The organism is Paenibacillus sp. BK033 (assembly GCF_004345425.1).
In the GTDB taxonomy this organism is placed as follows: domain Bacteria; phylum Bacillota; class Bacilli; order Paenibacillales; family Paenibacillaceae; genus Pristimantibacillus.
This window is the reverse complement of sequence record NZ_SLVP01000001.1, coordinates 1-57,671: the sequence shown is the minus strand read 5'-3', so window position 1 is coordinate 57,671 and position 57,671 is coordinate 1. Positions and strand designations below refer to the sequence as shown.

Below are 57,671 nucleotides of genomic sequence, written 5' to 3'. Positions count from 1 at the left end.
CTGGCTCGACCAGCGGCAGATAAACCTCTTCATTCAAAAGCAGGCTAAATAGAGACTTCAACAAATCCGGGTACAGACGGTAACGGTCCGCCCAGCTCTCAATGCTTTTAAAGGGCGGAAAACCCGGATTCTGATTCGACACCTCTCTTCGTTCCTCAAGCAAAGCGCAGAGCTGCTCGTCGATCTTGAATAAACGGGCATCGTAGTGATCCGTTGGCCTCTCCATCGGTACTCTTCTCATCCTAATCCCCTCGCCTCTTCTATGAACTGAGCTTGCCCAAATCTCCGGTAATTAGCATATAAATCCCCCAGCCTAGTACAATTACGGCTCCAAATCTGCTGAAGAAGATATAGTTATCGCTTGGACCCGAATTACCGTCCATGGCCCAGCCATGTTTCATATGCCAGCTTAAAGACGGGAATAGCCATCCCATAACTCCTGCAATAATGAAAATTAGCGAAATGAAAACTACCACGTTATCATCTCCGTTTGTTCGTTTGCCAGGCACAACAAGGCCTTCTCCGATCTTTGACATGACGGGGAAGGCCTGAATAATTCTCAATATAATGGACTCTGCGAGAATTGAAAATACCTATATTTTGTTGTTTATATTAATTTTTATAGCATCTGCTTGCTCATAGGCAATAAAAAGTCGAAAATGGCGCGAATAGGACATACTCATTCTGCAAAAAGTAAATTTATGAGAAAATCTAGACTCTTGCGATTGATGAATTCAAAAACAGCGAATATCCATAAAAATCAAAGCCAGCCGGACGGGCCTCATCCGCTATACCCTAACCTGGAGATGAATAAACAACAGCTTGAAGGGGTTTATTCAGGCTGCTCCGATTTCAATATTCGTTCCTTCCCCGTCGGGGGCGGCAATCAGGCTGTTATTTATTATTTCGACGGACTGGCCAATGTTTCAAGAATCGAGCAGACCGTCATTGAACCGCTGATGGGATTTAATGGCGAGACCGTTTCAATCGGCTACGTAGCCGAGCATCTGATCACTTCCGCTTCCTCAAAGCTTGTAGCGACTTTCGAAGAGGCGATCAAACATTTGTCAATTGGGGAGCCTCTTCTATTCCTTAATGACGAACCCCAAGGCATTGCGATTGGCCTGAGCAACTGGCAAGCCCGGGCCGTTGAGGAGCCTACCGCGGAATCTGTCATTAGGGGGCCACGGGAAGGCTTTACGGAGACCTTGCAGGTCAATAGAGCCCTTATTCGCCGGGTTATTAAAAGCCCCCTGCTCAAAATGGACTCCATTTGCATCGGAGAATATACGCAAACAAGCATTATCATTACCTACATTGAAGGCTTGGCAGCACCCGAGCTGCTGAGAGAAGTCAAGGAGCGGCTCGGGCGCATTCAGATCGACGGCATTCTCGAAAGCGGCTATATCGAAGAATTGATTGAAGACAGCCCGCTCTCGCCCTTCCCGCAAATCTTAAGCACCGAGAGACCTGACGTCGTGTGCGGCAACCTGCTTGAAGGCCGGGTTGCGATACTGACCTAGGGAACGCCTTTTGCCTTAATCGTACCTATTACCTTCTTCTCGCTCATGCAGTCGGCGGAGGATTATTACCAGCGGTTTTTGTTCAGCACGGCCATCAGATGGCTGCGTTATTTTTTCGCCGCAATCTCCCTTCTGCTGCCATCTATTTATGTTGCCTTGCTCACTTTCCATCAGGAGATGGTTCCTGGCTCGTTGTTGATCAGTATGGCAACCTCACGCGAAGCCGTGCCATTTCCCGCGCTCGTTGAAGCGCTGCTGATGGAAGTTACGTTCGAAGCCCTGCGCGAAGCCGGGGTAAGACTGCCGAAGCAAATCGGTGCGGCCGTCAGTATCGTGGGGGCGCTCGTTATTGGGCAGGCAGCCGTTCAAGCCGGTCTGGTATCGGCTCCAATGGTTATCATTGTTGCGATTACGGGCATTTCATCCTTTATGATTCCGCGTTACATAACCGGACTGCCCATACGGCTGCTTCGGTTTCCTTTTATCCTGCTGGCAGGCTCGCTTGGCCTTCTCGGCATTATGTCGGGCTTTATCGCCCTTGTGCTCCACTTGTGCAGTTTGAAATCCTTCAATGTACCTTATTTATCCGGAGTGGTGAAAAGCGAGCTCAAGGATATTCTTATCCGGTCGCCAATCTGGATGATGGACGAAAGGCCCGAGCTGAACCAAGTTACCAACAAATACCGGCAGGCGCAGGGCCTAATGCCAAATTCGGCGCAGGGAACAAACGACGAATGAAAGGGTATGGTGATCTGAAATGGACCATGGAAAAATTACTTCTTTTCAAGTGTCGCTTTTGATGTACTCCGTTATATTGGCAACCGGCTTTATTACGATCCCCGGCATCTCTGCCCATTACGCCATGAACGACTTCTGGCTGGCACCTATTGTGGCTATAGCGGCAGGGGGAATCGTGCTTGCCATTTCGATTAAGCTGCATCGTCTGTACCCGGATAAAAATCTGATTCAATACAGTGAACGGATTATCGGTAAAGTGCCTGGAAAAATTCTGGGACTTATCTATTGTCAGTTCTTCGTATTTACCGGCGGCATTGTCTGCAGAGAATACGCCGAATTTGTGACAGGCAATTTCTTATTCAAGACGCCTATGTTCTGCCTGGTTATCTTAATGGTTCTGTTAGCTGCATTTGCCGTACGCGGCGGTGTTGAACTGGTGGTCAGAAGTACGTTATTGTTAACCCCGCTCTTTATTTTGCCGTTATTTTTCTTGCTGTTATTAATACCGGATTTCGAGATCAGCAACATCCTGCCGTTTATGAGCCATGGAATGATTCCGGTTATACAGGGCTCGCTGGCACCGATCTCGTGGTATTCCGAATTTTTGATTATCGCCTTCTTCCTTCCCAGCGTTATTGATAAGAACAAAACGGTCAAATACAGCATCCTCTCCCTCTTGGCCGTCTCTGCCAGCTTAACCTATGTTTGTCTCGTTTCATTGTTCGTGCTTGGTTCCGATACGGCGGATAAGGTATATCCGGTATTAACGGCTTTCCGGTATATTTCCCGTGCTGATTTTTTCGAGAATCTGGAGGCTTTGCTGCTGGCTATGTGGGTCGTTGGCAACTTCATAAAAATCGCGGCTGTTTATTACGCTGCCGTCTTGTCCTTCACCTCCTGCTTTAACTTGAAGGACTACAAGCCATTTGTTTTTCCAATCGGAATGCTGATTGTGATTCACTGCTTCTGGGATTTCCCAAGCTTCTTCAAGCTTTCCGGATTTCTCCACTCGGCCGGATTGTTTCACTTGTCGACCTTCATGCTTGTCATCCCTATCCTGCTGCTGATTATAGCCCTGTGCAGAAAACAATGGAGCAAGCTGATCACATGATAAAGTTGATAATCGCAATGATGATAAGTACTTCCATGTTATTTTTAACCGGATGCTGGGACCGTACCGAACTGAATGATCTCTCGCTGATTTCGGCAGCATCCTTTGACAAGGGAAGTAAAAATAGAATTCTGGCTACGGTGCAGGTTATCATTCCTCAGAATCAGGGTGGCGGACAGCAAACCGCCGGAAGCGGCGGGAGTGGTCCGCGTGCAACTACACGTTCTGCAGAAGGAATCAATATAGCGGATGCCCTTTCCAAGCTTCAACGCAAAATACCAAGAAGGTTGTTTTGGGGACAATGCAAAATATTTATTTTCAGCGAGGAGCTGGCGAGAAACGGTATCCGCGAGGAGTTTGATTTTCTCGTCCGGCATCCTCAGCCCCGGGAACGCGCCTATATGATGATCAGCAAAGGGAAAGCGGCGGAAGCGCTTGAGCTGATTCCCCCCATCGAACGCGCTTCGTCGGAAGCTTTACGGGAAATATCCAATCTGCAAGATGGGCTTCATGTCACCTTGGAACAAATGAGTATCGAGCTGAAAGAAGATGCCGGGGTCAATACCCTTCCCATGGTCTACATTCTGCCGCCATCCAAGCTTGCTGACAAACCCATTCAAACAATCCCTTACATGAAAGGTGCCGCTATCCTGAAGAAGGGCAAGCAATCCGGCGAGATTACAGAAAAGCTCCTGCGGGGAGTCCTGCTGATCAATAACGTTGTTAAGGATTACAGCATTACATTTGAAGTCGGAGAGGAGCAGGTTTCCTTAAAGCCTGTAAAAACAAAAGTAAGACTAGTCCCCCATATCGACGGGGATAACTGGTCGATGAACGTTAAAGTTCAATCCGAGGGAAGCATTGTCCAGAACAGTACAAAGATGAATCCGATGAAGCCGGAGGAGCTGGAGAAAATGAACCTCGCATTCCGCGAGGATATTCATCATCGGATTGAGGCTTCCGTCCTCTATTTACAACAATTGAAGGCGGACGCCCTTCGCTTCTCCACTGTTTACCACAAGAAATATCCAAAAGAGTGGGAGCGGGTAAAGGAGAATTGGGACGAGCAATTCGCTAAAATCAGAGTCACCTACGATATTAAAACGGATATTAAAAAACCGGGTTTAATTACTACCCCCGGCGGAATGCCATACGAGGAGGTGCAATAAAATGAGGCTGCAGTTTATTGTATTTATCACCTTGAGCACTTCCCTGATCATATGGCTGGAATGGCCGAAGTTAAAAAAATGGGGCGTCAAGGAAAAAGCGGCGTTCTTCTTCCTCCTGGGTGTCATCTGGATCTTCCTGTTTCTCGATGTTCCCGATACGCCCGGCACTCCTACATTGGATGAATTCCTGTTCAAGCCGCTCAAAGGGCTTATTCAGCCGTAAGGTGCGCAGAGAAAAAAATCCAATGAAGCGGGCTTCATTGGATTTTAATGGCTATCCCCGCATTCTTTCGTTCGGTCATCTCGTTCAGATCGGAGGTCAGCTTGTCCAGCTGCAGGAAGCTCTCCACAATCTCAATAATGCGGCTGTCCTGCGTCGTCATGCTGGCCGACATCTCCTGGACTGCCGCCATATTCTGCTCCGTGGAGCCGGCAATCGATACAATCTGGCCGGTAATCCTCGTATATTGCTCCTGCAGCTCCTCCGCCGAATTGTCGACCTCTCCCGAATGACTCTCGAGCTTATCGGCGTCAGACGCCAAAGCTCGCATCACATCGGCTACCTTGCTGGCTGCCGCCGTACTGAGGGCAACGGATTGCTGTCCTTCCAGCACCTGCTCTGCCGCCATAACGGTCTTCGTGCGGATGCTCTCCAAAATGCGCTCAATCTGCTCCGTTGATTGCTGCGATGTCTCCGCCAGCTTGCGGATCTCGTGAGAGACAACGGCAAAGCCTTTGCCATGCTCGCCCGCGCGCGCGGCTTCAATTGCCGCGTTCAATGCCAGCAGGTTCGTCTGCGTCGAAATATGCTTAATGGTTGCGACAATCTCGCTGATGCTCGCATTTTGCTCGCCAAGCTCATTCATGAGCTGCACCGAGGAATCGATCGTCTCGTTAACCCGCTTCATCTCGTGCTCGAGATCGGAGGTTCCTTCGCTTCCGGCTTTGGTTAAGAGTGCTGAGCTTGCCGACAGCTCCTTCATTTCGGCGGAACGATCCGCAAGCGAGGTCACGGAAGCTTCGATATGGCGGATCGCTTCGCTGATGTCATTCATGCTGGACGTTTGAGCTTCCATGCTTGACGTCATTTCCGAGAAGGCCGAGGTCACTTCCTTGGAAATCGTACCGGCCGTTGTCATATTGGCTTTCAGGTTCGCGCTGAACGAATTCAGCTGACCCGCCGAGGAGGAGACTTGTCTCACAAGCTCGAGCGACCGTTTGTTTTCCAGCATCGCCTGCTCGCCTTGCTCAATAATATTGCGCTGCAGACGCTCGCTGAATTTGGTCGATACGTATAGCGGAACCGCTACCATAAAGAAGTACATAAACATCGTTGTAGGAGCGTTATTGCCGAAAATCTCGGTTTTGTCGGGACTTGCATAACAATAAACCGTGAGCAGGACACCCATTAACCCGGAGTAGCCGATTGCCCTGGAATTGCCGTAAAGCGTCATGATCGCAAGATTGACATAGACAAGAAAATAAGTCGTAATAATCGGTCCGGTTAACAATAACAGCAAGGTTAACACGGTAACAATCGTTGAAATGAAATACATGATATAGTTCGTCAACCAGCCTTTATAGGCCAGAATCGTGGTTGCGCCGCAGGTAAGCGTGCCTACGATAGCGAGGACGATAATCGAGTCCATCCCGGCTCCGGTCAGAAAATCAACGGCTACGCCGAGTAGCAGCATGACCCAAATAATATTCACCAGCAGCTTGTTTCTTCGGTGCAGGGTCTCCCTATAATCCATTTGTTCTCCACCTTTTTTACCATAATATAGGCAATAATTTCGATCATACCATAAACCGATATTATTCGACATCATCTTTAATAGACATGTTCCCGATAATCTTGTAATCTATTGTGACACTAGTAGCTATGCGGAGGTGCTTAACGTTGGCGAAAGATATTCGTTCCCGAATTGAGATTGATCAAATCAATTGCGAAAAAGAATTAACCCTTGCGTTAATCGGAGGCAAATGGAAGCTGATCATCCTCTGGCATCTGGGTATTGACGGCACGAAACGGTTCAGCGAGCTGCAAAAGCTCATTCCCCATATCACGCAAAAGATTCTGACGAACCAGCTCCGCGAGCTGGAGGAGGATCAGCTTGTCGAACGGACCGTCTATCCGGTTGTTCCGCCGAAGGTCGAATACAAGCTGACTCGGCATGGAGAAAGCCTGGTGCCGATTCTGAAGCTGATGTACAGCTGGGGCAAGCATTACGGGGAAGAGGTACTCGGCAGAATCTCCGATTCGGAGCCGATTCCCCTTCAAGCAGCGGAGATTTAAACCGCATTTCCATGAAGTTCGGTTTTCTCAAAGGTTATCGAAACATTGGTTGTAAAACCCGGCAGACTCCGCATGGAGTCTGCTTTTTTTTGATTTCGTAGTTTCCTGCAGGATACGGACTTACTTGAAAGTGCGTACTTCCAATAAATTCGGTATCCCCCTAATATGAACTCATCGCTTTCAACACCTAAAATAAAGGAGAGATTCATGTTATGGAACTGCAATTGGCACTTGATTTGGTTAACATCCCGGAGGCAAAGGAAGTCGTAAAAGAGGTTGCCCCTTATATCGATATCGTTGAGATAGGAACTCCCGTTGTCATTAACGAAGGACTCCGCGCCGTCAAAGAAATCAAGGACGAATTCCCGTCGCTCAAAGTGCTGGCCGATCTGAAAATTATGGATGCCGGCGGTTACGAAGTGATGAAGGCTTCCGAAGCAGGCGCCGACATCATCACCGTTCTTGGCGTATCCGACGATTCCACGATCAAAGGAGCGGTTGATGAAGCCCGCAAGCAAAGCAAAAAGATTATGGTCGATATGATCAACGTAAAAGACATTGCGGGACGCGCAGCGGAAATCGATAATCTTGGCGTGGATTACATTTGCGTTCATTCCGGTTACGACCATCAGGCAGACGGAAAAAATTCGTTCGAGGATCTGGCTACGATTAAACGCGTCGTGAAGCAGGCTAAAACCGCGATCGCGGGCGGGATCAAGCTTCAAACCCTGCCTGCAGTCATCAGCGCCCAGCCGGATCTGGTTATCGTTGGCGGCGGTATTACCGGCGCAGAGGACAAGCAAGCCGTTGCCGCTCAAATGCAGCAGCTGATCAAGGGATAACGGACGATGAGTACGCTAAGTGCAGCATTCTCCATTCTTCAAGAGCTGGAGCGTACGCTTGAGGCCGTTAAGCCAAGCGAGATCGAGGCGTTAACGAAGCGGATAACGGAAGCGGAAAACATATTTGTAGCCGGAGCCGGACGCTCCGGACTGATGATGCGGGCATTTGCCATGCGCTTGATGCATATGGGATTTCGCGTTTTCGTCGTAGGCGAGACCGTTACGCCGGGCATTGCGGAAGGGGATCTGCTGCTCATCGGCTCGGGCTCCGGCGAGACCAAAACGCTGACAAGCATGACCGCCAAAGCCCTAAGCATTGGCGCGGCCGTAGGCGTGGTCACCATTGTTCCGGAATCAACCTTAGGCAGCTTGGCCACAACCAAGGCCATAATCCCCGCGGTAACAAAAGACAGCACGGCGGGAGAAGGCTCCAGCCAGCCGATGGGAACCCTGTTCGAGCAAAGCCTGTTGCTTCTGCTCGATACCATCGTGCTGAACCTGATGGAGCTGCAGGAGCTGCAGGGCGCAGCCATGTACGGCAATCACGCGAATCTGGAATAATTAGAAAAGTATTCTTTCGGTTAACCACAAGCCGCCTAATAAAAAAGCTACCGCTGAACAAAAATGGACTACTCTCACAGAATATTTCCATTTCTGAATCAAGAGGAGAAGCGGCAACAAGACTGCCAGAATTCCCAGCTGAGCGATTTCTATTCCTAAATTGAAACTAAATATATTAAAAGCTAAATCATTTTTCGCCAGATGCATCCCTTTTAATAAATCGGCAAACCCCATTCCGTGAATTAACCCGAAAACAAAAGTAATCATCCAGCGATTTCTCACATTCTTTTTGAAAATATTCTCAATCGCGACATAGCAAATACTAAGGGCAATCGCCGGTTCGACAATCATAGCCGGTACGTTAATGATGTCAAGCACCGTTAAAGTCAAGGTTAAGCAGTGTGCGACGGTAAACGCCGTAATAACCGCCGCATATTGTTTAATCGTTTGCCTTGCAATTAACAACGAAAAGATAAATAACAAATGATCATAGCCGGTCAATATATGCTCCATGCCTAGTCTCAAAAACGAAAAGAACGCCGAAATCATCTGATGGACCCTCCTGATGAGCCATTATTTTTTTTTGGAGAAAACATAACTAGAGCTTGCATTAATGATTAGAACCGCAATAACCGAGCCCCACATCAACCAAAGGAACAGCCTTGTCAGCGGATCTGCATATACTTCGATTAACGCGTTAATACGGGTCTGCCTTCCACTGTAAATCGTGAAATAATAAGCCATAAACGACGCGGCCGCCATATTTAACCCACTCATGGCAATATAAGCTACTCGGCCTGATTTTACGAAGTATGGGGCAAACAGCTTTGTTACGATCAGGAAAACAACAGATAAGCCGAACAGCCAGCAGAAAAACTGAATGTTCGTTTGCGGTTCCCGCTTAATAATCAAGGTGAACATAGGACCAAGCGTAACGACGGCAAGCAGCTGCAGCGGCCTGACTAGCTGCCTTGCATGGCTGTGCAAATGAACATGCCGCCAAAATCGAAGCGAAATTAACGATATTACTACAACGAAAGCATACAGAAGAGCAGCCACAAACGCATACAGCATGTTCCGCTGTTTAATAATGTCGCTTTTTTTCAACGTATAATTAAAATCTTCACCTGAGTCATTAAGCGCAATTGCCTGATCAACCGCCCAGATCGCCTTGCTGTAACGATGCTGCTTTACGAGAATGTCGGCATACAACTGCAGGGCTGAAGCCTGATCCTCACTTGATAGGCTGGAGCTGGCCTTGCCGAAGTAGTCCATGTATTGTTCCACATGCTCTCTTGCTTCCTGGTAGTTGGCGGCTTCGAAATACTTGTTCGCGAGGTAGATATGCATGTCGGGTGCAAGCTCCGCATCCTCATGCTGCGATAGAATCGCCTCCACTTCCTCCAATTTATCCTGCGTAGACCGATGATCGTCTTCCAACTGAATGCTTCTAAAGCGCTGCATGATCGGCCATTCGGATCGTCTTTCCTTGAGATACGTTATTCTGTCCTGAAATTCACTAGAGAAAATCCCGCTCGGGAAGTGGCTCAGATACTGCTCGTAAACATGCAGCGCCTTCTCAAAATCAAACAAGTAATCGTCGTAAATATGAGTTAACTGCTTGTACACCATTTCATTGTTGAGGTCAGGTTCCTTTGCCAGCAGCTCTTCCAGCGTTATCGCCGCCTGCAAATAATCCTTCGCCGCAAAATATTGGTTCGATTTATTACTGTAGTCCCGCACGACATCTTCGGAGCTGCCTTGAGCCATACCGACACCGGAAAATGTAACGAAGGCCATAATAATCATCAGAAGTGATGCAAGTAGCTTCTTCATGAGGTTCTCTTCTTCCTATTCTTAGAATGGTACGAGTTGCAAGTTGAATATCCGATCGACGAACCAAAGGAATCCAACAATAAAAATGACGGAGGAAGCTGCAACGGTAATGGTTCGAAGAGAGAACTTTTTCTTTAACACATAGAGAAGAGGAAGCGTGATTAGCAGAATCATCAGCTGTCCAAACTCTACGCCGACGTTAAACGAAACGACGGATTGAACAAGATTCGATTTGTCCGCGACATATTCCTGAAGAACGCTGGCAAAGCCAAAGCCGTGCACCAGCCCGAACATAAAGGTAACCAGCCACCGATAATTGATCTGCTTGATGAACAGGTTTTCCATCGCGATATAACAGATGGATAAGGCAATAACACTTTCGACAAACCTGGAGTTGAGATTGATAATATCTAAGGCCGCCAGCAGCAACGTAATACTGTGCGCCACCGTAAACGCCGTAATAATTTTCAGAGCCTCTTTAGCCGTTAGACCAATCACAATAAGAGCCAGCAAGAAGGCGATATGATCATACCCGGTTAAAATATGCTTGATTCCAAGTACGAAATAGGTAGAGATTTCAGATAAAAAGGCGGCGGATTTGTCGGAAAATTCCCATGTGGTATGGTTGGAATCGAATATATACTGCAAGTCCGGCTGAGTCTTATCGAAGACTCCCTGAACCGAATCGTCATCCGCATCGGTAAAATAGATATAGCCGATATTCACGTGCTGGCCTTTAGTCTCTTCATTTAATAGATGATAGTTAATTTTTACTTTGTTTTCTGTCCAATCAAAATCAACGTCATTGATTCTCAGCCAAATGACCCAGAATGTCCCTTCTCTCTTTAAATGGTCTACCTTTATCGGATATTCCCGGTCATTGATGGAAACAGCTAGCTTCTCGTCGATATACGGTTGAAGAATGTCGTTTGTTATAACGCGAAGCTGGTCATCGTTCAGATTCTCAAGGTCATATCCAAGCTCCTTAATCCCCTTCAATTGTTGGAAAACTGCGGGGTCGAGCTCTATCGTGGACAATATTCGATCCTTGCCAAAAGCCCATTTCGATGCTCCGAGGTACATATCGTGTGCAAAAACGGGTGTAACTCCGGCAAGCAATAAGGCGATTCCCAGGATCAAAGCCGCTAGTTTTCTGAATCCTCTTGTAAACATCACGATGCACTCATTTCTTCTTTATAGTCTTGTAAATAAGACAACGAATTCATAATAGGCAATGGCGGCGAAAGGATAGAAACCCTGACGCCGCCATTTCCTTTAGTTATGTTGCTGCTTTCACTTACTACAGCCCGCTTAGAGGCTGCCTTACTGCTGCAGCAGCAGATAGAGACGATAGATCATTTGTGCCGTTTCCGCACGTGTAGCTTGACCGGTTGGATTCAGCGCCGAAGCGCTGCCTTGCACGATGCCTGCTTTAACCATGTCGGCAGCCGCATCAACCGCGTAAGACGAAATCTTCGATTTATCCTTAAAGCTATTCAGCTCTGCCGGATCGCCGCTCAAGGCAAGCTTGCCGGTCACTTCCATCGCACGGCTCATCAGAACCATCATGTCCTGACGCGTGATGAACGCGCGCGGATTGAACTCGTTGTCGCCCATTCCGTTGGCAATGCCAAGCGCCTTAACGACGCCAAGAGCATTATAATAATAGTCGCTCGATTTCACGTCGCTGAAGTTGGACGTTACGTCAGCCTTCAGGTCCAGCATGCGAACGAGCATTACCATGAAATCGGCACGCGTAATTTGCTTGCCAGGCTCGAAGGTTGTGGACGTCGTGCCGTTAATAATGCCCTTGTCGGCAAGCACGGCAATGGCATCTTTTGCCCACTCATAATGCGAGTCTACGTCTTTGAACGGATTAGCCGGAATGACCGGCGTTCCGCCGCCGTTACCCGGATTCGCTGGAGTTCCGTTGCCCGGTGTTCCGCCGCCCGGAGTTCCGCCTCCTGGTGTGCCGTTACCCGGTGTTCCGCCTCCTGGTGTGCCGTTACCCGGTGTTCCGCCTCCTGGTGTGCCGTTACCCGGTGTTCCGCCTCCTGGTGTGCCGCCGTCGCCTGGAGTTGTCGTATCATCTGTTGTATAAACAACATAGAGATGTGCAACTTGATCTGCATTTTCCCCTGCGCCTTCAAAAGACTCAGCGGTTCTTGTACCTTTACCGGTGAGAAGGAATGTGATGGCATTTCCTTCTTTCCAGTCGTCCATATTTACGATTTGCTGAACCAAGGATGCCAGGTTAGGAGTTTGTTGATTTGGACCGGATTCGTGTTCTACCGTCCATTCCGGTATATCCTTCCAGCTTACAAAATTTTCCGACTTCACACGTGACGAAATATTGCCCGGTTTATCCGGAAGCGAATTGGCAACTGCCTCCGCATAAATGCTCACGTCAAACGGATTAAGGTTTTTGTCCGGCTCATCAACGGAAAACTGAACATAGGCGTCAACAATCTTTGCCCCTTTAGGAAGACCCAGACCCGCAAACCGAAGTCCGATCTGCTGCACGCTTTCTTCCTGTACAATTTCCAAGTCGGAACTATCCATATCCAAAGATCCGTCCGCTTTTTCTTCCATATCGTCATATGGAGTTTTGATTGGCGCTATAAGCAGGTGGGAATCTCCACTCGGCAATGCGCCTATAACAATAGATACTTTGTTACTAGTAGCCGTTTTGCCCTCAACAGTAACTTCCGCCTCAATCGATACGGACGTAGCGCGAAGAGGTTTATTTTTCACTGTTACGACGCCGTCAGCAGAGATAGCTACGATATCATCAGCGCTGGAAGTGTATTTGACCTCGGCCGAAGAAAGATCCATGGCCGCTCCCAAATTGTCCTTCGCCGATAAGCTTAGCTTAGCGGAAGAATTCGCATCGCCGGTCAACGTATCGTGATCCGATGCTAACGTAACTTCGGCCAGCCCATCCGGATTTTTGACATTGATCGTTAATGTATTGGATTTCACAATCTCGCCTGCGTTATAGATCTCAGCCCAAACCTGAACCGATTCATTAAACACGGGCTTCTTCTTGACGGTCACTGTTCCGTCCGAAGCAATGGAAACCAAATCCGGTTTATCCGTTTTGTAGCTCATATTGGCATTCGACAGATCCACAGCGGCATCCTTACTGTCAACAGCCGTCAAATCAAGCTTAACGCTGCTTTCAGGAACGTCCGTTTGCAGCGTATCTTTATCCGCAGCAAGAGTTGCCTTGGCGATATCCAGAGCTTCCTGCGGCGTGTTGTGAACCGTGATGGTCTCGATCTCCGTGCCGTCAATCCGCTTGGAGGTTACTTTCATGGTATCCCCTTCAACATCGAACAAGGTCAAGAAGTACGACTTGTCAGCCTTGACGATATTCGGCCAGCTTGGGTCTACATCGTACGATGGAGCGCCGCCGCCGCCGGAAGTCAGGTATTCGATCCCGTCAACTTCGGCGCGGGCATAGTTATGATTGTGTCCGTTAAGATACAACGGCACCCCGAACTTCTTCAGGATAGGGTGAATGTATTTTTGGACATCGGTATTGTTCTCGTGCGTACCGGCACCCCAGGCAGGCTGATGGCCCATTACGATTTTCCACGGCTTGTCCGTCGTGGCAAGATCGTTGATCAGCCAGTTATACTGCGCCGAGCCTTCCTTAAAGTCCGCATATTCATCGATTACCGAAACATGGACCGGACCGTAATCGAAGGACCAGTAGAAGTCATCCACGTACGGATACGGGTAGTACTTCTCATAAACGGAACCAACGCCCTCATGATTGCCCCTTGCCCCCATCATTGGCACTTCGGTTTGAAGTGCGTGCATCTGCGGATAGGTTGATTCAGGCACGAAATATTGAGCGGTCCAGTTGCTTTCGGAGTCGCTAGAAGCAATATCCCCGCTATTCAAGAGAATCGATTGATAGGCTGGGTCTTCGGCATACGCCTTCCGAGCCAGGTCGGCTACCTGATCCTGATAAGCCGGTTGTGTACGGCTGTCCCCGTAAGAGAGGAACTTCACGGAAGTAGCGTCATCCGCGGGAGCGGCAACGAACGAACCTGCTTGACCGTCTACCTCGTAGTAATACTTGGTACCGGGCTGCAGCCCGGTGATCGTGAACTTGTGCTGGTTATCGCTACCGTAGGTTTCCACGGACTGTTCTCCTAATGAATAAGAGGTATCCGTCCCCCACTTGATCGTATTCGGCTGGTTATCGCTCGTCTGCCACATGACGCTCATCGAGCTGTTTTGTCCCTCGAACAATAAATAAGGCCCCTTGATAATCGTGCTGTCAGCCGACACGTTGTAAGCACCGATCGTAAACAGAACCGTACATACGAATAGAGCCAAGGTTAAACCTTTCCACTTGGCCTTTAACTTCACCTTCACTTTGTCATCCCCTTCTTTGTCATTAGCAGTCGGAACGATAGAATCCTGTTCGGTCTTTTCCATATTCCAGTCAAAACCTATCATCTTCCTCCTTACCTTGCTGATATCGGACACACCACTGCTATTATGCTGACGTTCCCTGCGTACCACGAAAAGGATTGCGGAAATCACAGATATTCCCGTTAGCCAACTGCCAAAATTATTATACTAGTAAAGTATTGATATAAAATTTAAGATAATATTAATTTTAAAGTAAACCATTTTTAACCATCGAATTTTCCGCTCAATCACACGCGTTTACAATTTCGTAAACTAGCATTAACATTCCTCTGACACTACTTTTCTACAATTATCGACATCCCTAATATGAAAGAGATGAACGGACGATGAAATCCATGTTCAGTGCAAAAGATTTGGCGGTTACGCAAGCAAGCGTAGCCGCACTGCTTTTTTTATCGATACCTTTGTTTAATATCATCGGACTCAGCAACCATAAGCTGGAGGCCGTCCTGCACGGATTAGGAGCGACCGTCACCGTGATCATGAGCTGTCAAGCCCTTCACCTGACCTACCCCATGCTGCGTGGCAAGAAGGGAGCCGCGGTCAATCTGGAATGGGTGCTTTGGCTCACGAGCCTATTGGTTCTGGTAACAATCGCGCTAGGCAACTGGCTCTACATTCCTTACCGGGGACCGGACGGTCCCCAGCAGTGGTTAATGTACCATAGCCCCGAGGTACATCTAATCGTGATGGAATATAAAGAATTCGTCTCGCTATACCCGCTCCCTTTAGGAATCGCGGCTGCCTTTTTATTGCGCCGGTTCCGGCATAAGCTCACGGCGGGCTCGACGCTTAGCGGAATCATCGCTTTACTGGTCACTTTATTCTGGATTTGTTTATTAATCGGATTTGCGTGCGGAATCGGCATGACGAAACTGAAAATGGTGTGATTTCAACGCAGTCGATAGGAGAGAGAAAAAGTGAAAGAATCAAAGCAACGAAAAACGGGCGAGGTCGCCGCCATTCTGCTTTCGGTATGGCTTGGCATCGCAGCGACAACTCTCAGCCACTTATGGAGCTATTACAATCCGCTGCAGGCTAATCCCATTTTGCTCAAGATGGGTTCCTGGATCCCTTCGTGGTGGGCCATTGGCCCTTACACCGGCAAGGAAACGGCGGGACTCGTCGTCTGGCTCTGCACATGGACAATACTGCATTGGACGCTCGGACGGAAAGAGGTCAATCTAAAGCCTTGGACAATCGGATTTCTGATTGCTTTTATTGCCAATCTGATTATTCTCTGGCCGACCGTTTACCATACGATCCTGTGGTGGCCCACCCTGCCGAATACATTGCCGGGGGGAGAGGGTTAAACTATGGCTTTCTTATACAAATTTAAGCTGTCATTATCGCTGCTTGTGCTGATTGGTATTCTGTTGGGATCATTCTCTTGGACAAAAGTGCCAATGGAAGGTTTCAAGTCTAACGCGGCTTCCCCAACCTCGTTCCGGTTTGGGTATTTCAGCCAGCAGGAAGGGGATTTCGGGGAGTGGATCAAGCAATTCCGGGACATTTCGTTTTTTGCCGCGTCGAATCAATTGCTGCAGAAGCATCCGGAAGCACAGTCGTTTCAGCTTTACCCGATCTATGACGGTTCCGCAACGGAACAGAGCTTTAGCCAGGCTTATCCGCATGTGCCTAAAGAGACGCTCTCGGGTTATGGGAAATCGGTCTACTCGATTACGCAAGGAACCGCAAGACTCTTCTTCCTCAATGCCGATCGTTTACAAGATGCGGGAGACGGACAATTGGAATGGATCCGCAAGACGATCAATGGCAACAAGCAAACGTTCGCTTTTGCCTGGCTGAGCGAAGATCCGAAGCTTCCCGAGGTCTGGAAAACGTTCAGGGAAGCAGGAATAAGCGCGGTATTCATCCGCAATTCCGTCTACGTGCTTGATTTAGCCGTCACTCAAGCGCCTTCCCAATATCAATCTTCCGAATACGAGAACTGGAAAGTATGGGACTTGACCAAGCTGAAGGATACGCCTGTCGTTACCGTTCTGGAGGCGCACGGTAACGCGCTGACCGTGAAAGCGGAGAAAGAACAAGGACAGATCCTGGATCAGCTTGAATTGAATGCCGACAATCTGGCTTCGTGGGATCTTTCGACCTTACAGGAGAAACAGGACATCTCCCTCGTGGGCATTCAATCCTTGTGGCACTATCATGCGGGTGACGATTCAATCAAATCCGCTTTACCGGAAGGAGTGGACTTGGTGGGAGAAGGTCCGATTATTGAGACCTCCCACACGGACCCGGTTCCCTTGCCGGCATACGATTGGCGCAGTCCGGAATACGACGATTCAGGATGGAAGACCGGCAGGGCTCCTTTGGGCTACACGAATAACAAAGAGCGGCAGTCTTATATTCAAACCGGTCTGGTGGCCGGCTTGACTCCTACCTATTATTTCCGCAAGTCGTTTGATTTGAAAAATGATCCGAAGACATTGTCGGGGTTATTTTTGCATATCGCCTATGAGGACGGATACGTTGTTTATCTCAACGGCCAGGAAGTCTCTCGGGACGCCATTCTGACCGGGGTTCTAACCGATTCCTCTCTCGCAATTGCGAATGAATTTACTTTCTATCGCAGAATTGATCTAAAAGCCCATTTGAACAAGCTTGTAAAGGGGACTAATGTCATTGCCGTAGAGGTACACCGCGGCCATCCCGGGGCGCCCAATTTGTTGTTTGACCTCGACCTGTCTGTCGAAACCAAGGGGGAGGAACGTTAGATCATGCGGACAAACCTGCAGAACAGCATTAGAAAACGAGCAAGGAGCGGCATTACGTCATGCATGGTAATCGTTTTACTTGTCTTGATGCTGACAGGATGTGTCCAAGCTCCAAAAAGCTCGATTCCGATTGCCGACATTACCTTTACGAACAACCATCTGATTGTGCAAAACGAAACCGGATTCGTATGGTTTAATGCAAAAATAACGATTGATCACAAATTCACTTATGTCGCGCCGATGATGACTGCCGGCAAATCAAGCGTCCCGCTAGCAAACTTTCTTGACGATCAGGGTCATAGTTACAAGCGCGGGCGGTGGAGCATCCGCAATCTGACGATTGATGTGACCGACACGTTAGGCGCTAAAAGGCATCTTAGTTGGTAAATTCGGAAAAATTGCAACCTAATAACGGAATAACGCAAAAAAGCTGTTGAGAACCCTCAACAGCTTTTATTTTCGTTTAACCCTCACGTAAAATCTGAAATTGGGCTACAATGTTCTGGAGGCTTGTTCCAGAAGGCTGGCCAGGAGACCGTAATCGGGTGTATCCTCTTTACGAATTTTTAGCCACTTCCTTTCGTCCGGTCCTTCGAATCCTATTGGAAATGCAAGGCCGGAAGCATTCATGATCATAAACGCAATGGCATCTTTTGAAGGCGATATCACTGCCGCATAATGTCCATTTTTCAAGAAATGAGGCTTCTTGTATTGAATACGTTCCTCGGCTTCCGGAATAACCCGATGTACCATCTGGCGTAATTGGTTGCTGAACTCGATTTGCCATGGTTGACTAAGATTCTCGATAAATGCGGAAACTTCCTGATTCATCATTTTTGCCGCTCCTTTCACTTTTTCATGGAATCCAATTCTTTTGCTTACAGCCCCAATGCATTCCCCTTCTCAAGCCGCAAAATATGCTTCTCGCCATCGTCGGCCAATGCCCTGAACTGGTTGATGGTTTCCCTCATTTTCGGAAGCGCCTGCTGTTTGTACGAGCTGATCGAATCAAACGCGGACAGCACGTCCGCAAACGCTTGCTTCAACGTATCGACCGAGACCGTGGCTTCAATGGCTTGCTGTTGAATGGCGACTCCTTGGTCCTTAAGCATCCGGGAAGTGCCGGCGATAAGGTTCGTCGTGGTTTGATTCAACAGCTCGATTTTCTTGAGAACGATGCCTTGATTATACAAGGCGCTCGCCACCGTAACGGCTATTTTCAAGGCAGAGATCGTGACCGTCTTCGCCCGGTCTACGCCGCGAATGAGCTCCTTGTTATTGCGGATGACGACCTCGTACGCCAAGATTCCCTGCTGGTTAACGACCAGCATTTGCTGCAAATCCATGACGCGCTGGCGCATCGGGAACAGGATTTCCTCCGTTATGAACCGAATCCTCTCCGAGTCTTCGCCGCGGCTTTTGGCTGCTTCGATTTGGGCTTCGATGGATTCGTCCATAAGCATCCCAAGCTGAATTTCCTTCTTGAGCGTTTTGGTTAGCTTTCGGATTTCATGCTGTTCGAGCTCCAACGTCGTGTTGTCGTTTCTGAGCATGGCACCGCCTTTATCCAGCGACACCACAATATCGGCAATCACAGCATCGGCCTTCTCAAACTTGAGGAAGTACGCACGCAGCGGATTAAATAGTTTGCCGAGAAATCCCTTCTTGGCGAAGTCGATCATGCTTGGATCCAGATCCTTCAGCTGCGTATGCAATTCGGCCAGTCCCTTCGCAACCGGGCCGCCCTCATCGCCCGATTTCGCAAGATTGCCAACCGATACCTGCAGCAGGGTGTTTTTGTCGGAAGAGCGTTGCATGGTGTTCAGACCGTAGGCGTCGATTGATCGAAGAATCTCTTTGCGCTGTTCCAGGGACTCGACATCCATCGCCATAATCATCTCGACGTTCGAATCCGCTTCTTCCTTCAGCTTTGCCTCTTCCTCCGGTAATGGCCGTATGGTAGGCTCGATCTCCGCCTTCAGCTCCTCCGGACTGGATACGTTCATTGAAAATGCCATTGAAATCCCCCCTCGAATGAGTTACATTTGCACATTGAATAGATTGCCGATCTTGTAGACAACATCGTCCGTATCCGCGTTAATGCTGGCTGCTTCGTTGATGCTGGAAATATTCTGAAGCGCTTGAATATTAGCGTTGTAGCCAATCGTGTAGATCGGAATCTTATACGTCTCGATTAATCCCTTAATATCCTTCAGCGTATAGCCCTGGTTCGTCTCGCCGTCGCTTAGGACGAAGATGACGGGTTTGGTGTTGGGGTCGACCGCCAATTGATCCTCGAGCAGCTTCAGCGCTACGACGATGCCGTCGAAGGTAGCCGTCCCGCCACCGGACTGCAGACTATTGACCGCTCCGACGAATAAGGATTGCTGATTCGTGTCGTACTTGGCGATCGGCAGCTTGATGGTGACGCCGTCCGAATACGAGACGAGACCGATGCTGTTGTCCCTGCCCAGGTATTTCTGTCCCTTTAAAAGCGACTCCTTCAAACGATTCAGCGGTTCGCCGTCCATACTGCCGGAAACGTCGGTGACGAAAACCGCAGTGATCGGCTTGCTGCCGTTCTTCTTCTCTTTCCATACCTTTTGCGCCGATATAAGCAGGTCGCCATCCACGGGGGCAAGCTCCGTCTTGTAGGTTTCAAGTCCGTTAAATCCTTTTTCCTGCGCGGTCTTCATGTACTTGTCTTGCGTAACGAACTCGGCAAATTTCTTGAGAATATCCAGCTTCTCCTGCGGCAGATCGCCCAACGCGTAGAGCGGACTATCGTGTCTGAAGCCAAACGGCGTAAATACGTAACCGTTCTTCAACTCCGCGGCATTGACGTACGTCTGGTATTCAAGCACGAATCCGTCCAGGGCGCCGGACTTGGCCGCATCACGCATCTGAATGGTCGTGGAGGCGATAAACGGCACATTGGACTGGAACTTTTCGAACTCTTGCACCGCTTTATCGCTCAACAAATCAGTACTATCGAAGGTATGAAGTGCTGTTACCAAAAAATTCAAGCCCGTGGAGCTTGCGAAGGGATCGGTATACCCCATGGAGAGCTCGTTATTGGCGATAGCTTCCGTGACGGATTGAATATTGACGGAGCCGTACTTGTCGATCATGGCATCGTACTTCGCTTTGGCGATGACGATTCCGGGAACATTGCCGACTAAACGTTTGGTCACGAGCTGCGTGTTAACCCCGCTTGCCTTAACCATTTCGCCCCATAGTTCATTGGAAGGAGTGAATGCATCGGGGACGTACTTGCCGGATTTGATATAGTCCGTGGCCGTGCCCGATGCGATATTGCGTATTTTGACCGACACGGGCTTTCCGTTCACGGTTATATTCGCCTTGTTAAATTCGGTCGCGACGTCCGTCAGCCATCCGTCGACGCCCGTTCCCGACTTTTCCGTGGACGAGAAAATCTCGACGAAATTGTCGTTCGCATTGTTCACCGTGACGGGAAACTTGCTGATGTCCGGCAAGGACGAAGCGACATCGACGGGATCCAGGTCGATTTGGCCCTTCACTGGCGTTTCGGCAGCGGGAGATATCGCTTTGTACAGCTTGTTCAGCCGATCCCCCGCATTCTCAGCCGTCACCTCCGCTTTCGATTTGCCGAGATTGGAGGTCAAGGTTACCCCGGCATATACAAGCCCGAAAACGACAACCAGAAGAACAACGGATATCCATAAAAACGAACTCTTTTTTTGCATCCAGGCCACCTCTTAATTCTTGTAGTATTGGGTTTGTTTGATCAACGTGTCGATTTCCCGCATGCAAGGCATGCTGTCGATGTCGCCCGGCTCCAAACTATCCAAACGGGAGATCTCCAGCATGAGCTGATCCAGCTTCAACAAGATTTCCTCGTTTGTGCCGAGCGACTGCTTGGTGAAGGAAAGGTATTCGCCATACACGTTTTTTCTGGCTTGCAATAGCTCCGGCGGCAATGGCGACGGCTTCCGGCCCGAAACGCTTTCGAACTCCGACGCGTCGAACGTAAGCAGCCGATTGAGGATGCTCCTGACATTCAAGTAGAAAAGCTTCTCCACTTCGTGGATGACGGAAGCAAACTTCTTATAGCTCAGTTCGGCGGGATCGAAACGCTGCTTCAACACCTCGAGCAGCGTGCTCCTTTTCTTCTGCAGGCGTTCCAATTGGCGCAAAGCCAAACCGATATCCTCTTCTAAAACTTTAATGCGCCGGAAGCGAGATAATGCCTCGACATAATCGTCATGCGTCTTTATCTCCTTCACCGGCAGAACTGCCGGGGCTTTAAATAGGAATCGGTAACACCCATAAGTGAGCGTAATGGCGCTTGCGACGAGAAAAGTCACGCCTATTGCCGAAGAAAGCGCATTGCGGCCAATCTCTATCCCAATAAAACCGCGGGAGAAAACGACGATATTCAACGCTATGACACCAAGTGTCAAACCAAGCAGCTTTATGTATTTAGTCACGCCTAATCGAACACTCCCCTGCAGGAAAATTTTTCTCGACTCCTTATCATTGTACAACAATGTTAAATCCTGGGGCGAAAAATTTATGGATAGGAGTATAAAATCTAGAAAGTTCGCTTAACGTTTACAAATTCATGAATATCCGTTATGGGGCATATACGGGCGTGCTGCGGATAACGTTTCCTTTTTCGAGACGATCCTTAGAAATGCTCTGAAGATTAGGACCTGCTTTCACGGCTTCTGGCAAAAATAAAAAGCCGCAGATTATGCGACTTCCGTTGTAAGGATATTTTGTCGTCCACGCGATCATTACGAAGAACGAGGCGGCTGGCCGATCAGCTTCTCCCGTCTTAAGCTAATCTCTTGCTGCCATGCGGCATCTCCGGCCATGGACGCGGCTAGTGATAAATTATGCAAATGGGCGATTTGTCTAATATGCTTAGCATTGACCGACAGGCAGTGCTCGAAGTCCGCTTGTTCTTCCTTGGTCAGATCCCTGCTCCCTCGAATGATCCACAGCTCAGCAAGCCGCTCATGTATCGGCAGAATGGTCATACTTTGCCCCTCCTCTATCGTCCCTTACCTTTATTGTCAGTATGACCAAAAAAGAGAGCTTCAAAGCCTTGCCTTGGTAACATAAATGCCGCAAGGGACGCTTAGCCGCGCTAGCACCCCTTGGCTTGTTCCATGTATATCGGATTCGTCAGACAGGTCACTGCCGACTGCTTCAGCCCCTCTACGTGACGTCGTGCCTCCAGCCGGTAAAACAACCGGTCGGTCGAGCCTTGGAATTCCAGACGAACCTGACCGTTCGCCGCTTCGACTGCAGGCACGGCGCCGCCTGCTAATACAGCCGCATTCGGCTCCCAAGGAGCATAAGCCGCATTGTCAGGTGCATCGAATTCGAGAATTGCGGCCATTTCCCTCCCTGCGTTCCAGCCGACGACTTCCGCCGCGCCGGATTCGCATTCCCTTGCATCTTCGACGGAAGCCGGCAAATCGTTTATTATGTCCCATACCGCTTCAATGCCACGGTCAGACCATAAAGCCAAGCGGTCACCCTTGGCGCCGCAGACATGAATGGCCAGTGGAAGAGAGTCCTTCCCATCAATATCCTTCCACGGGATGATCTCTCCGATGCCGTACTCGCCGGCGGTAAGATCCAGACAGGTTTCATCAGGGTCGAACTGCAACACGACGCGGCCCTGACGGATGCCCGCTAGCAAGCCGCTCACCGTATCGGTTTCTGCCCAGACAGATGCCGTCGGACGACCGTGTTTCACGAATCGTTCCTGCCGATGGGTGTCGCTGCCTCCGAGGGCGATTACGCGGCGACCCTGGGCAAGCTGTCCTTGCCACCATGCAAGCGCGCGCTCGTTCAGCCCCCGCCACGGGCCATTCCACACCTCGATTGCATCATACGGGAGGTCAAAACCAAGCTCCCATGGACAAGATGGGCAGAACGGATGATTAAGCGAAACGAAGCCTCCCCGCTCACGCGCTTCGCGGAGTACCTCTTCCGCCTGCTCCGGTGTCGTTACGCGAAAATCCTTCAGCGCGTCCGTCACACCCAGGACGTTCGCATGCCCAAAATAGCTCGTCAGCTCTACGCCGGGAACGAGAAGCAGCTCTTCGTCCGGAACACGCGCCTCATGATTCTGCGAGGACGTATTGTGATCCGTCAGCGCCATGAATTCCAGACCGGCGGCCTTGCAAGATTCCTTCGCCTGCCCAATCGTGTAGCTCCCGTCGCTATGCACGCTGTGCATATGGAGGTCTCCTTTCATCCAGCGGCCGTGGGGTCTTGTCAGCTCCACTTCAATGATCACCTCAACGCCGCCTTCGGGAACTTTGTAAGCACCGAGCAACACCGCCCACCCGCCCTCGACGATCGGCTCCGCCAGATAGCCCGGGGTCGCCTTCTCCGTGCCAACGAAGAACGCTTCGCGGGCTCCTCCGCTCCAGCCGACGATCCGGTTCGGCGAGCGCAGGCCGATATCGACGACCGCTCCGCCGTCTTCTCCGCGTTCGTAGCGGTAGGCGATATCCATACGCTCCACTGCTCCTTCCACTGCGAACGGAACCTCCAAATAAGAACGCTGCTCGGCTTTGTCGATCCATCTGTACAGCACGAGCCGCTGTTTATTCATCTCCATCCTACTTCCTCCTATTCTTTGCTTGCGCCGAGCAGGATACCCTTCATGAAATACTTCTGCACGAACGGATACACCGCGAGCAGCGGAAGGATGCTGATGACGATACCCGCCATCCGCACGTTTGTCGTAACCATATAGGTGCCGGAGTTGCTGCTCGTATCGATGATCATCGCCTTCAGCGCGACTTGAAGCGTGTACTTCATGGAATCGTTAATGAACATAACCGGCGCGGTAAACATATTCCACCGTCCGACGAACTCGAACAGCGTCACGGTCGCGAGGCCCGCAGCCGCAAGGCGCATGTACATCGTCAGAAAGATGCGGAACTCGCCTGCGCCGTCGATCTTGGCCGATTCCGACATCTCGTAAGGGACGTTCAGGAAGAAGCTCCGCATGAGCAGAATCGAGAAGCCGGACACGAGACCCGACAGCACTAGCGAGCTCAGCGTGTTAATCAGATGCAGGTCTTTGTTCACTACATAGAGCGGTATCATAATCGCTTCCTGGGGCAGCATCATCGTAATCAGAATGAACGTCAGCATCGCTTTCCTGCCCGGAAGACGCGGATAGATGAACACATAGCCGGCCAAGCTGGACAGCAGCACGTGCAGCACGGTGCCGGTCAGGGTCACGATGATGCTGTTCATGAGAGGACGCCAGATATCAAGGCTTTTCCATACGATGGCGTAGCCCTCCGCGCTGAACGGCTGCGGCCACAGCACGATTTCCGGCTTCATGGAAGCAATGCCCGATGAGAAGGACAAAGCCAGTACGTTAATAAACGGGATAATCATGGTCAGCATCAGCGCGAATAGGAACAAGACGTTTAGAATGTCGAACACTTTATTCTTCCACCCGAGCCGTTCGAATCGATCGGACATAGTCATTACACCTCATCAAATCGCGTGATTCGCCGTACGACGAGTGTCATCGCGAGCGTTAATAGCAGAACGAAGAAGCTGGCAGCAGCCGCGGGTCCAAGCTGGATTTCGAGAATGCCCTTCTGGAACGTGTACATCATCAGCACGTCCACTTTCGCGGCGATCGTAGGGTTGCGCAGAATGAATACTTCGTCAAAGATCCGCAGGATGCCAAGCGTATTCAGAAGGAAGACGACTTTCATCGTATTGCTGAGCTGCGGAATCGTAACGTAGATTAATTGCTTCCAGCGCGTCGCGCCGTCCATGCGCGCCGCTTCGTAGAGCGAAGGATTGATCGACACGATCCCCGCCAGAAACAGGATGCAGGTGTAGCCCATCTCCTTCCATGTGGCAAGGAGGATCAAGATCCAACGCGCCCATCCGGAGTCCGCCATGAAATTAATCGGCTTCATGTGGAATACATGGACAAGAATCATATTGATGATTCCGCTGTCTGGCGAAAGCATGAAAATCCAGATCCCTCCGACCACGACCCACGAAAGCAGATGCGGCACGTACAGAATCATTTGCGCTGCCTTCTTGAACCAAGTCCTGAGCACTTCGTTGAGCGAAAGAGCGATCGCGAGGGGCGCGGCGAAGCTGAAGCAGAGAATGCCTCCTCCAATAACGAGCGTGTTGACGACCGCTTCCCAGAACAACGAGTCATGCAGCACCGCGGAGTAGTTCTCGAAACCAACGTAAGGTCTGTCGCCCATCAGCTTATAATCCTGAAAGCTGGTCTGAAGCCCTTTCACGAGCGGATAATAGGCAAATACAAGAAAATAGGCGATTACCGGCACCATCATGACATAGAGAGCGCTGTATTTCTTTAATAATCTCATCCTTTTATTCACGTCCTTTTCTGGTAAAGGAAACCATTATCGGGATGAAAAGCAGGCAAGCAGGGGATCCATGCTCCCCTGCCTGCTTGTATTCCATGCATAAGGATCGGCTTTACTCGTCGATGAGTTTCTTCCCAAGCAGTTCATCGTGCATCTTCTTCACGGCTTCCGCAGCGTCCATTTGACCGCTCATCGCTTTGAGCGCGTAATTCTTAACGATCTTTTCCGCGTCGGGCCAGCCGGGAAGCGACAATTCAAGCGTCGCGTCCTTGTTCACGAGATCTTGCGCTTCTTGCACCCCCGGCAGCTTGCCGAACGGATATTTCACGTTTTGGTTGTACCAGAACGGCACCCCGTGATCCATGTTATGCTCGGTGCCGGTCGGCGTCAGCTTATAGGCATTGCCATCCTTGGTGTAATCCTCGTTCTCGATGCCTAGGCTTCCGAGCATAATACCAGGCTCCGTGTGCCAGAACTCCAGGAACTTCTTCGCGGCCTCCGGATGCTCGGCATTGGCCGGAATAATCCAGAAATCCGGATCTCCGCGCCGCATCAGGACGGTGCCGTCAGCACCGGGGATGCTCGCTAGCCCTTCCGCGTTAAACGTTGTATTCGGATCCTCTTGTTTGCGCGTGTTGTTGAACATGCCGACCCAAGCATCCCAATAGGTGACCATGCCGACGCGGTCGGTGAGGAACAGATTGCGCATTTTGCCCGTGTCGTTCGTTACGAAGTTAGGATCCATAATGCCTTCCTTCACAAGCTTGGCGAACCATTCGTAAATCGGAATGGCAGCTTCCGTCGCGTACGGGATCGTACGCTTGCCGTCCTTCATGACGTAATGCGCCTTAACGCCGGCGGCGCTCATGAAGGGTTGTATATCGTAAATGTCAGCCGTGCTAAGGCCGTACGTATCATTTTTGCCATTGCCGTCAGGATCCTTTTCTTTGAACGCTTTGAGCACGTTGTAATAATCATCCAGCGTCTTTGGCTCCTTCAGCCCAAGCTTGTCCAGCCAATCCTTGCGCACGATCGGCATCGTACCGCCTTGGAATTTGTTGAACACCGCGACAATCCTGCCATCCTTGTCCTTTAGCTGCTCCCATTCACTAGTAGGAACGACCGTCGGATCGGAGAGCACTTTGGATCCGGTGACGAAATCCGTCAGGTCCGTGACGACGCCTTGGTCTACGAAGGTAGCCAGCTTGCCGAGGTCGCTGAGCTCGATGAGATCGTATTTCTCGCCGGAGCCGAGTGCCGTCAGCACCTTCTGATCGTAATCGCTCGCCGGCTTCTCGATGGTAGTGTCCATGCCTGTCAATCGAGTGATTTCCGCTGCGAACTTCGCGGTCTCCTCCGGTGTTTTGCCGCCGACGTTACCGTCGAGGATGCGCAGCTTCATGTCCGCTGCCGGCGCATTGGCCTGGGCGTTCGCGCCATTACCGGTTTGTGCATTCGCGGCCTCTGTATTGGCGGCGTTGTTCGTTCCGTTCTCCGAACCGCAGCCGGACAACAGCAGCGTTCCGAGAGCGGCAACCGTCGATAGGGTTAACATTACTTTTTTCATGGGTAGATTACCTCCTAAATGGACGAGCGAGATGGTCTTCCGAATCCGAGTGATTAAGCATTTTCGCGAGCTCCGGGCGCAGCGCAGGAGCCTCGAATCGTGAGTTCCGTCGGAACAAGCACCCTTTTGGGGTTCTTCTGTTCTGCGTTCAGCTGCTCGAGCAGGAGTCGCAGCGCTTCAATGCCAAGCTGGTCGGCATGGAGCCGAACACCAGTAAGAGGCGGAGAGAGTTCCGGCGAGAGTACGGTATCGTCACTGAAGGCAAATACCGACAACTGCTCCGGAATGCGCAGCCCGAGCTGCTCTGCGGCCTTATATACGCCAAGCGCCATCATGTCCGTATCGGCGATGACCGCCGTAATTTCCGGCGAATCCGTCAACATGGCAATGGCAGCCTCGTAGCCGAAAGCATGCGCGGACTCTCCTTTAAGAGGCTTGTGCAGGACCAGCCCAGGCTTGAACGCCAGGCCGGCATGCTTGAACGCATCCTTGTATCCCGCGCTGCGATCCTCCGATACGGTTCTCGAAGCCGGTGCATTCAGAAACAAAATTTCCTTATGCCCCAGCCCGATCAAATAGCTAGTGACCTGTGCGGCCATGCCGACATTGTCGTTATCGACATAGCTTACCTGCGCCTCGAATGGCTGGGGCGGACGCCCGATGATGACAATGGGCATGCCGCTTCGAAGCCGTTCCTCAATCCTAACGTCCGATTCGATAGGGTCCAGTAGGATTTCGCCGTCCACCGGATCCGAAGATATATTCTCCACTTGACTGAGGTAGGCGGGCGGCAGCGCATTAACCAGCAGGCGGTAGCCATTCTCGTAACAGATACGCAGAACGCCGTTTAACAAAGAATGGTGAAACTGACCGAATTCAAGCGATTCGCCCCTGATATTTAATCCGAGTATCCGCGTGGAGCGGTTCACGAGACTTCTCGCCCAATAATTGGGTTTGTAGTTCAGTAATTTAGCCGCAGCAAGAACACGCTCGGTGACCTCTTTACTGATTGGACGCTTCTTGCTAAAGACGCTTGAAACCGTCCCTTTGGAAACTCCTGATGCCTTCGCAACGTCATCAATGGTTGCCAGAATCGTTCATCCTCACTTTCTTCCGAGATACCGGACACCTCGTTAAGCTTAAACCGGTTTTGTAAAATCTATTTCAAAGTGATAATTAGTTATTGTAAAAACCGATATTTCGTCACAAAGTCACATCTATTCGCAGAAATTCAGGCTGAACTTCAGGAATTTAGGAAGAAAGCAGCATTAAACCGGTTTAATAAACCTTGTTTCACCATCGTTAGACCTAAGCAAGCTGCACCCTCGTTTCACGCAACTCAACAGACGTCCATCCATATATTTACAGAAATTTTTCTTCTTCCATCAGCAGTAATCTATATTTTTTATTGAAAACGCTTTAATTTGTATAGTTCCAGCTGTGCTATGATGGGTTTATACACCACGAAACGGAGGTTTTGCTACAATGACGGCTTTGGAAAAAGGAGCTTATTATAACGGGGAATACCGGAATGTGTTCAAAGAACTGGGCTATACCGAGGCAGCTATACAAGAGAAGCTGGAAACCGCGTGGTCGGATCTGCTAAACGGAGACCCCGATGTCCGAATCTATTATCCGATGGGGGAAGACAAGGGCTATTTTCTCGATACCGGCAATGAGGATGCCCGTTCCGAGGGCATGTCCTACGGCATGATGATGGCCGTCCAGATGAATGATAAGGAAACGTTCGACCGGCTTTGGAACTTCTCGGTCACTTATATGCAGCATACAGAGGGGCGTTACAAAGACTATTTCGCCTGGCACTGCAAAACGGACGGGACACGATTGTCGCAAGGACCTGCCCCCGACGGCGAGGAGTTTTTTGCCTTGGCGCTGTTCTTTGCCGCCAACCGCTGGGGTGATGGACCGGAGCCTTACAATTACTCGGAGCAGGCTAAACGGATTTTGCGGGCTTGCGTCCATCAGGGTGAAGACGGCAATGGCGGCAGTCCGATGTGGGAGCCTTCAAACAAGCTGATCAAGTTTGTGCCGGAGTCGCCGTTTAGCGATCCGTCCTACCATCTCCCTCATTTCTACGAATTGTTCGCCTTATGGGCCGACGAAGAGGACAGACCCTTCTGGAGAGAAGCCGCGACCGCAAGCCGGACTTACCTGCATACGGCCTGTCATCCCGAAACGGGTTTGTCGCCCGAATACGCGAACTATGACGGGACGCCGGCCGAGGTACAGCGTCATGGAGACTTCCGTCATTTCTACAGCGATGCTTACCGCGTAGCAGCCAATATCGGACTCGATTGGGCATGGTTCCGGCAGGATCCTTGGCAGGTAGAGCAGTCGAACCGGATACAGGCGTTTTTCCGTCCAATCGAGGTTGCCGATTACAGACGTTATACCATTGACGGACAACCTTTCGATGAACCGGCGCTTCATCCTATCGGATTGCTTGCGACCAATGCCATGGCTTCACTGGCGGCGGATGGCCCGGATGCCGCGCATTTTGTTGAGCAGTTCTGGAACACCCCGCTTCGCACCGGCGTGCGCCGTTATTACGATAACTGCCTTTATTTCTTCAGCTTGCTGGCGCTTAGCGGCAATTACCGGATTTATAAATAAAAATCAGGGGCACCCGGCTGCAACGATATTCGCTCGCCGTTACGCCCTTCTGTTCTCTAACTTTTAGCGCGAAAGGGGTACCCCATAAGTCATGAAAATGACAGTGGGATACCCCTTTTTATCTGGGCTAAACAGCAAACTACGCATTTAAATGCTCTTCCGACCGCCATTGCTCAGGGATTCCTTTGAATCAACAAGGTAAGGCTGGAATCCCTTCACAAATAAAATGCTCCGTCTGCCTATCCTTGACCCGTTCATGAAATGCTCATTTATCCGTCAGCACCTTCGTCCGCCCAGGAATGCCGCGGCTTCCAGCCGAGCACTCTCTCGGCTTCCTTGTTGCTGACGATAGCCGTCCGGTCCGGGAACGGATCGCGGAGATCTTTTACATCGGGATAAAACCGCTCGATTAACTCCGCGGTAGGCCGGTCGCTCAGCGTATCGCTGCTTGTAATGTTGAGGCAGATTGCCCCTCTGTCTTCGACTTTCAGCGAAGCGATGCAGGCGCTGACGGCATCCCGGATGTCGATGTAGCTCCAGAAAATATTTTTAAACGCCTCCGGCCTGCTAATGGCAAGATGCTTGTAATCCTCGGGCTTCGTAATCATGGAGAAGCGGAGCGAGACGACCTGCATGCCGCTGCGGCGGTCGAACATCGCGGCCGTCAGCTCGTTTACGATCTTCGATAAGCCGTAGCATTCCTGCGGCTGCTGCGGATGCTCCTCGTCCACCGGAAGATAATCCGGCGAGAACGGTATAGGTGCCCAGGCAAAGCCGTAGGAGGATTCGCTGGAGCCGACAACAACCTTGCGGATGTTAAGCAGCGAAGCCGCTTCCAGTATATTGTAGCAAGACACTACATTATTAGAGAAAATATACGGATACGGGTAACCAAGCGGAGCCGGAATCGCCGCCAGATGAATGACCGCATCGGCCCCATGGAGCGCGGAGACGACTTGTCCGAAATCGTTCAGGTCCACCTTGATTTGCCGGCACCTCAGCTCATTGGAGCGCTGCGTATCCAGCGATGTGACATTGAAGCCCTCTTGCTGAAGCTCCTTGATCAGCGCCGAGCCCAGCTTGCCGCTGCCTCCCGTTACTGCAATTGTTTTCATATGATCAAACACTCCTATTGTTTGAAAGTTATGGCCGCACCAGCGTACCGTCCGCCTTGCGGTCCAGTTGATAAGGATTGAAATAGACTGATTTGCTCCAGCCTTCTCCCAGCAGCTGCTGGGCCTTCAGCTCGTCGAGCTCAATGCCGAGACCCGGCTTTTGCGACGGATACAAATAGCCGCCTTTTCGCTCGATATGCCCCTCGAAGGCATCCTTTTCTTCCGGCTTGAAATGATTCACTTCCTGAATGCCGAAGTTCCAGATCGCCATATCGAGGTGAACGGCTGCCGCCTGATTGACGGGATCGTTCTCCCCGCCTTCCTGCCAGGCCGTACGGACGCCAAAAGCTTCGGCTAAAGCGGCGATTTTGCGGCAGGCGCTTATGCCTCCCGCCTTGGATACGCGCACGCGGATAAAGTCGATCAGCTGCTCCTTGATCAGCTGCGTCCACTCCTGCGGATTCGCGAACAGCTCGCCAACGGCCTGAGGGGTAGCGCATTGCTGCCGCAAGTGACGGTACCAGCCGATCTGCTCCGGCGCGATGGCATCCTCGAGGAAAAACAAGCTGTAAGGCTCTACCCGCTTCGCTAGCTGAATCGCATTCACCGGCGTGAGATGCTCATGCACGTCATGGGTGAATTGGACGCCCATGCCAAATTCATTCCGCAGCTGTTCGAACATATGCGGGATCGCATGCAAGTATGACTGCTCGTCAAACACCGGGCCGCTGCCCCATGCCTGCTGCGGAATATTCGCCTTATCCCGGTCAATAAACCCTCCGCCTCCGTAGCCGCCCATCTGAACCCGGATGACGGTGTAGCCTTCTTCCATAAACCGGTGCACATCCTCTTTCAGCTCGGCGATATCCTTGCCGCCGGCATGACCGTAACAAGGAACCGCGGCTCGGCAAGCCCCGCCAAGCAGCTGGTAGACGGGAAGCCCCGCTTCCTTTCCTTTTATATCCCACAGCGCCATGTCGATCCCGCCGATTGCGGTATGCAGCAAAGCGCCGTTTCTCCAGTAGCCGCTCATATACATCGTCTGCCACAAATCTTCTATATTGGCGGCATCCTTGCCGATTAATAGAGGGGCAAGCAATTGCTCGATAATTTGCACGACCGCTTCCGGATTATAGACATCGGATGCGGAGCCAAGCCCGTACAGCCCATCCTGGTCCGTCGTCACCTTCACAATGGTCCAGGTCCCGTTTTTGCGGGTGCGAATACCTGTGATTCCCGTTATTTTTGCCATTCGATTACCCTCCTCTTGTCGTGCTCCCTCCCATTCTAGTCCTGTTTAGGCGTGCTCTAAATGAGGCATCTTTAAACTTTCTGTCGCATTCTTGGCTTCTTTCGCTTGAGCTATGCGGCATTTCAAGCGAATCCGCCTGCAACCCGGAGAAACCGCAACCGTCGGGTTTACGCTGACCCCTCGCGATCTCCGCGTCCTCGGCAGACGACCTGCAGTGGATCGTCGAGCCCGGCACCTTCCGTGCTCTGATCGGCCCAAGCTCCGGCAACATCGCCCTTGTGGCGGAATTTGAGGTGAAGCAAAGCGAACGAGAGTGAGCCGGTTAGGGGCTGCTAAACGGAATTAACAGCCCCTAACTTCTCTCGGCTGGCTTCCCCCTCGGACCGGGGACCGCTGCTAGGCGGTTTTCAGCCTTACGGCGCACGGATGCAAGGAGAGCCAGCCCCGCAAACACAAAAACAAAGGGTTGCCCCCAAGACGGAGGCAACCCTTTCTGCTATCTTTTCAGCGGGTCGTAGCCCGCGGCTTGGTAGATCATTTCGCTCAGGCGCACCACCTTTAGGGCGAACTCGCCAGGGACAAGCACTTCGTGGCGGCCGAGAATGGCGTCTACGAAGCTTTTATCCTGGTTCGTGGTTTGTTCCGGGAGCTCCGGTACGATCGGCTCCTCGTTTATGCGGCGAAGCGTGATTTTACCGTTATCGTAGTAGATGCCGCCATTGTCTCCGCAGAACGCAAACGTCTCGTTCCAACCCGGTGCGTAGCCCGTAAAGCTCAAGCCCGCAAGAGCTCCTTCCGCAAAGCGGATGGAAGTGAAGCTGTCGATCTCAACCGGCGCTCCATGATTCTGAAGCTGGGACTTTACTTCCACCGGCGTCATTCCGGTCGTCCATAGCAGCACGTCGATAATATGGCTGCCGGAGTCCATCAGGAATCCGCCGCCGGAGAGCGAAGGAACCTGCCTCCATGTGCCTTCCGTAAGCTGATACCACTCTTGGCTGAGTGAAGCGGTTACAGAGGTCAGCCTGCCGATCTCCCCGCTTGCAATCGCATCCCGAATGTACAGGAATTCCGGTTGAAAATGCCGCTGATACGATACCTGCATCACTTTCCCCGACTCTTCCGCCTTCTGAATAAGCTGCTCGGCTTCCGCCGACGAGCAAGTCATCGGCTTCTCGATTAGCACATGCAGTCCTCTGTCCAGCGCATCGCAGGCTTGCCTGAAATGCAGCGTGTGCGGAGAACATATCACTACCGCATCAAGCTCGCTTTGCTCCAGCATATCCTCGTAAGCTGAGAACTGCCGGGCATCCCGCAAGCCAAACTTTTCAGCAAAAGCAACGCGGTTGCCCTCGCAGGTATCCGACAGCGCGGTAATCTGAACCTCCGGGAGCTCCAGCAGCTGTCTGGCATGCCAGCCGGCTATGCCTCCCGTTCCGATAAACCCGATCCGAATGTTGCTCATCCCATATAGCCTCCCAACATGATTAGCCATTCCAGTGTCTGCATTACATTAAAGATTAAAGCATTACTTGTCCTAGCTTATTGGTGCAAAGGCATGTTTAGTACGCTAATAATACGCCAAAAAAGAACCGGATTCCTGCATGGAATCCGGCTCCCTTCGATTTATTGATTATAAATTCGGTAGAACAGTGCGGCTGCTTCCGCCCGCGTCAATTGGCTTTTTGGCATGAGCAGTCCATCATTGCCCTGCAAGAGCCCCGCCTTTACAAGCGCGCTTATGCTGCTCTTGGCATAGGCCGAAATCTCACCGGCATCCGCAAACCCGGCAAGCGCATCCTCGGAGCCGGCCGGAAGACCAGCTTTGGCAACCGTGAGAGCACGCTCGATAAACGTTGCCGCTTCCTCTCTAGTGATCGGAGTCTCCGGATTAAACCGGCTGCCTCCGGCACCGTTCGTAATGCCAAGACCCTTGGCCGTGCCTACCGCATCGGCATAATAACGATTCGAGCTCACGTCGGCAAAGCTTCCCGGAGTATCCGTTGCAAAGCCAAACGTATCGACGAGCAGCTTTACGAAATCGGCTCGCTTAATCGATGCGCCAGGAGCATAAGACGTACCCGATACGCCGTTAATGATTCCTTTTGCCGCAAGCACCTCGATCGCTTCCTTCGCCCATGCGTAGCCGTTCAGATCGCTGAACGATTTTTGCACGAAAGCAACCGCGTATTGGCTAAAATGCTTCGTCGTAAATACGATGCTTCCGGCTGCTTCCTTATACCGTCCGCTAGGCACGGGGAACGGCTTGCCGCTTCCGTCGATATACCAGACGGTCAGCTTCTTGGCATCGGATTTCTCGGCAGCCGAAGGCGTATACGGAATGGAGACCGTCACCGGCGACCCGCTGTTATGCCAGTCTATCGTTTGACCAGCAGAATGGATCGACAAATCGACAACCGGACGGTCGCCAAGCTTCTTCTTCAGCTGCTCGCTCCACCCACTGGTATTCGCGCTGCCAATGCTGATCGTTACCGTCTGACCAAGCTTACCCGCATCCGGCTTCAGCATATCGCTCGAGAGCAGAATGGCCCCCGTCGGGGTTACCAGCTCGATTTGCTTATCCGGCGACTGCTGGTTTACAAAGCTTGAAGGAAGCTCCAAGGAGTAGCCGTTTGCACCGGCTGCACTTGAGAGCACCACGGTCACTTTTTTCTTGCCGTCCTGGCCAGCCGATGCTTTGGAGAACGCTTGATCCAGCAATGAGGCAGTCAGCGAAAGCTTTGCATGTTTTGAACCGGCATCAACGACTGGAGTTCCTTCTACCTTAACCGCTCCATTCGCGCCAACCGTCACCTTTGGCTGATCCGTTTGCCCTGCACCGGATCCGGAACCGTTACCCGGATTTGTTGTTCCGCCAAGCGCCGACAGTCTTGCCGACAATCCGGCTTTTACCGTTCCTTGCGGGAGCAAGCTGACAAAGTTGGCTGCCGCATCCATGCTTGTAACATCCTTCGACTGTTCAGCCGCCGCTACCGCGGCTTCGGCCGATTGCTCAAGCAGACTTTCATAATCCGAGCCCAGCAGGTACAGATCGCCAAATTGCGTGGCGTCCTTGCTTGTTCCGATCCCCTGATTATACTCGATAAAGCCCGAACGGCCGGCGCCGTCATGTTCATTGAGCAAAATCGTCAGACCAAGCGGATCCTCCTGCGAGAAGGTGTAACCCGCGCCATGCAGGGCCGAGAGCGGAATGGTAATGTCATAGACCGTCTGATGAGTCGGTTCATCCCGCGTAATAACGGCATCCGCATCGTTAAAAGCTCCAGCCGCTACGCCGGCCGGCGCACGCCATCTCCACTTGGAGACGGTTCCGCTGTTCGTCAGCGCAAAACCTAGCTCGTTGACGTTTTGACTGGAGGACCCGTCTTTTCTCGATAAATCGATCCCAAGCTGCAAGCTGTCGCCCTGCCAAATATCGCCGTTCGTCCAAGTCTGGTAATGCGTATTGTCCGTCGCGCGGACCGTTACGTACAAATTATCGTTATCGTAGCGTACGCTTGCCTGTGCGCTCAGGTCGTCCTTGCCGCCCCAAATGCCGCCTAGGCTTGAGTAATTCGTGGAGCTCGAAATATCAATCGCAGGCTGAACCTGGCTGTTATCGTCCTTGCGCGTCGCAAACGACTGCGCGGTTTTCACTTGCGTCACATAGGAGTAACCATTATCCAGCGTTACCTTGTACTTCAGCGTATCCCCTGACAGATAAGGAAGCTTAACGAGCACGCTCTCACCAAGGGCGATCCCCTTGAAGCGAACCGGGATAAATTTGTCCTTGTAGCTGTCCGGCGCAATAACTTCGATCTTACCCGCAAGCGGATCGGATTCCGTCATGTTGGTCAGCTTCAGGGCAAAATTCGCGTTAGCCGGGTTGCTCTCGTCAAACTCGCCTTTCACCAGATCCAGCGCAACCGGAACCAGGTTGGAACCCGTCACCTTAGTCCCCGCTTCATTGGTCAGCTGCAGGCCGCCTTTAAACAGGTTGTTCGCGATAATCAGCTTCTCAATGTCCGGACCGGCATACACATGATTGGTGTTAGGCTGCTGGAAGTAGGAATCATACAGCGTGATGTCGCCGCCAACCGCGTTAATGCCGCGTTGTCCCACTCTCGTAAAGTTGCTTTGCTGAATGCGCACGTCACCTCCGAAAATATCAAAGGAACGCGTCGTGTCCCCCCACATGGAAGAGTTGAAGAAGACGGCTTTGGAGTCAAAATCCTCGCCTACGACAACGTAGACTTTGTCGGAGGTGCTCATCGAGACAAGCTCGGTGTTGATCAGCTTAAGACCCGCTTCTCCCGCGGCGTCCAGCACGGCGCCTTTCTTGCTACCGTCCGTACCGTGGCCGATGACAACCGCTTCAGGTCCAACTCCGCCCTGCTCCTCAAAGTGAATGCCGTATTTCGAACCGTATACAAACGTATTAAAGATGGTCTCGCTCTTCACGTCGCCAATCCGGAACGCGTCCAGATTTTCCTTCTGGTAGCTCCATACCGCGTCAAAGTCCTGATCCGTGGATGGATGGTTAGGGAAATTGTTGCGCCCGTAATAATGCGGGTTGAACTGAACATTGCGCATCAAGCCGCCGTCAGCGCCGCCGCCGAGGAAAATGCCTTCCATCAGAGGAGAGCCCGCAACGTAATCAATATAATGGCCGCTCGTATCATAAGTGCCAAAGTCAACGCCCTTGTAAGGGTTGATAAGGGTGGTATCGATCAGGTAAACGCCGCTGCCTTTGCCTTGAACGGTCCAAGCGTAAGGCTTCACGTTCGTCCAGCTCTGCCGATCGTAATAGACGGACAAGCCTCTGAGGCCCGCATCCTGTTCAAGCGAGATAAACGCAGCGCCTTCAGGGTTATTCTCGCCATAAGCCGTGAACAATGCCGTGCCGCCGCCAATCGTATGATGCGGAACATCCCATGAGCCGCGCAGCTCAACGCCGCTTGGAACGGTCAGCGGATTATTGACGCGGTAAATGCCCGCCGGCAAATACACCGTACCGCCTCCCGCCGCATCGGCATCGTCCAGCGCTTGCTGAATTTTCGCCGATACATCCGTCTCGCCTGTGCTGTCCGCCTCGTAAGGGGCGGCCGTAATATCAAACAGGCTGTTGTTAGCCGGTTTTGGACGGTTCGCTAAATCAAGCGCCGCAACAGAAGGAAGCTGCTCCAGCACGTATTTCGCATCCCGATGAACGTTAACCTCTGCCGCATCGCTGTTATCGGTTACCGCCAGACTGCCGTTTTGTCCGGAGTTCACCGAGTTAACCGTTGCTACGCTGCCTTCCAAGAGCACATGCTTGGCAGCTTTAGCGAAAGTGGACTGACCTAGAATAAGCGAGCCGCCCTTCGCGTCGATGGCATAACCGTTGCCTTGGTCATCCCAGTTCTCGAATGTGCTGTTCTCAAACGACAATACGCCGCTGCCTTCATTGACAACCGCATGATGCGGGGTACCGCCAAACGTCACTTGATTGAATTGAACGATGGAGTGGAAGCCTTCGGTCGCATAGACCGCTTTAGGGTCAATGCCCACGTTAGCTTTAAAGCTGCTGTCCGAAATTAATAGTCCAAAATCGTTAACGCCCTCCACCTTCAGCGCCACGTTGCTGTCATGTACATTGATTTTGTAGAGCTGGGCGTTAGCCGTCTCCAGGCTGCCCGTTCTTGTCGTAACCCGCATGCCCGTCTTGAAATCGGCAAGGTCGATATCGGACATATACTCCCAATCCGAGCGGCCCATCACGATTCCCTCGGTGTTAGCGGTCGTATAAGCTTTCAGCTCCGCCGGCTGCGGCGAGCCTGCCAGCCCGGAGCCTGCCCAATAGGAGGACGCGAGACGAATATGCTCCAGTCTTCCGATATCCGTTGTGTAGTCGAGGAAAATCCCCGTTTTCAGCGCCGTACCGTACAAATTGCGCACATAATGCAGTTCGTTCCAGCTAGGACCAATCTTGATGCCGTTGTAAGCGTTGACGAGCGTTACGTTCTTAACCGTCATGCTGTCGCCGGACAGCTGCTCGAACGTCCACGGATAAGCAACCGGCGCGCCAAGCGACTGCTCCGGATACCAGACGGACAGGTTCGTTACGCCGCTCACCGGCGCCAGCTGCAGGAAGCTTGGGCCGTTCTCGATGCCTTTATCGGCATAAACGGCAAGGATGGTTCCTTTTACTTCGCCGCCGGCCGCGTCGGGACTAATCCAATCGCCGCGCAGCGTGACCCCTGTCGGAACAATCAGATGACTGGTGAGCTTATACGTGCCCGCCGGCGCAAAAACAACGCCGCCCCCGCGGTTGCCTGCCGCGGCAAGCGCGTCCTGGAACGCTTTGGTGTCATCCTTCACGCCGTCGCCGGCCGCGCCGAAGTCCTTCACGCTCATATCGGCGATTACAACGTCATCCGTCGGATAGACCGTGTCGTACACTTTGGTCTCCGTCGAGACAATTTGCCGCGGCTGGGTTCTTACCGAAACCGAAGCGATATAGAGATCCGGATTAGCTCCAATCGCCCCCGGCCCGGATACGTGAAGGCGGAAATCGCCGCCGTTTGTGCCGTTTGCGAACTTCGCGTCGCCAAGCTTAAACGTATGTTTTTTCCACGTATTGGTGTTTGTATAAGTAAATTCAGGCAAATCCTTAAATGCTGCGGACTGCGCATCATACTGAAGCTTCATACTGCCATTGCCGCTGTCGTAATACTCGACCGTTACAAATACGTCCTGATCCGCGTTATTGAACAAAAAGCTGTCCGAGACGTCAAAGTAGAAATAAAGAATATTGGCGCCATGGTCGGTCGGGTTGATCGTCTGGTTGGTTTTCCAATACGTCTTGCCGTCAATCTCTCCGGTCAAAAGATTCTCGGGAGCGCCATCGCCGGGATGGGCCGTAATGCCATGGGATGCCGGAGTTTGGCCAAGCGTAATGCTGGCTTCCGGCGTAGCCGTTTCCTTCAGCGTTTTCTTGACCGTAACGCTCGCCAGCTTCAAATCCGGATTCTGTTCGCCGTTAATCCCGCCGCCTTCAATGGCGATCCGGAAGTCGGAGCCGTTCGTGCGGTTGGCGAATTTGGCGTCGCTCAGAGTAAAGGTGTAGTCCTTCCACGTCTTCGTATCCGTATACGTAAACTTAGCGCTGTCTTTAAATGCAGCCGACTGCGCATCGTATTGCAGCAGGAAGCTTCCGTTTCCTTCGTCGAAATAGCGGAGGGTTACGTCTACATCGTAATCCGCGCTGTCGAATAGATAATCGTCACTGACGTTCATATACAGGTAAGTGGTGCCTTCTGCTTTATTCGTCTGCCAATAAGGCGTACCTGCTTCCGTACCGGTTAGAAGACCATCCCCGTTATCGCCGGCTCTGCCGGAGATCCCGCTTTCCACCGGCGTTTCCCCAAGCGTAACCGACGCTGTACCGGAAGCATCGTCCGCGGCATAAGCACTAGGCAAACCCATAAAACCAACAGAAGAAAAAATCATCAGCATCACAAGCATTTTCGCCATTCCGGCACGTGCTTTTATCCAATTTCGGTTCGTAATCACAATCAAACCTCCAGTTTGCACATGTATTTGAGAGCTGTATCCGCTTACAAAGCCGAGAAAAAAGAGAAGCCCCCTTAGGTGTCATCAGGCTGGCTTCTCTTGTTTGTCTTTGCGATATATTAGCTGGCTGCAGGATTACTTCTTGTTTGCAAGGAACGCGTCGATTTGTTTTTGAGTCTCCGTAATGATCGTATCCAGACCGTTTTTCTTTTGTGCTTCGATGTAGTCGTTAACGGCTTTGTCTACATCCTTCACGACGCCGAATTCGATTGGCCGGCTCAGCTCGTCGCTTGCCGCGTCGCGTTTCGCCACTTCGTTCTTCATCGTGTCTTCCGCAAGGAACAGACCGTCGATCGGCGAGTTGACGTTGTTAGGCTCGCTTGCGAACTTCGCTTCGTTCTCCCAGAAGCCCGGTCCGTACGTCATCGTTGGACGCATGAATTGCGGCTTCCAGAACGCCCATTGGCCGCCCCACTCCATGTAGTTGCTGGTCGTTGTATCCATGCCCTCCGGATATTCGGCCGTGTCGCCGTTCAGGACATACGTTTTGCCTTCGATCCCGTATTGCACAAGGTCGTACAACGTTTTGTCCGTCTCGATCATGTCGAGGAAGCGGAGCACGCGGTCGGCGTTTTTGGAGTTGCGGTTAATCGCAACGACGTTAGCCAGCGCGGTACGGTTCACGAACTTTTTGTCCGGATAAAGCACGGAAGATTCCAGTTTATATGTCGGATCGGAGAAGCCTGGGTTCGCGTTAACCCATTCATGGGAGGTAAGCGTCACGAGCATCTTGCCGTTTCTCCACTCGGCTGCTCCATCCGTTTTGTCAATCATGGCATCGCGGTTAATCAGGTTTTCGTCGTACCAGGTTTTGACCAGCTTGGATGCTTCCAGATAAAATGGCTGCTGCTCGACCGGCTGAACTTTTACAGTTGGATCATTCAGGTAGAAGCCAAGTCCATGGAAGTTCAGGTCCACCCACTCGTCGCGTACCATATACATGGACAGCGGCGTTGTGCGGTTAATTTTTTCGTTTGGATAAGCCTTTTTCATATCGCGAAGCAATTTGTCGAGATCTTCAATCGTTTTGATCGAGCCTTCCGGAACATCGATTCCCGCTTTCTCAGTTAAATCGGAACGCCAGGCGATGAACTTACGTTCATTCATCTTCATTGTCCATGGCAGGCCTACGATATTTCCGTTAACGGTAGCTGCGCCAAGCGTGCCTTGCTCCTGGTACTTCTTATAGAGGTTAGGCGCGTATTCCGGCAGCAGATCGTTCAGCGTCATGTAGGAGCCTTTAGCCGCCATTTGCTTGTAGGACAGCCAGTCGCCGTCAAAGTTCATATCCCATTTGTCGCCGGAAGCGGCCATGACGAGCATTTTGTCTTTAAAATCGCCAAACGGAATAAAGTTGATATCGAATTTAACATTAAGGCCTTTGGATTTCACGTATTCGCTGACTTTGGACCATACTTCGTCGGTAGCCGCTTTTTTATCGCCGCCAAAATAAAATTTAAGCGTGACTTCTTTTTCAGGCTCCGTGCTTTCGGTTGCCGGGCTCTCCTTAGGAGCGTTTGCGTTCCCGCCGCTGTTGCTAGGCGTGTTGTTGCCGTTGCCGTTACCGGAGCTGCTGCATGCCGAAAGCATTAAGCTAAGCGACATCGTAGCAGCGAGAGCTAACGACATGATGCGGATCTTCTTCTTCATCCTGACCTCTCCCTTATGCTTGTGATTTATATACTACACGGCGTTAACCGATATAGTCATCCTTTTACCGCGCCTACCATGAGGCCCTTTACGAAATAACGCTGCAAAAACGGATACAGGAAAACAATTGGCCCGATCGTAACGACCGTAAGCGCCATCTTGATCGATTCCGAAGGAATTTGCGCCGATATGCGCTGCATCGCCGAAGCGTTGCTCGAGCTCTTCAGAAACTCAACGTTGGATACCAATGTTCGAAGCAGCAGCTGCAGAGGTTGAAGCTCCTGCTTGTCAACGAACATCAGGCCGAGGAACCAATCGTTCCAGTAACTCAGGGCAACGAATAATCCAACGGTTGCGAGTACGGGCAGCGACAGCGGCATGATCAGCTTGTAGAAAATTTTGAATTCGCCCGCTCCGTCCATTTTCGCCGACTCGTTAATCTCTTCCGGAATCGAATTCATGAAGTTGCGGATCAGGAACATATTAAAAGCGTTGGCGAGCATCGGTAAAATGAGTGCCCAAAGCGTGTCTTTCAAATTCAGATAATGCACGCAAATGATATACCAAGGCACCAGCCCGCCGTTGAACAGCATCGTAATGATGACGTAGACGGATAATATATTGCGATACTTGAACGACCGCCTCGCCATTACGTAGGCGCCCATGCTGGTGACGAACACCGATAAAATGGTACCGGCCACGGTCACGAGAATGCTGATGCCGTACGCATCGATAATCCGGTTGGAACCGAGGAGCAAAATCTTGTAGGAGTCTAGCGTAATGTGATGCGGCCACACCGTATAGCCGTAATCCATAATGTCTTTTTCTGTGCTTAGCGAGCCCGATATAACCATGATGAACGGAAATAAGCAGGACAGGCTGAACAAAGATATAAGGATAATGATGAGAGACTGCGAGATTGAAAATCTATTTGCGTGCATATCGTGTTTCCTCCGTTCTAGAAGATGGCCGAATCTTTATCGATTTTGCGTGCGGCGTAGTTGCTCGCGATAACCAGAACAAATGCAATCATCGACTGCAGGAAGCCTGCCGCGGACGCCATGCCGATATCGCCGGATTTGCGCAAGCTGCGGTATACGAACGTATCGATAACGTCTGTCGTCGGGAACAGCAGGGAAGCGTCGCCAACCATCGCGTAAAACATGCCGAAGTCCGCATTCATAATTCTCCCCACGGCGAGCAGCGTTAGTATAATGATCGTTGGACGCAGCATCGGAAGGCTGATGTACCGGATTTGCTGCCATCTTGTCGCTCCGTCGATCGAAGCCGCTTCGTAATAAGAGTTATCGATGGAGGTTAATGCCGCCAGGTAGATGATCGTGCCGTAGCCCGTTGCCTTCCACCGGATTGCGATGGTGAGAATGATTGGCCATAAGCCCGCTTCGCTATAGAAGTCGATTGGCTGGAGGCCGATGCTTGTCAGGAAGTGGTTCACCGCGCCGCTCTCGAAATCGAGCAGGTTATAGGCGAATACGCCAACGACGATCCAGGAGATAAAGAACGGCAGGAACGTCAGGGACTGCGATACCCGCTTGAAATATTTGTTCCTGACCTCGTTTAGCAAAAGCGCGAACCCGACCTCGAAAATGAGGCCAACGGTAATAAACAGCGCATTCAGCAGAATCGTATTTCTTACGGCCCGGAACGCGGTGTCCGAGGAGAACAGGTAATCAAAGTTATCGAATAGCGGATCCATCCAGTCGCTGCCGAAGATGCCTTTGGTAAAGTCGAAATCTTTGAAGGCGATTACAAGTCCGGCCAGCGGCAGGTAGTTGAACAAAAATAGGAGTACCGCTACAGGAAGGAACATAAGCAGTAAGGTGCGATTTTTAAACAATTCCCGAATGACTCCATTTTTCATAGCGTTTTCCCTTCTCTCTTGTGATAGTTTAATTGTAGATTTGAGGGAAATCGAAAACCATGAGTGGATCTTATCCTTTATAGTTTGGATTTAAACAAAGCCGAACTGGGGCCGTTTTTGCGCTGAGGGGAGGGTAGTAGCCAATTTAGGTGAGTAGGGTATCCCCTTCGGCTGCGCCGAATGCGGGATGATCGTTCACCTTACATCCCGAATCTTCTTTTTTCGCATAAAGAAAGAGCAGGCTATCTTTTCGATAACCCGCTCTTTAACCAGATATCCTATTTGCTTCACGACAACTTAAATTTAGTCCTTCAATTCAATCCGATTACCTTCAGGGTCAATGACAACTCCAATCGTTCCCCAATCTAATTTCTTGACATCAACAAAGACTCCACGGCGCTCTAATTCTGCGACAGCCTCTCCAAAATTATTGACGTTAAAACGAATAACTGTCGGGTTCTCTGCCCTTGTTTTCTCCTTTAGTGAAGCAACACCGCTGTCCTCCAACATGAGATAGCTGCCTCCGAAGCCTAATACAGATAATGCATCCCCCATTTTGCGTACGGGCAAACCCAGTTTCCCAGAGTAAAACTCCAACGCCGCTTCATAATTTTCACAGAATAGGATAATTCCTGTTTCTTTTATATCCATAGAGAATCCTCCTTTTATTTATAATCAACCTGGATGTTATCCCATAATAACAACCATATTCTCGGCTTCTAATGGAATGTCCTTGTTCCTCGACAAATCACGAAGCAACCAAGCGTAAGGCGGTGTGGGGAAGACCAGTCCGCCCAATGCGCAGTTGTGTTTTTTGCTCTTTGTGTACTAATGTCGCGCGGCTTATTAAGAGCTTCATTTACATTCGATAATACCCAGCGGATTAGGCGTATCCGTCAACGCGGCAAACGCTGCGGGCCAAGCCGGGTCTTCAGGGTAAAGCATGGTACGGAGATAGCACCAGATGAGCGCTCGCAGCGCAGCCACACGATCGGGGTTTTCGTCGGTCGTTTCCTTCGCGTCGTACGCGGCCACCCCGCCTAACCCATGCTCAGCTCTGAACAGCGTCAGCAGGCATTTGGGGCCGGGGCTCAGGAAGTACGCATCAGAGCGCCAATCCTTGCGATCGGAGAACGCGGGGCTCCAGTCGTTATCCCCCACAACGATGAGGGCTGGCGTTGTCATTGTGGCGAAGCTAGTTGTCCTCAAGACGGGGTAGTGCTCGGTTGCGAACGCGGCGAGATCCTCACCTTTGCCTGGCGCAGCCAACAGTACGCCCACCTTGATCCGAGGGTCGGCTAGATTCACTTCCGTCCCGTCGACCGGGTCAGTAACCCCCTGACCACACAACATGCCTACCGTATGCCCGCCCATTGAATGCCCGACTGCGGCGATTCGGCTCCGGTCTAGGCGCCCGCCGAGCCCCGGAACAGCAGCCTCGATCTGGTCGAGGTGATCGAGAATGCAGCGCATGTCCTCGGCTCGGGACCGCCAATACAACGGTGCCTCTGGGTTATCCGATTCACGCAAGCCCAGCGCCTTCGAGTCCAAGTGAGTGGGCTGGATAACGACGAAGCCGTGGGCTGCCCAGAAGTTGGCGAGAGGCCCGTAGCCGTGTAGGGATGACACGAAGTTCGAAGGCCCATGGCCGTGCGACAGAAGAATCACGGGCAGGTCGCTGCCCGTCGAAGGCGCGGAGATCTTGATGTGCAAATCCACAATCCGGCCGGGGACCGACAGCACAACGGGGCTGAAGGTTATAACCGGGGTGGGATCGTTGACAGGAATACCGGCAGCTTCAGTAAACGGCTTGCTCATGGTACGCTCTCCCTTTAGATTAGCCTGCATGAATAACACTCTCCTTTTTCAGATCAATACTCTTGCTTGGATTCAATTCGACCTAACGGGTGGGGACTCTCTTCCAGAGCTTTGCGGGCTTCCAGCCAGCTGGAGTTGTCGAGGTCGAGCGCATCTCGAAGGTACGACAACGTGAGCTGCCGAAGAAAAGCAACTCGTTCGGGGTTCTCGTCCGTCGTTTCCGCGACGTTGTACCCGGAGATTCCGCCAAGCATATGTTCTGCCCCGAAGAGAGTGAGCAGGCTCTTGGTGCCCGGGCTCAGGAAGTAGGGATCTGTGAACCAGTCCGGCCCCCGAGTGGACAGGTGGGATTGGTCATGGTCCCCCGCGACCACAAGAGTCGGCGTCCTCATATCGGAAAAGCTCGGGTTCATGAATGGGAAGTGCTCTGCCGCGAACGGAGTCAAGTCCTCTCCGCCAAGGCCAGTCGTTGAAAGCAATAAGCCCGCTTTGATCCGCGAGTCGGACATGTCCTCTCCCGGTTCGCCATGGGCATCGAGGACTCGTGCACCGAGCAGCATGCTGACCGTTTGGCCTCCCCAGGAGTGTCCCGCTGCGGCAATACGGCTTCGGTCGAGACGTCCGCCGAGGACCGGAACGGAAGCTTCAATACGATCAAGTTGGTCAAGGATGAGCTTCAGGTCTTCGACGCGGAAGCGCCAGATCATTGGTGTACGGGGATCGTCAGGGGGTAGATTCAGCGTCCTCGAGTCGAGATGGGTGGGTTGAATGACCACGAAGCCGTGAGCAGCCCAGTAGTCGACTAACGGACCGTAGCTATCCATCGACCAACCAAAGCCTTGCGAGAAAATAATAATAGGCAACTGGCTTCCCGTCGCTGGCGCTGATACCCGCACTTGCAAATCCTGGCCTCGGCCTGGGGCCGATAGTATGACCGGCTTAAACGAGATAACTGGAGTTGACGTACTTACGTTGGTTTGCATAATAGATGTTCCTTTCTTGGACTTCTCAGCATTAGTTTGGTTGACACGTCAACCTTTAATAAGGGTAGCACCTTGTGGTTGACGTGTCAACCATGTTATTATGAATTCATGAATAAGAGCGAACTGAGCGAAGAAGAAATTCAATTATGGTATAAGTGGAAAGGCTCCTTTCACAGCATCTTCGGTCGCGTAATCAAAGAGATGTCCGATCACACCGGACTATCAGAGGGCGATTATGGAGTACTGGACCGGTTAGACCTTCTGGGGGACGGCAGCCTTCGCCAACAGGAGCTGGCCGAATCCATGGATTGGGATAAGAGCCGATTGTCTCATCATCTGACGCGGATGGAGAAACGCAGGCTGGTGATGAGGAAGCCGTTAGACACCGATCGCGGTGTTCAGGTCATCATTACTCCCATTGGCAAATCAGCCTTAAACGATGCCCGTCCCATCGTCTCCATGGCTATACGCAAACATTTTCTGGATCAATTAACCGATCAAGACGTGGAGTCGATTACGAGGCTGGCGGAAAGAACAAAATAAGGGTCTGCAGCATCTTATACTGGACCCACGCCATGACTAAGTATTTTTATGCAGATATTGAACGTGAGTTAATCCGGCCCCCTCTATCAAAACGATGGAGGGGCTTTTGCTGTCCAAAAGCAAAAGCCCCCCCGCTATGTACCGCAACATTAACTTTAGTTCCCAGTCAGCTCAATCGTGAGCATAACGCGGCAGCCTATCCATATCCGCATCCGCGTCTTCGTAGTTTATTAAGCTAAGCTACTCGGTCTAGCTCAACGGACTACATCAGTTTATGCGGGAAGTAGGTGCTCCTCCTTGTTATGACGATCTTATCTTACCGAGGTCTGTGATTTGCCCGCTTTGGCCGATACGGAAAAATACCTCATCTCTCCGGGTGAGACAGGCTTTGGTTGCTCCGGCACGCCTTCTAGATCCGAGCAGTCCCGTCTATATCTCCCTTCCTCCAACTTCATGTCGATAAAATCAACAACTTGCTGCAGGGAAGCGATCTGGCTGACAATATTTTCACGATGACTTCTTAGGAGTTCCACAAGCTCCGGATATTCCGCGGGATCGGTATCGGCTGAGACCGCCAAAAAAGGCCGAATTTCCTCTAACGGCATCCCCGTTTTTTTCAGGCAAGCTATCAACCGAATCGTATTGATGTCCTCTTGCCGGTAGATGCGGTGCCCGTTATCCTTCCGTTCTACGCGAGGCAGCAGCGCGATCTTTTCGTAATAACGGATTGTATCCTCATTAATTCCGGTTTGCTCGGCTGTTTGCTTTATCGTAAAGCATTGCGGCTCTTCCTTCATCCTGTTCCCTCCCTAAGATTGATTTTTGTACACATTATACATCTTGATGCTGGCTCCAAGTCAAATCCCTTCTCCTTGGATAAAAACTTTGTTTTCGCGTCTTGACTTGGAGTCGACTTCAAGTTATAAACTGTGCGCTATCGAAACAAATATCCCCATATAAAAGGAGATGCACGATGAACAAGTACCAAGGTGAACATATCGCATTGATTACAGGCGCAAGCGCCGGAATCGGGTTGGAACTAACGCGGAAATTACTGTCGGAGAACTGGGATGTGGTTGCTGTAAACCGTTCTGACTTTCCTGCCGATGATATGAGCATCCACAATGCTGTCAAGAGCGGATCGCTTCGCATTTATAAAACGGATGATCTTGCCGACTTTACCAGCTTGAAGGTTACTTTGGAAGAGATCAAAAGCAAGGAGCGGCGGATCGATATATTATTCAATAACGCCGGAGGTTCATTTCCCGAGTTGAGCTATTCGAAACAAGGACGCGAGAAGCATTATGAGTTGATGACGATCGTTCCTTATATTATTCTGATGGAATTAAAGGAACTCCTAGCAAACAGTCGTTTAAAAACGGTAATTAATACCTCTTCTTCAGCCCTAAAATTTACAAAAGAGTTTTCGATCGAAGTCCTGGAGCATCCCAAAACCTTTCGCAAGCTGCTTGGTCCCTACGCGGCCTCAAAGTTAGCTCTTTCGCTATGGACTCAGGCCATCGCATCGCAGCTCGCCAAGGACGACATCAAGATCCGTAGCGTTGATCCGGGTGGCAACAATACGCTAAGAAAAGGGAAACAATCCGGACTGCCCGTTTTGGTTGAAATATTAATGAAGCTATTTTTCTCGCCTCCTACCCTTGGCGCCAATAAGCTGAACGAAGGGGCTCTCGGGGAACACCGTCATGAGAGCGGCGTGTTTTTGCTGAAAGGGCGGGTTACGGGATTAAAGTTTAAAGACCAGGCGCATAACGTTTTGGAGAGAATTCAAGCCATTTACGAATACGAATTTCTCGTGTCTTGAAGCCCAGACCTTGAACTTGAACGGGGGTACTGCGCTAACCTATTCTTCTGCTTAACGATATAAGGAGCAGTTACCGCAACGGCGATCTGCTCCTTGGCTTTTAAGCTATTGTTTTTACTTTAACCGAATCGCAAAGATAGTGTCCTCATGCGCCTAATACGCTTTGAAAGCGATGAAAATCGAACCGATCATCACGACAATGCCGCCGACTTTGCTCATGAAATAATAGAAGTCGCTCGGCTCGGGGTTCTCGTACATAAGCCGCTGCGGAGATATGCGGAACATTAAATCCTGGAAGGCTTGGTACCGGAAGTTGCACCAGCCAAAAATCAAAAGGCCGAGGGCAAGAAACAGAAACCCTGGCATGCCTCGTTTGACATGGTAATCAGGGTAAGCCGCCATCACGAGTGCCGACGGAGAAAAATCTTCTTCCCCTTCCTGCTTAATCCGCTCGCCGTTGGCGTACACTTGAACAACCATAACGATATTGCCTTTGTCATCGTAGCTCAAGAGAATCCCGTTATTATCCTCGACTCTGTAAACATGGCCGTTCGGATAGGTTACCCGAAACTTGGTAGAGTAAGGAACGCTTTTGTCCGCAATCGCATAGGACTGCCCGCCGATGATCAAAGTGCGGTGCAACTCGTCGTCGGTACGTATTTGGACGGGACCGGCCGTACTGCTATGATAGGTGACGAGACGGTCCTGCTCGCCGGCGAGTTTGTATGTATCCTCGTACAGGTAGAAGACGCGGTCCGTGAAATAGGGCCTCGACAAGACGCCCGTCAAGACCGACACAAGGATCACGGAGAAGAAGAATATAAAACTAGGCGTTTTCATTGTTCGGAATAAAGCCGCTCGGGTAGAAATATACGCTCATCCTTTCTGCTTTATCCTTTTTACGTCCTAATGAAAGAGACGGTTGCAAGCAAATCAAGCTCAAGATCGGCTGTTGATGTGCATGCGGTTGTTTTAGAACGCAAATTTGCCCACGTTGCGTCATATGTACAAACGATACAAAAACAGACACTGATATCCTATTCCAGTGTCTTTTTTATTGATCCTTTTCCACCAACAAAGAGGGTTATGATTTAATAAAGCAACTTAATCAGCTCTTCTAGTACAAAATCTGTATCTTATAAAGCCAATTCTATTTAGCGTTTCAGTTGATTTTTTCTTTTGTTCAGTTTCTAAATGGTCTCTATCAAAATGACTAGCATAAATCATCTTTCAAATGTATTCTCATTTTCGAATCGTCCATCATGAGAATCGCACCTTTTTAACATCAGCATCTATTTGAATGGAATCATGATTATTGTTAAAGATTTCTCGGAGCAAGCGTTTCCATAGATTCTATATTTTGACAGGTTGAAAACCTGGTAAATATACCACATCCTATAGTTGGGCGTTTGTCAAATTGACAATGTGTCCGAATACGATGCGGGTAAGCCGTAGGCGCACCGGATCGAAAAATAAGGAGGATTTTCATTTGATGTCAAAACGATTTGGCAGAATGCTCTCGTTCCTCTGTTGCTTGGTAATAATGGTGGCGTCGCTAACGCCTGCCAGCTTTGCCGCCGCCTCTGGCAACATCCAGTACGCAGAAGCACGTGATGGCGACCTCGGTTCTACAACTCTTACAACCTTGCAGGCGAATGATACGCCGACCGCCATTTTCGGAACTCCCGAACTCGGGTCAAACGACCCGCTGTGGGCCTTGACAATGGAACATCCCATCAACAAAAGCACTGTACCCGACGACCCCAGACCCCATGCCACGGGCACAGCCAGAATCCTTTGGGACCACGACTACCTGTATGCCCGCGTAGTTGTGAAGGACAGCAATCTCTATCAGGGAGCCGGAGGAGATTACCAGTACGACAGCCTGGAGTTTTATGTCGGCAATGGATCCGGAGGCTCAAACCAATGGCGCGTCAGCGCGACGGGCGTGTTTTCAGGACAGTCCGCTCCTGGCAGAGCTGCGTGGACCCAGATCACGGATACAGGATATATCGTGGAGATGAGAATACCCAAAGGAACCTTGACCTTACAGGAAGGCAAGCTTACCTTTGAGGTCTATATCAATAACTCGACGGAAAAGGGCGGTGACCGCTATGAAGTCGTTTCCTCTTTCGGAGTTCCGGACGCGGGTTATTCCAGCGATGCTACATTTACAGACAGCCTGCAGCTTACTTCAGCCAATGAAGCGGACACCAGATTCTCAATCACCGCCACGGCGGGACCGGGCGGTATAATAACGCCGGACCCACCCGGCGATGTTCTGAGACTTGCTAAGGGCTCAAGCAAACAATTTACGTTTACCCCCAATCACGGCAAAATTGTGGATACCGTAACGGTAGACGGCGAGGCCGTGACTCTAACTGCTGGCACTTATACCTTTGCAAATGTTGATGCTGACCATACCATTCACGTGACATTCAAAAACGATCCGGACGCGAAGCAGCTTCCCTTTATCGTATGGAATGACAACTTCGCCCGTGGCGAGTACACGACGGCCGTCATCATTGACTTAGGCGATGGGAAGGCGGCTTTAGGCTCCGCGCTTAAACCGGGCTTGTTTACCGTCTCGGCTAGGAACACGACCCTCGGCGGCGACTCGGTGACCTTTGAAGGGACGCGCAAGATCACAAGGGTATACGCCAACAACGAACCAAAGGTACGCGGCTATCTGGGGACGGTAAGCCATTCACCGGATTATCAAGAAGGACTGGCAAGCGGCCGTTACATCGTAGTTGAGTTTGAGTTTTATTCAGAGAGCGGCGGCAATATAACGCTGGACGGCAACAGTAACTCGACAAAGCAAGTTTACAACATCGTCCAGAACGACGAGCTCCAACTAACAGATGGGAGTTCGCTTCGCAACGTGGTTTTTGAACAGGACAAAGTTGTAAATCCGATCCTTGACAAGTTTACAACACCCACGGGCGATTCGGTCAATCGCGCGCTCTACCTTCACAAGGATGGCAACGGTAATGTGGTGCAACGATTGCCGCTGTATGTGTATACCCACGGCAGGTCACGCGGCGGCACAAACGCTGAAACAGACCCCAAAGCGGCCATGAAATCCGCCAACGGCTCGGTCGCTCTAATGAAAAAAATGGAAGGAAATCCCGAAAAATACGCCAGCCATATCCTGAATATTTCCTATAATGGCGTATCTACTCCCTCCACAGCCAATGTTAAGAAGGTTATAGACGATCTGGTTGCCAGCGGCGCAGTAGACCCTAACCGTATTTACGCGGCCGGCTTCTCTTGGGGCGGCCTGTATACGAACACCTTAGTTAACGACTACCCCGGCTTCTTCGCGGCCGCAGCACCTATGTCTCCGGTAAACGGATCACCGAACGCGAACGCCAACGACGCTCACGCCAAACTGGCCTATTGGATGTTTATCAATGCTAATAACGTTGGAATATACCAGACTAACCTCGCTACCTTCATAAACACCAATATGCCGAAAATGACCAACGCGAGAGCTTCCCGCTTTGAGAGCAATGAGGCTCTTACATGGCCCTACAATCAATATGATCAGCCGAGTCAGAGGCCGAATCCAAACAACACACCTGCCCTGCCTGATTATATAGCGCACGAGGTTGAAGCTGCGGTTCTTTACAACCAGATAACGATGGGAACTTGGAGCATAGCTCCAACGGCGCAGTCCCCTAACTTGCCGGCTTGGAGCAATGACTACACAGACGTCTTTGATTGGATGTTCGCGCAGAGAAAAACGGATGGGCCCGGTGCTCCGGGCGACTTCAAAGCAACGGCGGGCGACGGACAGGTCACATTAAGCTGGACTGCCCCGGCTGACGACGGTGGCAGCGCGATAGTGGGTTACAAGGTCTGGTACGGCAGCGTGACGCTAGTCACACTAGGTGCGGCAGAGACCAAATATACCTTCACGGGCCTGACAAACGACCAAGCCTACACCTTCAAGATCGTTGCTGTAAATGCGAAGGGCGAAGGCGCGGAGATCCGTGCAACGGCTACGCCGACAAAGACGACAACTCCTACTGTGCCCAATCCTTCTGGTGGCAACAGCGGAAATACGGGCAACGGGACAGACGCGGGATCGAAGTCGAACTACACTGTGAATACACCTAAGGATAAGCCCGCGGTCACAGACAAAAACGGCAACACCACCCTACCCGGCGGCGGCGAGATCGCGATCAAGGGTGGGACGAAGATTAAGGTACCGGAAGGCACAACTATAGACTCAAACGATAAGGTGACCATTCCGGCGGGCAAGAGCGCCGAAGTGGCACTACCTGGCGGCAACAGCACAGTGACCATTCCGGGCGGCTCGACGATAGCGGGCGACGGTACAGTCACAGTTGGCGGCGGAGACGCGCATGTGAACCTGCCGAACGGCAACCAGATGGATATCCATAGCGGCTCGAAGATACAGAGCGGCGGCGAGGTTGTGGTAGGACCGGGCGGCGCGAGTGTCGGCTTAAACAACGGCATGTCGATGAACATCCATGAGGGTGCGGAGCTTGTGTTCGATGACGACACCCCGCTGGGCTTCCTCGTGATGTCGGGCAATCCTTTCAGGGATGTCAACAAGGACGAATGGTTCTACAGCTACGTAAACTTCGCCTACACATACAGCCTTTTCAACGGCACGGCGTCCACGACGTTCTCACCAGGCACCTCAATGACGCGCGCGATGTTCGTGCAGGTACTAGCCAATCTTGAGAACGTAAACCGCTCCGGCTACACGAGTTCCCGCTTTAGCGACGTGACGGACGGGCAGTGGTACACGGCGGCAGTCGAGTGGGCGGCCGAAAGCGGCATTGTCAACGGTATAAACGTAGACCTGTTTGACCCCAATTCACCGTTGACGCGCGAACAGATGCTGGTGATCCTGTACAACTTCATGAAGTACAAGGGCTATGAGATACCTGAAAGCCAATCTAACTCCTTCGCGGACGAGAGTGAGATCAGCTCATGGGCGCTCAAGGCCGTTCAGGCGCTGCAGGGCATCGGCATTGTATCAGGCAAGCCGAACAACCTCTTTGACCCCAACGCCACCGCCACCCGCGCCGAAGTAGCCACTATCTTTGTAAGGTTCGTCGAATATCTGGCTAAGTAAAAGCGTAAACAGAAAAATGCGGACCCTTCCGGCTGGACAATATCCAACCGGAAGGGTCTCTTTCTATTTTACAAAGAAAATGCTCCGGTCTGAACACACGACAGTAGCATAGGGCTTTGGTCTATGCCTGCTTCATTATCACTTGGGTACCGCTGTCGATGCACTCGCTATCAATGACGGTTTGTATAATAGGGTTTGAATCATATCCAACCAAAACCCGACGGCTTTTTTGCCGAGTTTTTGCTTTGGCTACTTCTCGGAAGTCAGCGGAACCTCGCAGGTCGCGGCGAGACTGCTGTCATCGATTCCAACGAGCGAAAAGTTGGAATGAACCAGTTGGAGCGAATAAGATTTTAAGTTCAGATATTACTTTCTTATTTTCAAGTTCCACCCGACCATAGGACATTAGTCTTCACTGTAAGCCTCTGTACAATCCATAACTAAACCCAATACACAAATTAGCAGGACACATCTCCACCGCATCGGTAAATCCTCCATCATTTTTTAGTTAATTTACCCGATTGGCCTAATAACTACCCTGCTTATTAAGCTTAATGACGAAGGAGCAGCTGCCGTGGTGGCAAACTGCTCCTGGATAGCGCTATCGTTCTTCGTTAGATGAAGCCCTTGTCCCCGAACATATCAATAGCTTCGGGCGTGTTCTTCGTACTATAGTGATATAAAAAATCTCAATTCGATATTACGTAAAACAAAATTATTACTCTTCCCTTCGTCTTTCCTTCACTTTGTATTCATCTTTCCCGTCCAACCATTCTAACTCATTTAGATTTGAATCAAGCTTTTGTCCTGTGGGTTGCAGCTCCTCTTTTTTCCTTTTTTTCTTCGTGTGTGTATTATTCTTCCAGTTGTGATTTTGTTTCACGTTTCCCTCATCCTTCCACATCACTCAATGCATTAGAATAAACTATGCATAAGATTGAATTCGGACTGGGAAATAAATAAAACAGGCAGTTGTTGACGCCTTGCGCTATAACGAACCACTCTGTTACCTGCTGAAGTAATCCTCCAGCCCATTCGCAATTGCTTTGGCTGCTATTTTCTGATAGCTGGAGCCGCGGACGATGGATTCATCTTTTGCGTTGGACAAGAAGCCGAGCTCTATGAGTGCGGATACCGTATCGTTTTCCCGCAAAACGTGAAGATTGCCGTATGAGATCCCGTTGCTCTTCAAGCCGATGCCGTCCGCAAGCCTGTTTTCTATCGCGCGGGCCAATGGCCGATCTTTTGTATTCGAATAATAGAAGGTAAGTATGCCGGACGTGTTTTTCTCCGAAGAATTATAATGGATGCTGACGAATGCGTCCGCACCCGCGGATTCGCTTATCTTGACCCTATCGGACAGCCCGGGCTTCTCCTCATTCTTCGTTCTTGTCATGAGGACGCGCGCTCCACGACTGCGAAGCTCATCCTCTAAGTAGAAGGAAGTGCTTAAATTAAGATTTTTCTCAATCGTTTCATATGTAGTTCCGATCATTCCGGGATCGTCTCCGCCGTGACCGGGGTCGATTACGATTACTTTCCCCTTGAGGCTCTTCGATTTTCCCGAAGAAACCGCCGCCGTTCGTGTTTCGCCTTTCGCGATATAACGATCCGATACCCAGCCGAGTTGCTTATCCCGGGTCTGGACCCGAACCCATCCTTCCCGGTTGTCTATTATCGTAACAGCCTCACCTTTTGTTAGATATCCCAGAATTTTATGGTTTAATCCGGCGCCTGCCCTGAGCCGAAGCCTATCTACCAGCACAGTCGCACGGGCGGCTGCAGAGCTGTTCTGCACGCTGTCATCTTGATCTGTCGCCGATGCCGTAACGACGTTGCCATCGACTTTCTTCAAATAATGTCCTGCCACCCAACCGGAGACGCGGTCCGACTTGATGCGCAGCCAGCCGTACTCTTCAGCTGAAACCGTTACAATCTCGCCATTCTTCAAACCGCCTACGATCGACGAATCACGCGATGGCTCGCTGCGGACATTTAATGAGTCGGTGTATACCTTGGCCGTATAACTACCGCTTGCTTCCGCTCGGTTTGGTATATAACCAGAAATACTAATCAACCCACAGATCAAAATTGTCAGGTATACAATTTTTTTCATAGAAGTCTATAAGTCTCCTTTAATATTCTTAGGATATGTAGGTCTACTATTATATCTGAAATAACTAGATTCGTGCAGACCTATATTAAGCCGCATTCTCATGCGCCACCAAAGAACTACATTTTCTAAAGAGGACTACTGTTCAAATTGGCATACTTAAAGCAGGCTATATGCAATACTAGCAGTGCTCGTTGAGAATGAATTGGCTATTAAGGCCCATTCCACAGAGTTCAATAAGTCCGATAGAATAGGTTTAAATGGAGGAACAAAGGAGAAGATTACGTTTTGAATAAGAGATCCACACGCAGCAGCAAACATTCCAAAGGCAGATTGGTATCTTTAAAACAAACAAATCTCATCATCTATCTGGCGATAGTCATCATTCTTGTTGGCATTTGCGGAGTATTGTACGGCAAATATACGAATAAAGTTGATTCTAAACTTCCGATAGCTGCCGGGGATGCCGAGCAAGCCAATGCGCAGAACAGAATCGGCAAGCCAGCTGATTCAGATTCCCTTAATAATGGGAATGGCGGAAACGAGCTATTGGAAGATGACCCCATCACCGCCGGATCCGTTGACAGCGAAGAGGAACAAGAGCGTGCAGAGGATTATAATGATTTAATAGAAGAACCTGCTCCCCTTGCATCCAACACACCAGTCAGAGAAAGCGATAAGCCAACGGAGACGCCTAAGCCTGCACAGATAGAAAAACCTACGGAAGCCCCTGCTAAAACGGTGAAGCTACCAACAACCTATGTGGTCCAAAAAGGCGATACGCTAAGATTGATATCAGAGAAGTTTTATCAATCTAAGGAGTATTATAATCTGCTTGCTGAGCATAACCATATCTTGTTTATTAATGATATGAAAGCCGGAGATACTCTTAAGATCCCAGCCTTGTCATCAACAACCGGATCGATAAATGGCGGCCAGCAAGGAACTAAAGACTATTCCAAAATACACTTGCCCGCTACCTATCTAATCCAAGCAGGCGACACGCTGTCAGGAGTTTCCAGAATGTTCTACAAATCGGTGGAATATGTGGATTATATCGCGAAAGAAAACAAGCTTGATAAAAATGTAGGCTTGAAAGCTGGCACCAATCTCATCATTCCTTCCCTGAAAAACTACAAGCCGGATGTTAACGAGACATCCGATCATACCGTAAAGAGTGGCGAGACTCTCTACAGCATCTCCAAAATCTATTACGGCTCCGACAAATATGTGATGTTCATCGCGAATTACAATCATATTGCTAATATTGATGATGTAAAAGCCGGCACGGTGCTAAAAATTCCAAAGGCTTAAGTCATCGAAATCTGACAGAAAAGGCTCCGCCATAGCGGAGCCTCTGATGAGCAACATCTTGAATTTGGTGTGAAAGCAAGTTTTCGAGCAAATTGAAGAAGGAGACTTTTCAGCCCCTCCAATTTGATGTAATCACGTGCGAGGGGGAATTTTCAAGTTCGTCGCTGTAAAAGTGAAGCATCAACCGTGCCACCAGGCAGGTCATATCGCCCGAAGTATGGACCGCCTCCCTAATGAATAACTAATAACTTTTCATCATTCAAACAAATCCCATATGCCCCCAAATGTCGATGCCATTGCTCATTTCCGTTCAATACACGCACACCTCGCAAAATCTATTTCATATAAATTAATGTATTTGAAAAGATGTCAAAACAACTGCTGAGATTGTAACTAATGCAGCCACATATTGGAACCGTTCTGCCCTTTACTTCAACAAAAGCTGCAGTAGATTCTCCGATCCGCTGCAGCTTTTGTTGATTGAACTATCGTACCCCGTTAGCCATCCATGCCCCTCACGGGGCACCACAGAATAATGAAAATTTTGATGCGGCGTTTTATACTATTCTTACGGCTGGTGAGGAAGGTC

47 protein-coding genes and 1 pseudogene (1 of these 48 running past the window's edge) are annotated in these 57,671 nt (G+C 50.7%); 17 read left to right on the top strand and 31 right to left on the bottom strand.

Annotated features, from left to right (window positions below; all coding sequences use genetic code 11):
• Positions 1-241, bottom strand: the start of a protein-coding gene (locus EV294_RS00235) for a hypothetical protein (RefSeq protein ID WP_132303040.1). It extends 362 nt beyond the left edge of the window; 241 of the gene's 603 nt are visible here — the first part of the coding sequence; it begins with the start codon at positions 239-241; its stop codon lies off the left edge, out of view.
• 19 nt (positions 242-260) lie between these two features.
• Entirely contained in the window at positions 261-563 is a 303-nt protein-coding gene (locus tag EV294_RS00230) for a DUF6199 family natural product biosynthesis protein (protein ID WP_132303039.1), read from the bottom strand.
• A gap of 96 nt (positions 564-659) precedes the next feature.
• Here EV294_RS00230 and EV294_RS00225 point away from each other — a divergent pair.
• The 4 genes and pseudogenes from EV294_RS00225 to EV294_RS00210 all read left to right on the top strand — a co-directional run bounded on the left by EV294_RS00225 (position 660) and on the right by EV294_RS00210 (position 4,764).
• Positions 660-2,261, top strand: a pseudogene (locus tag EV294_RS00225) (spore germination protein).
• A gap of 19 nt (positions 2,262-2,280) precedes the next feature.
• Positions 2,281-3,372, top strand: coding sequence for a GerAB/ArcD/ProY family transporter (locus EV294_RS00220; RefSeq protein WP_132303038.1), 1,092 nt, complete (start codon positions 2,281-2,283; stop codon positions 3,370-3,372).
• Positions 3,369-4,541 (top strand): Ger(x)C family spore germination protein, encoded by a 1,173-nt coding sequence (locus EV294_RS00215; RefSeq protein ID WP_132303037.1) that lies wholly within the window; start codon positions 3,369-3,371, stop codon positions 4,539-4,541. The genes EV294_RS00220 and EV294_RS00215 overlap by 4 nt, the downstream gene beginning before the upstream one ends.
• 1 nt (position 4,542) lies before the next feature.
• A complete protein-coding gene (locus EV294_RS00210) occupies positions 4,543-4,764 on the top strand; it encodes a hypothetical protein (RefSeq protein ID WP_132303036.1) in 222 nt (73 codons plus the stop codon).
• 34 nt (positions 4,765-4,798) lie between these two features.
• Here the strand turns inward: EV294_RS00210 and EV294_RS00205 are convergent, their stop codons facing one another.
• Entirely contained in the window at positions 4,799-6,295 is a 1,497-nt protein-coding gene (locus EV294_RS00205) for a methyl-accepting chemotaxis protein (RefSeq protein ID WP_132303035.1), read from the bottom strand.
• Positions 6,296-6,423: 128 nt separating this feature from the next.
• Between EV294_RS00205 and EV294_RS00200 the strand changes: the two genes are divergently transcribed.
• The 3 genes from EV294_RS00200 to hxlB all read left to right on the top strand — a co-directional run bounded on the left by EV294_RS00200 (position 6,424) and on the right by hxlB (position 8,240).
• Entirely contained in the window at positions 6,424-6,837 is a 414-nt protein-coding gene (locus EV294_RS00200; protein WP_165930539.1) for a winged helix-turn-helix transcriptional regulator, read from the top strand.
• 212 nt (positions 6,838-7,049) lie between these two features.
• Positions 7,050-7,679 (top strand): 3-hexulose-6-phosphate synthase, encoded by a 630-nt coding sequence (hxlA, locus tag EV294_RS00195; protein WP_132303033.1) that lies wholly within the window; start codon positions 7,050-7,052, stop codon positions 7,677-7,679.
• A gap of 6 nt (positions 7,680-7,685) precedes the next feature.
• Positions 7,686-8,240 carry a 6-phospho-3-hexuloisomerase gene (hxlB, locus tag EV294_RS00190; protein ID WP_132303032.1) on the top strand — a complete coding sequence of 185 codons (555 nt, stop codon included), beginning with the start codon at positions 7,686-7,688 and terminating at the stop codon, positions 8,238-8,240.
• On the opposite strand, the gene EV294_RS00185 is transcribed toward hxlB, so the two are convergent.
• The 4 genes from EV294_RS00185 to EV294_RS00170 form a co-directional block, all read right to left on the bottom strand.
• Entirely contained in the window at positions 8,241-8,789 is a 549-nt protein-coding gene (locus tag EV294_RS00185) for a HupE/UreJ family protein (protein WP_132303031.1), read from the bottom strand.
• Between the two features lie 24 nt (positions 8,790-8,813).
• On the bottom strand, positions 8,814-10,076 hold the full coding sequence (locus tag EV294_RS00180) for a tetratricopeptide repeat protein (RefSeq protein WP_132303030.1): 1,263 nt from the start codon (positions 10,074-10,076) through the stop codon (positions 8,814-8,816).
• Between the two features lie 21 nt (positions 10,077-10,097).
• Positions 10,098-11,249, bottom strand: coding sequence for a HupE/UreJ family protein (locus EV294_RS00175; RefSeq protein ID WP_132303029.1), 1,152 nt, complete (start codon positions 11,247-11,249; stop codon positions 10,098-10,100).
• Positions 11,250-11,399: 150 nt separating this feature from the next.
• On the bottom strand, positions 11,400-14,552 hold the full coding sequence (locus tag EV294_RS00170; protein ID WP_132303028.1) for an S-layer homology domain-containing protein: 3,153 nt from the start codon (positions 14,550-14,552) through the stop codon (positions 11,400-11,402).
• A gap of 302 nt (positions 14,553-14,854) precedes the next feature.
• Between EV294_RS00170 and EV294_RS00165 the strand changes: the two genes are divergently transcribed.
• The 4 genes from EV294_RS00165 to EV294_RS00150 are packed head-to-tail and all read left to right on the top strand — an operon-like array spanning position 14,855 to position 17,653.
• Entirely contained in the window at positions 14,855-15,418 is a 564-nt protein-coding gene (locus tag EV294_RS00165; RefSeq protein ID WP_132303027.1) for a hypothetical protein, read from the top strand.
• Between the two features lie 30 nt (positions 15,419-15,448).
• A complete protein-coding gene (locus EV294_RS00160; protein ID WP_132303026.1) occupies positions 15,449-15,841 on the top strand; it encodes a hypothetical protein in 393 nt (130 codons plus the stop codon).
• Between the two features lie 3 nt (positions 15,842-15,844).
• On the top strand, positions 15,845-17,266 hold the full coding sequence (locus EV294_RS00155) for a hypothetical protein (RefSeq protein ID WP_132303025.1): 1,422 nt from the start codon (positions 15,845-15,847) through the stop codon (positions 17,264-17,266).
• Between the two features lie 3 nt (positions 17,267-17,269).
• On the top strand, positions 17,270-17,653 hold the full coding sequence (locus EV294_RS00150; RefSeq protein WP_132303024.1) for a hypothetical protein: 384 nt from the start codon (positions 17,270-17,272) through the stop codon (positions 17,651-17,653).
• Between the two features lie 105 nt (positions 17,654-17,758).
• Here EV294_RS00150 and EV294_RS00145 read toward each other — a convergent pair whose 3' ends face one another.
• From EV294_RS00145 to EV294_RS00100, 10 genes are all read right to left on the bottom strand, one after another.
• Positions 17,759-18,097, bottom strand: a complete 339-nt coding sequence (locus EV294_RS00145; RefSeq protein ID WP_132305151.1) for a DUF1801 domain-containing protein — start codon at positions 18,095-18,097, stop codon at positions 17,759-17,761.
• A 47-nt stretch (positions 18,098-18,144) separates the two neighbouring features.
• Complete coding sequence (locus tag EV294_RS00140) at positions 18,145-19,284, bottom strand: toxic anion resistance protein (protein WP_132303023.1); 1,140 nt, start codon at positions 19,282-19,284, stop codon at positions 18,145-18,147.
• Positions 19,285-19,305: 21 nt separating this feature from the next.
• Entirely contained in the window at positions 19,306-20,994 is a 1,689-nt protein-coding gene (locus EV294_RS00135) for a vWA domain-containing protein (protein WP_132303022.1), read from the bottom strand.
• 12 nt (positions 20,995-21,006) lie between these two features.
• Positions 21,007-21,738, bottom strand: coding sequence for a hypothetical protein (locus EV294_RS00130; protein ID WP_165930538.1), 732 nt, complete (start codon positions 21,736-21,738; stop codon positions 21,007-21,009).
• Positions 21,739-22,047: 309 nt separating this feature from the next.
• Entirely contained in the window at positions 22,048-22,293 is a 246-nt protein-coding gene (locus EV294_RS00125) for a DUF7667 family protein (RefSeq protein WP_207918076.1), read from the bottom strand.
• A 110-nt stretch (positions 22,294-22,403) separates the two neighbouring features.
• Positions 22,404-23,894 (bottom strand): CehA/McbA family metallohydrolase, encoded by a 1,491-nt coding sequence (locus tag EV294_RS00120; protein WP_132303020.1) that lies wholly within the window; start codon positions 23,892-23,894, stop codon positions 22,404-22,406.
• A gap of 11 nt (positions 23,895-23,905) precedes the next feature.
• On the bottom strand, positions 23,906-24,775 hold the full coding sequence (locus tag EV294_RS00115) for a carbohydrate ABC transporter permease (RefSeq protein ID WP_132303019.1): 870 nt from the start codon (positions 24,773-24,775) through the stop codon (positions 23,906-23,908).
• Positions 24,776-24,780: 5 nt separating this feature from the next.
• Positions 24,781-25,656 (bottom strand): ABC transporter permease subunit, encoded by an 876-nt coding sequence (locus EV294_RS00110; RefSeq protein WP_132303018.1) that lies wholly within the window; start codon positions 25,654-25,656, stop codon positions 24,781-24,783.
• Positions 25,657-25,768: 112 nt separating this feature from the next.
• Complete coding sequence (locus tag EV294_RS00105) at positions 25,769-27,223, bottom strand: extracellular solute-binding protein (RefSeq protein ID WP_132303017.1); 1,455 nt, start codon at positions 27,221-27,223, stop codon at positions 25,769-25,771.
• A 53-nt stretch (positions 27,224-27,276) separates the two neighbouring features.
• The gene (locus EV294_RS00100; RefSeq protein ID WP_243711571.1) at positions 27,277-28,305 is read right to left on the bottom strand and encodes a LacI family DNA-binding transcriptional regulator; all 1,029 of its coding nucleotides are present in this window, start codon (positions 28,303-28,305) and stop codon (positions 27,277-27,279) included.
• Between the two features lie 403 nt (positions 28,306-28,708).
• Between EV294_RS00100 and EV294_RS00095 the strand changes: the two genes are divergently transcribed.
• Positions 28,709-29,857: a family 8 glycosyl hydrolase gene (locus tag EV294_RS00095; RefSeq protein ID WP_132303015.1), complete on the top strand. Its 1,149-nt coding sequence runs from the start codon at positions 28,709-28,711 to the stop codon at positions 29,855-29,857.
• A 269-nt stretch (positions 29,858-30,126) separates the two neighbouring features.
• Here the strand turns inward: EV294_RS00095 and EV294_RS00090 are convergent, their stop codons facing one another.
• Both EV294_RS00090 and EV294_RS00085 read right to left on the bottom strand, forming a co-directional pair.
• On the bottom strand, positions 30,127-30,972 hold the full coding sequence (locus EV294_RS00090; protein ID WP_132303014.1) for an NAD-dependent epimerase/dehydratase family protein: 846 nt from the start codon (positions 30,970-30,972) through the stop codon (positions 30,127-30,129).
• 28 nt (positions 30,973-31,000) lie between these two features.
• Positions 31,001-32,224, bottom strand: a complete 1,224-nt coding sequence (locus EV294_RS00085) for an enolase C-terminal domain-like protein (protein WP_132303013.1) — start codon at positions 32,222-32,224, stop codon at positions 31,001-31,003.
• A 112-nt stretch (positions 32,225-32,336) separates the two neighbouring features.
• On the opposite strand from EV294_RS00085, the gene EV294_RS30980 reads away from it, so the two are divergent.
• Positions 32,337-32,516, top strand: a complete 180-nt coding sequence (locus EV294_RS30980) for a fibronectin type III-like domain-contianing protein (RefSeq protein WP_132303012.1) — start codon at positions 32,337-32,339, stop codon at positions 32,514-32,516.
• A 204-nt stretch (positions 32,517-32,720) separates the two neighbouring features.
• Here EV294_RS30980 and EV294_RS00075 read toward each other — a convergent pair whose 3' ends face one another.
• The 8 genes from EV294_RS00075 to EV294_RS00040 form a co-directional block, all read right to left on the bottom strand.
• Positions 32,721-33,689 (bottom strand): Gfo/Idh/MocA family protein, encoded by a 969-nt coding sequence (locus tag EV294_RS00075; RefSeq protein ID WP_132303011.1) that lies wholly within the window; start codon positions 33,687-33,689, stop codon positions 32,721-32,723.
• A gap of 161 nt (positions 33,690-33,850) precedes the next feature.
• A complete protein-coding gene (locus tag EV294_RS00070; protein WP_132303010.1) occupies positions 33,851-39,778 on the bottom strand; it encodes an S-layer homology domain-containing protein in 5,928 nt (1,975 codons plus the stop codon).
• A gap of 135 nt (positions 39,779-39,913) precedes the next feature.
• The gene (locus EV294_RS00065; protein WP_132303009.1) at positions 39,914-41,488 is read right to left on the bottom strand and encodes an extracellular solute-binding protein; all 1,575 of its coding nucleotides are present in this window, start codon (positions 41,486-41,488) and stop codon (positions 39,914-39,916) included.
• Between the two features lie 56 nt (positions 41,489-41,544).
• Entirely contained in the window at positions 41,545-42,429 is an 885-nt protein-coding gene (locus EV294_RS00060) for a carbohydrate ABC transporter permease (protein WP_132303008.1), read from the bottom strand.
• Positions 42,430-42,446: 17 nt separating this feature from the next.
• Positions 42,447-43,370: an ABC transporter permease gene (locus tag EV294_RS00055; RefSeq protein ID WP_132303007.1), complete on the bottom strand. Its 924-nt coding sequence runs from the start codon at positions 43,368-43,370 to the stop codon at positions 42,447-42,449.
• 303 nt (positions 43,371-43,673) lie between these two features.
• Positions 43,674-44,021 (bottom strand): VOC family protein, encoded by a 348-nt coding sequence (locus tag EV294_RS00050; RefSeq protein ID WP_132303006.1) that lies wholly within the window; start codon positions 44,019-44,021, stop codon positions 43,674-43,676.
• 204 nt (positions 44,022-44,225) lie between these two features.
• Positions 44,226-45,218 carry an alpha/beta hydrolase family protein gene (locus tag EV294_RS00045; RefSeq protein ID WP_132303005.1) on the bottom strand — a complete coding sequence of 331 codons (993 nt, stop codon included), beginning with the start codon at positions 45,216-45,218 and terminating at the stop codon, positions 44,226-44,228.
• A gap of 23 nt (positions 45,219-45,241) precedes the next feature.
• Positions 45,242-46,171: an alpha/beta hydrolase family protein gene (locus tag EV294_RS00040; protein WP_132303004.1), complete on the bottom strand. Its 930-nt coding sequence runs from the start codon at positions 46,169-46,171 to the stop codon at positions 45,242-45,244.
• A gap of 108 nt (positions 46,172-46,279) precedes the next feature.
• Between EV294_RS00040 and EV294_RS00035 the strand changes: the two genes are divergently transcribed.
• Positions 46,280-46,714: a MarR family winged helix-turn-helix transcriptional regulator gene (locus EV294_RS00035; RefSeq protein WP_132303003.1), complete on the top strand. Its 435-nt coding sequence runs from the start codon at positions 46,280-46,282 to the stop codon at positions 46,712-46,714.
• Between the two features lie 311 nt (positions 46,715-47,025).
• On the opposite strand, the gene EV294_RS00030 is transcribed toward EV294_RS00035, so the two are convergent.
• Positions 47,026-47,511: a MerR family transcriptional regulator gene (locus EV294_RS00030; RefSeq protein ID WP_132303002.1), complete on the bottom strand. Its 486-nt coding sequence runs from the start codon at positions 47,509-47,511 to the stop codon at positions 47,026-47,028.
• 176 nt (positions 47,512-47,687) lie between these two features.
• Here EV294_RS00030 and EV294_RS00025 point away from each other — a divergent pair, with 176 nt between their 5' ends.
• Complete coding sequence (locus tag EV294_RS00025) at positions 47,688-48,539, top strand: SDR family NAD(P)-dependent oxidoreductase (protein WP_132303001.1); 852 nt, start codon at positions 47,688-47,690, stop codon at positions 48,537-48,539.
• A gap of 153 nt (positions 48,540-48,692) precedes the next feature.
• Here EV294_RS00025 and EV294_RS00020 read toward each other — a convergent pair whose 3' ends face one another.
• Positions 48,693-49,379 carry a DUF6199 family natural product biosynthesis protein gene (locus EV294_RS00020; protein WP_132303000.1) on the bottom strand — a complete coding sequence of 229 codons (687 nt, stop codon included), beginning with the start codon at positions 49,377-49,379 and terminating at the stop codon, positions 48,693-48,695.
• Between the two features lie 652 nt (positions 49,380-50,031).
• On the opposite strand from EV294_RS00020, the gene EV294_RS00015 reads away from it, so the two are divergent.
• Complete coding sequence (locus tag EV294_RS00015) at positions 50,032-53,655, top strand: S-layer homology domain-containing protein (RefSeq protein WP_132302999.1); 3,624 nt, start codon at positions 50,032-50,034, stop codon at positions 53,653-53,655.
• Positions 53,656-54,373: 718 nt separating this feature from the next.
• Here the strand turns inward: EV294_RS00015 and EV294_RS30155 are convergent.
• Complete coding sequence (locus tag EV294_RS30155; RefSeq protein WP_165930537.1) at positions 54,374-54,538, bottom strand: hypothetical protein; 165 nt, start codon at positions 54,536-54,538, stop codon at positions 54,374-54,376.
• A 123-nt stretch (positions 54,539-54,661) separates the two neighbouring features.
• Positions 54,662-55,771: an N-acetylmuramoyl-L-alanine amidase family protein gene (locus EV294_RS00010; RefSeq protein WP_132302998.1), complete on the bottom strand. Its 1,110-nt coding sequence runs from the start codon at positions 55,769-55,771 to the stop codon at positions 54,662-54,664.
• A gap of 285 nt (positions 55,772-56,056) precedes the next feature.
• Here EV294_RS00010 and EV294_RS00005 point away from each other — a divergent pair, with 285 nt between their 5' ends.
• The gene (locus EV294_RS00005) at positions 56,057-57,082 is read left to right on the top strand and encodes a LysM peptidoglycan-binding domain-containing protein (RefSeq protein ID WP_132302997.1); all 1,026 of its coding nucleotides are present in this window, start codon (positions 56,057-56,059) and stop codon (positions 57,080-57,082) included.
• The last annotated feature ends 589 nt before the right edge of the window (positions 57,083-57,671 follow it).

What these genes read in the sequence shown, in the direction of transcription:
- EV294_RS00220 (WP_132303038.1), top strand. Translation starts at nt 2,281, where the DNA reads ATGGACCATGGAAAAATTACTTCTTTTCAAGTGTCGCTTTTGATGTAC.
- EV294_RS00215 (WP_132303037.1), top strand. Translation starts at nt 3,369, where the DNA reads ATGATAAAGTTGATAATCGCAATGATGATAAGTACTTCCATGTTATTT.
- EV294_RS00210 (WP_132303036.1), top strand. Translation starts at nt 4,543, where the DNA reads ATGAGGCTGCAGTTTATTGTATTTATCACCTTGAGCACTTCCCTGATC.
- EV294_RS00205 (WP_132303035.1), bottom strand. Translation starts at nt 6,295, where the DNA reads ATGGATTATAGGGAGACCCTGCACCGAAGAAACAAGCTGCTGGTGAAT.
- EV294_RS00200 (WP_165930539.1), top strand. Translation starts at nt 6,424, where the DNA reads ATGCGGAGGTGCTTAACGTTGGCGAAAGATATTCGTTCCCGAATTGAG.
- hxlA (WP_132303033.1), top strand. Translation starts at nt 7,050, where the DNA reads ATGGAACTGCAATTGGCACTTGATTTGGTTAACATCCCGGAGGCAAAG.
- hxlB (WP_132303032.1), top strand. Translation starts at nt 7,686, where the DNA reads ATGAGTACGCTAAGTGCAGCATTCTCCATTCTTCAAGAGCTGGAGCGT.
- EV294_RS00185 (WP_132303031.1), bottom strand. Translation starts at nt 8,789, where the DNA reads ATGATTTCGGCGTTCTTTTCGTTTTTGAGACTAGGCATGGAGCATATA.
- EV294_RS00180 (WP_132303030.1), bottom strand. Translation starts at nt 10,076, where the DNA reads ATGAAGAAGCTACTTGCATCACTTCTGATGATTATTATGGCCTTCGTT.
- EV294_RS00175 (WP_132303029.1), bottom strand. Translation starts at nt 11,249, where the DNA reads ATGTTTACAAGAGGATTCAGAAAACTAGCGGCTTTGATCCTGGGAATC.
- EV294_RS00170 (WP_132303028.1), bottom strand. Translation starts at nt 14,552, where the DNA reads ATGATAGGTTTTGACTGGAATATGGAAAAGACCGAACAGGATTCTATC.
- EV294_RS00165 (WP_132303027.1), top strand. Translation starts at nt 14,855, where the DNA reads ATGAAATCCATGTTCAGTGCAAAAGATTTGGCGGTTACGCAAGCAAGC.
- EV294_RS00155 (WP_132303025.1), top strand. Translation starts at nt 15,845, where the DNA reads ATGGCTTTCTTATACAAATTTAAGCTGTCATTATCGCTGCTTGTGCTG.
- EV294_RS00150 (WP_132303024.1), top strand. Translation starts at nt 17,270, where the DNA reads ATGCGGACAAACCTGCAGAACAGCATTAGAAAACGAGCAAGGAGCGGC.
- EV294_RS00145 (WP_132305151.1), bottom strand. Translation starts at nt 18,097, where the DNA reads ATGAATCAGGAAGTTTCCGCATTTATCGAGAATCTTAGTCAACCATGG.
- EV294_RS00140 (WP_132303023.1), bottom strand. Translation starts at nt 19,284, where the DNA reads ATGGCATTTTCAATGAACGTATCCAGTCCGGAGGAGCTGAAGGCGGAG.
- EV294_RS00135 (WP_132303022.1), bottom strand. Translation starts at nt 20,994, where the DNA reads ATGCAAAAAAAGAGTTCGTTTTTATGGATATCCGTTGTTCTTCTGGTT.
- EV294_RS00125 (WP_207918076.1), bottom strand. Translation starts at nt 22,293, where the DNA reads ATGACCATTCTGCCGATACATGAGCGGCTTGCTGAGCTGTGGATCATT.
- EV294_RS00120 (WP_132303020.1), bottom strand. Translation starts at nt 23,894, where the DNA reads ATGGAGATGAATAAACAGCGGCTCGTGCTGTACAGATGGATCGACAAA.
- EV294_RS00115 (WP_132303019.1), bottom strand. Translation starts at nt 24,775, where the DNA reads ATGTCCGATCGATTCGAACGGCTCGGGTGGAAGAATAAAGTGTTCGAC.
- EV294_RS00110 (WP_132303018.1), bottom strand. Translation starts at nt 25,656, where the DNA reads ATGAGATTATTAAAGAAATACAGCGCTCTCTATGTCATGATGGTGCCG.
- EV294_RS00105 (WP_132303017.1), bottom strand. Translation starts at nt 27,223, where the DNA reads ATGAAAAAAGTAATGTTAACCCTATCGACGGTTGCCGCTCTCGGAACG.
- EV294_RS00095 (WP_132303015.1), top strand. Translation starts at nt 28,709, where the DNA reads ATGACGGCTTTGGAAAAAGGAGCTTATTATAACGGGGAATACCGGAAT.
- EV294_RS00090 (WP_132303014.1), bottom strand. Translation starts at nt 30,972, where the DNA reads ATGAAAACAATTGCAGTAACGGGAGGCAGCGGCAAGCTGGGCTCGGCG.
- EV294_RS00085 (WP_132303013.1), bottom strand. Translation starts at nt 32,224, where the DNA reads ATGGCAAAAATAACGGGAATCACAGGTATTCGCACCCGCAAAAACGGG.
- EV294_RS30980 (WP_132303012.1), top strand. Translation starts at nt 32,337, where the DNA reads ATGCGGCATTTCAAGCGAATCCGCCTGCAACCCGGAGAAACCGCAACC.
- EV294_RS00075 (WP_132303011.1), bottom strand. Translation starts at nt 33,689, where the DNA reads ATGAGCAACATTCGGATCGGGTTTATCGGAACGGGAGGCATAGCCGGC.
- EV294_RS00065 (WP_132303009.1), bottom strand. Translation starts at nt 41,488, where the DNA reads ATGAAGAAGAAGATCCGCATCATGTCGTTAGCTCTCGCTGCTACGATG.
- EV294_RS00060 (WP_132303008.1), bottom strand. Translation starts at nt 42,429, where the DNA reads ATGCACGCAAATAGATTTTCAATCTCGCAGTCTCTCATCATTATCCTT.
- EV294_RS00055 (WP_132303007.1), bottom strand. Translation starts at nt 43,370, where the DNA reads ATGAAAAATGGAGTCATTCGGGAATTGTTTAAAAATCGCACCTTACTG.
- EV294_RS00050 (WP_132303006.1), bottom strand. Translation starts at nt 44,021, where the DNA reads ATGGATATAAAAGAAACAGGAATTATCCTATTCTGTGAAAATTATGAA.
- EV294_RS00045 (WP_132303005.1), bottom strand. Translation starts at nt 45,218, where the DNA reads ATGCAGGCTAATCTAAAGGGAGAGCGTACCATGAGCAAGCCGTTTACT.
- EV294_RS00040 (WP_132303004.1), bottom strand. Translation starts at nt 46,171, where the DNA reads ATGCAAACCAACGTAAGTACGTCAACTCCAGTTATCTCGTTTAAGCCG.
- EV294_RS00035 (WP_132303003.1), top strand. Translation starts at nt 46,280, where the DNA reads ATGAATAAGAGCGAACTGAGCGAAGAAGAAATTCAATTATGGTATAAG.
- EV294_RS00030 (WP_132303002.1), bottom strand. Translation starts at nt 47,511, where the DNA reads ATGAAGGAAGAGCCGCAATGCTTTACGATAAAGCAAACAGCCGAGCAA.
- EV294_RS00025 (WP_132303001.1), top strand. Translation starts at nt 47,688, where the DNA reads ATGAACAAGTACCAAGGTGAACATATCGCATTGATTACAGGCGCAAGC.
- EV294_RS00020 (WP_132303000.1), bottom strand. Translation starts at nt 49,379, where the DNA reads ATGAAAACGCCTAGTTTTATATTCTTCTTCTCCGTGATCCTTGTGTCG.
- EV294_RS00015 (WP_132302999.1), top strand. Translation starts at nt 50,032, where the DNA reads ATGTCAAAACGATTTGGCAGAATGCTCTCGTTCCTCTGTTGCTTGGTA.
- EV294_RS00010 (WP_132302998.1), bottom strand. Translation starts at nt 55,771, where the DNA reads ATGAAAAAAATTGTATACCTGACAATTTTGATCTGTGGGTTGATTAGT.